Consider the following 54,723-nt stretch of genomic DNA (forward strand, 5'->3'; position numbering starts at 1 on the left):
GGCGAGGCTCATCGGCTGGCCGAAGGCGGAGCCTTGCGCGAACTGGCAGCCGATCTGGGCGAGTTCGACCGCGTCGGATTCGGTGTCGGCGCCTTCGGAGATGCGGAGGGGAGGCGCTTTGGACGTCCAGAATTTATGTCGCCGCTTTGAAATTTACGGGATCCACACACCACGACGTCGTGCCGCTTGAATATCGATGCCCGTTGTATTTCGTCGCATTCGTATTAGGGCGTCGCTGACGTTGAAGTAATTAGCAGCGTCGCTGTTCGTTGCACCCGAAGATATTAGATTGACGAGGGCCTCTCTCGGAACCAGAATCGCCCCAGCAAAGCAGATTGCCTCCTGTTCATTTTCCTCGTTGTAGTCGCTCATCATCATAAGTCCGTCAAAAGTGACGAACATTTTCGCCGGCTCATGTTTTAATACAATATGACCGATTTCATGCGCTAAAGTATTATTTTGGCGGGATACATCATGTGCGTCATTAAGAATGACGAGGCAGTGTTCGCCTTCGCGCAGAGTTGCGGCGGACCATTCGTCGGGGGCCATGACGGTGAGTTGGCGAAGGTCCTCATGAGAGAGGCCCGGCACCTGTGCTGGGGTCCAGACCACTATCTTGAGATATTCCGCGAGGCGTCGAGGGTCCAATGCCGCTGTCGGCGGAATGCCGAGATCCCGTCGGTATCCCTTGGCTGCATTTTCGCACCATGTCTTAAACCCTCGGCGTAGCCCCGACATACGCAGTTCTCTCTGTGCTCAGCGGCCCGGCCAGTTCGCTTGCGCGGCAAGAATCATGTTTGCCAGTGACATGGCGGTTTCCTGAGTCACTGTTTTATCTCGTCGAAAGTGAACCTGCGGAACTCCGTTGTCCAGCGCCTTGAGGCGCGGCTCGTCTGTAAGACCTAACCACAGCGTAATTTTCTGATAATTCTCCAAGTCGGGATGAAAGCCGCGCTCAACTCGTGATAGCGTTGCGTGACTGATTCCGATTTCTCTGGCGACCTCGCGAACTCCTCGCGTGCCACGCTTTTCCAGGACCTGGCGGCCAAGGTTTCCTAACAGCGACATGACGTGCACGCCTCCCTTGGATCACAAGTAACGCACTGGTTGACATGTGCGCCAACTCGTCGCACAGTGTCTTACGAATGAACCAGATTCGCACGGGCGGGATAGACCGTCAAGCAATCGTCAAGAGCGTGCGTCGTTGCGGCGCAGGCTCCCCGCTCAACCCCAATGGAGCCGGCAATGTACGTCGACCGCCGGGCAATCGCCCGTAATGCTGAGGTAGCCAGTGTGCTCGAGCGTATGTGCCAAATCCTGGAGCCGCGCGAATCACAGCAGGAATTACTTAAGACGAGGTATGAAGCAGTCGGCAATTGGCTCGCTTCTGCAGATGATCACGAGCTTAATTCGTTATCAATATATTTGCACGGGTCGGTCGCGTTAGGAACGATGATTCGTCCTATTGTCGGAGGAGAGATTGACGTCGACCTAGTGGCATTCGCGTCAATAGTAACGCCGACAACGTCGCCTGCCTTGTTCAAGCGAAAGATTGGTGATCGCCTTAGAGCTAACGGTACCTATGCAAAGCTTTTGGTAGAGAAACAGCGGTGCTGGCGGCTGGACTACGCTGGAGAGTTTCACCTCGACATCACGCCTTCGATTCCGAACCCCTCGTGCGCACTGCGCGGCGAATTGGTACCCGATAAAGCGCTCAAGCTCTGGAAACCGACCAACCCCCGCAGCTACAAACTACAGTTCCTTAGGCGCGCTGCGTTGGTTCCCCGAATTCGCGGCAAGGCGGCTCTCGGCGAGGACAGCCGCTACCGCGCAGACGGCTTTGAGGCGTACCCCAGACCAAGAACGTTTAAAGGCGTCCTGCCGAGGTGTGTTCAGATTCTGAAGCGTCATCGCGACCGCTACTTCAGCAATCTCGGACGTGACAGTGGGCTCGCACCGATCTCAGTAGTCCTCACAACGCTCGCGGCCTGGAGCTACGAGCACTGTGTTACGACGGAGACGTACGACGACGAACTGGAGCTCCTTTACGACGTCGTGCGGCACATGCCGGACTTCATTGATACTCGACTGGCTCAGGGAGGGAGATTGTGGTTTGTATGGAACGAAACGACGAGCGGCGAGAATTTTGCCGAGAAGTGGAACGCAGAACCGGCCCGCGCTCAAGCATTTTTTGAATGGCACAGACGGGCGCTCGCTGACATCGAGCAACTTTCGGAAGTTGAGGGCATAGATACATTAATCAAGAGCCTTGGGAATGCCTTCGGTGATGAACAGGCAAGAAATGTATTAGCTCACATGACGCGCGAGATTTCCGCTGCTCGCCAGAATCAGTCACTGTTCGCAGCGCCTGTGATCGGCCTCTCGACGGTCGCGGTACCGTCGTCAACTGCGGTTCGCTCGAACACATTTTTCGGCAATTAGGAGGCGCGCATGAGACCAGGAATTGCGCGCGCTCTCACCGCTTCGCAGCAGTTTCTGAACCTTCGCGGAAACCCAATTTGCGCCGGTCAGGGAACGCTTCGCGCCGGCGCGCTACAATGGTGTTTTCGTACCTCGCCGTCTTCGCTTAGCCGCTCCTACGATGCCCGCTTGGAATTCCGGCAGGGCAGCGCTCCTGAGACATTTATTGACGCACCTGATCTGGTCGTGCTCGCCAACGGCAGGGTGCTGCCACACGTCTACTCGCAAATGCCGACACGTCTCTGCTTGTATTTGCCGCGGGCGTTCGAGTGGCAGCCCTGGTTGCGGCTCGATCAAACGATTGTTCCTTGGACCGCGCTGTGGCTCTACTTTTTCGAAGAGTGGCTGGCGACGAACGAGTGGAAGGGCGGCGGCGAGCACCCGAGACCTCGGGGCGGCGGGCGGCGAAGGGATCAGGGAATACGCAAGACCGAGATTGCCGACGACACTCCTACGAGTGAGGCGCCGGCCAGACGAGCGGGGGCGGGCGATGGCTTCTAAAATAACCGACGCTCGACCGACCTATCGAATTCTATCGATTGACGGCGGCGGAATCCGGGGCGTCTTTCCCGCTGCTTTTCTGGCACGGATCGAGGAACACCTTAAGCGGCCGATTGGCTCCTACTTTGACCTGATCGCGGGCACTTCTACCGGCGGCATTATTGCGATCGGATTGGGCCTCGGCCTGCCCGCTCGCGAGTTGCTACGACTCTACGAAGAAAAAGGTCCAGCAATTTTCGCTCAGGACGCCGACGCGGTCGAGAACTGGTTTCGACGGCGGTGGCTTAACCTGATGCATTGGTTCACGACTAAGCACTCTTCGGAACCTCTGAAAGTCGCGCTCACCGAGGTATTAGGCGAAAAGCGCTTGGGTGAAAGCCGAACAAGATTAGTGATCCCGGCCTGGCACCCGGTTTTGGAGCGGGTTTATATCTACAAAACTGCCCATCATTTGCGCTTGGAAACGGATTATAAACAGCCCGCGCTAGACGCAGCAATGGCGACTGCGGCGGCGCCGACGTTTCTTGCGCCCTACGTGACAAGCGATTCTGTCGAACTTGTTGACGGTGGGGTCTGGGCAAACAATCCCGTCGGAGTTGCAGCGATCGAAGCTGTCGGCCTGTTGAAATGGCCTGCCGACCGAATCAAGATTCTCAGTATCGGCACCACCTATGATGTGCAGGCAGTTCCTCGATTCAGAGGCAAGATGCCAATGGCCTTGCGGGTTTCCCGATTGTTCATGGCGGGCCAATCACACAGCGCACTGGGTACCGCGAAGATTATCACGGGTAGCGACCACACTCGCAAGGCAATTTGGCGCATAGATCAAGCTGCTCCGGAGGGACGTTACACTCTCGACAACACCAGCCGCATCGCAGAGATGAAAAGTCGCGCACGAGCTGAAGCACGCGAGCAATTGTCGGAGCTTCGCGAACACTTTTTTTCTTCGCCGGCCGAAAAGTTCATCCCATTCCACAGGCTGGAACAAGAAGACATGAGTTTAGCACCACTTGAATTCGCGGAGTCGAACCGGGAGTGATCAGTTGCACCCGGTACCGTCTGCCCGCCCCGGCCTCACCCCGGCTCGGCGCCCATCAGCTTCCGCGCTGCTGCGAGGCTCATCGGCTGGCCGAAGGCGGAGCCTTGCGCGAACTGGCAGCCGATCTGGGCGAGTTCGACCGCGTCGGATTCGGTGTCGGCGCCTTCGGAGATGACGTCCATGCCCATCTCCTGCGCCATGGCGACGATCGAGCGCAGGATCGGCGAGCGCTGGCCGAAGGCGTTGGGGCGCACGAGCGAGGCGTCGACGCGCATCGCGTCGAACCGGTATTGCGGCAGATGGCCGAGCGAGGTGTAGCCGGCGCCGAAGCGGTCGAGCATCAGGGCCGCGCCGATCTCGCGCACCCGCCGCAACAGGACGGCCGCGTATTCAGGGTTCTCCATCACCAGGTTTTCCGCGACCGCGACCTTCAGCGAGCCGCGCTGGACGAAATGGCGCGTGAGCGCGGCGCGGACGTCGGTCAGGAGGTCGTGACCGAGCATCTGCTGCGACGACGCGGCGACGGTGGCGAAGATCGGCGGGTTGACCTCGAGCGCCTTCTGCCAGGCGGCGAGCTCGCGCGCGCTCGCCTCGAGGACGAAGGCGCCGATGTCGATCGCGGCCCCGGTCGTTTCCGCCGCCGGCCCGAACTCGCTCTCGTCGAGAACCCCGAGTTTCGGATGGCGCCAGCGCGCCAGCGCCTGGAACCCGGCGACCGTCCTGTCCTCGAGGCGAACGATCGGCCGGAACAGCACCATGATCTCGTCGCGCTCGAGCGCGTGACGGATGTCGGCCTCGAGCGTCTGCCGATCCGAGCGGCGGGAACGCATGATCGGGGTGAACAGCTCGACCCGGTCGCCGCCCGCCTTCTTGGCGTTGGCGAGTGCGAGCTGCGCGTCGGCCAGCAGGTCGCCGCCCTTGGCGTGGAGCTTCGGGTCGTAGACGCAGGCGCCGATCGACACCGTCAGCGCGATCTCCCGTTCGCCGAAGCTGATCGGGGCCGCGAGCGCCGCCCTCAGGGCGTCGAGCCGGGCCGGCAGGTCCGCCCGCGGCGGATCGGAGAGGATGATCACGCCGAACTGATCGCCGGCGAGGCGGGCGAGCGTATCGCCGGGCTTGAGGTCGCGGGCGACCCGGCGGGCGATCGCGAGCAGCGTCGAGTCGCCCATCGACAGGCCGTAGGAGTCGTTGACCCGCTTGAAATCGTCGATGTCGATGACGAGCGTCACCGGCTCGGCGGCCGCGGGCTTCTGCGCCAGATGGATCGCGGCCTCGAGCCGGTCCTGGAACAGCTCGCGGTTGGGCAGGCCGGTCAGGTTGTCGTGGACGGCGTCGTGGAGCATGCGCTCCTCGGCGGATTTGAGTTCGGTGACGTCGGCCAGCGAACCGACCACGCGAACCACCTCGCCGTCGGCGCTCACCACCGGCCGCGCCTTCAGCATGTACCAGAAGTAGTGGCCGTCGGCGCCGCGAAGCCTCAGCTCGTGGTTGATGCGGCCGGACCGCTGATGCAGGAGCCCGTCGAGCGCCAGCGAGTAGCGGTCGCGGTCGAGCGGGTGCAGCACGTCGAGCCAGCCCGCGGCGGACCCTTCGAGCGCGCCGCGCTTGAGGCCGAGCTGGCTCTCGAGCGCCTCCCCGCCGCTGATCTCGTCATTGACGACGTTCCAGTCGAAGATCGCTTCGCCCGAGCCGGCCATGGCGAGCGAGCGGCGCTCGGCGTCGGCGCCGCGGTCGCCGCCGCCGCGCGCCCCCGAAAAGGCGAACTGCATCACGGTGAAGCCGATCAGCATCACGATCAGAACCAGCCCGCCGACGAGGCCGGGGGCGGCGAGATCGCTGGTCAGGTAGCCGAGCGCGGCGGCGCCGGCGGCGACCACCCAGACCGCGAGCAGGTACCAGGTCGGGATCAGCATCACCGCGCGGTCCGATCCGCGCGCCGCCAGACTGAGGATCAGCAGCAGCCCGACGCCCGCGACCGTCGCGATCGAGATGCGCGCGACGCCGGCGGCGACCGGCGCGTTGAACACCGAGAGCGCGACCACCGCCGCCATCACCAGAAGCCACGCCAGCGCGAAATGCATGTAGCGCACGTGCCAGCGGCGCAGGTTCAGATAGGCGAACAGGAACACGATCAGGGTCGCCGCGAGGGTCGCCTCGACGCCGGCGCGCCAGATCCGCTCCGAGGCGTCCTCGAGGCCGAACATCTTTCGCCAGAAGCCGAAGTCGATGCAGACATAGACGAACACCGCCCAGGCGAGCGCCGCCGCGGCGGGAAAGATCATCGCGCCGCGCACGACGAACACGATCGTCAGGAACAGGGCGAGCAGTCCCGCGATGCCGATCAGAATGCCTTCGTACAGCGTCAGGCTGGTCGACTTGTCCTTGTACGCCTCCGGCTCCCACAGATAGAGCTGCGGCAGCGACGGCGAGCGCAACTCGGCCACGTAGGTCACGGTGGTTCCCGGATCGAGCGTCAGGCGGAACACGTCCGCCCGCGCGTTGTCCTCGCGCTCCGGCGCCTGGCCCTGGCTGGCCGTGATGGTGGTGATGCGCGAGGAGCCGAGGTCCGGCCACACCACGCCCGAGCCGACCAGCCGGAAGTGCGGCGCGACGATCAGGCGGGTCAGCTGCTCGTCGGAATCGTTGGTCAGCGCGAACACGATCCAAGCCGGCTGCGCGCCGGCTTCGAGCGCGCTGACCTCGATGCGCCGGACGATGCCGTCCGCGCCCGGCGCCGTCGACACCTGGATGCGGTCGCCCTGGGCGCTGTAATGCTCGACCGCGCGGGTGAGGTCGATCGCGTCCGAGTCGGCCGTCACCCGCACCGACTGGACCGCGGACGCCGGTTGGCAGACTGCGAGAACGAGCGCGAGCAGGAGCATGAGCCGGGTTGCGGCGGCGGCGAAGCGCCAGGCCGCCCTGCGGCCGGAGGGTGCGGTTCGGGAGAACCTCGGAAGCGCGCGTACGGACAAATCAGGGCGCCGTCGTCAGCGTTCGCGCATCGCCATCGAGGAGACCGAACAGGACGTGGTCCCGCCAGGCGCCGTCGATCCTGAGATAGCCGCGCGCATAGCCCTCCCGCTCGAAGCCGTTGCGCCGCAGGAGCGCGATCGATGGCGCATTGTCGGGAATGCAGGCCGCCTCGACCCGATGCAGGCGCAGCCGGACAAAGGCGAATTCGACCGTCGCGGCGACGGCGCGGGTCATGCGGCCCTTGCCCGCGTGAGCCGCGCCCATCCAGTAGCCGAGCGTGCCGGTCTGCGAGACGCCGCGGCGCAGGCCGCCGAGGGTCACGCCGCCGAGAAGCTGTTCCGACGTCTGATCGAAGATGAGGAAGGGGTAGGCCTCGTCGCGGGCGATATCCTCCTCCTGACGTCTGAGGCGCCGCCGAAAAGCCGCCTGCGTCAGGTCGTCGTCCGGCCAGGTCGGCTCCCAGGGCTCGAGGAAGGCCCGGCTCGCCGTCCTGAGCTGCGACCAGGACGGGTAGTCCGCCGGCGTCGCCGGACGGAGATACAGTCCGTCGCCGCGCAGCAGCGGTTCGGGATTGACCGTGCGCGTCAGGCCGAAAAGCGCCATCACACTCCCCTCAGCGCCTCGGCGACCTTGACACGCCCGGGAACCCGGGCGACCGCGCCGATCGTGGCGACCGTGGGCGGCGATCTAAGCATGGCCGCGCCGGTTTTGCGAACCTCCTCGGCGGTGACCGCCTCGACCCGGGCGATCATCTCGTCGAGCGACAGCGGACGGCCGTAGATCTGCGTCTGCCGGGCGATCTGCTGCGCCCGCGCGCCCGGCGATTCGAGCGCGGCCAGGATCGACACCTTCATCTGCGCCTTGGCGCGGCGGACTTCCCGTTCGTCCAGCCCATGGGCCGCCTCGGCCAGGCAATCGAGCGCGGCGACGGTCACCTCGGCGGCGTCGCGGTCGGCCGACCCGGCGTAGAAGCCGAACAGGCCCGTGTCGGCGTAGTCCCAGTGGTAGGCGTAGATCGAATAGGCGAGGCCGCGCTTCTCCCGCACCTCCTGGAACAGCCGGGACGACATGCCGCCGCCGGCGGCGGCCGCGAAGACTTGCGCGGCGTCGTGGTCCGGCGCGCCGATCGGCCGCCCCTCGAAGGCCACCGCGACATGGGTCTGTTCGAGCTTGCGCCTGAGCCGGGTCTCGCCGCCGCGGTAATCGGCGGGCGTCAGCGGCGAGGGCGGCGCGTTCGGCAGGCCGTGAAGCTTCGAGAGGGCGAGCGCAACGATCTCGGCGTGATCGAGCGCGCCGGCGGCGGCCACCACGATCGAGGACGGGCCGTAATGACGGCGCAGATAGCCGTCGATCGCGTCGCGATCGAAGGCGTTGACGCCGTCGCGGGTGCCCAGAATCGGGCGCCCGATCGCCTGGTCGGGCCAAGCCGCCGCCGTGAGCAGATCGAACACGTGGTCGTCCGGCGTGTCCTCGACCGCGCCGATTTCCTGGACGATGACGTTCTTCTCGCGCTCGAGCTCGGTCGGATCGAACAGGCTTTCGGTGAGGATGTCGCCGATGACGTCGAGGGCGAGGCCGACGTCGCTGCCGATCACCCGGGCGAAATAGCCGGTCCGCTCGACCCCGGTCTCGGCGTTGAGGTCGCCGCCGACGTCCTCGATCGCCTCGGCGATGTCGCGCGCGCTCCGGCGCCGCGTTCCCTTGAACGCCATGTGCTCGAGGAGATGCGAAAGCCCGTGCTCGGCGACGCTCTCGTGGCGGGAGCCGGCGGCCACGAAGACGCCGACCGCCGCGGTGCGCACGTGCTCGCTGGCGTCGGTGACGACGGCGAGACCGGACGGCAGCCTCGTGATCTCGACGCTCACGCCGGCGCCCTCGCCCTCTGGCGAAGGTATCCGGCCACGGCGGCCGGATCGTTCGGCAGCGCGACATGCCGCTCGGGACGATCCATCAGATCGGCGAGGTGAGGAGGAAGCGCGGGGCGCACGCCGGTCGCCCGCTCGACCGCATCCGGGAACTTCGCCGGGTGCGCGGTCCCGAGCGCCACGATCGGCGTCGCGGGCGAGGCGGCGAGCGCCCGCCGCGCCGCGCCGACGCCCACCGCGCTGTGCGGGTCGATGACGAGCCCGCAGTCGCGCCAGACCCGGGTCATCTCCGCGGCGCATTCGGTCTCGTCGATCCGCTCGGCGCCGAAATCGGCGCGAATGCGCTCGAGCGCGGCCGGGGGAATCGCGAACCATCCGTCGGCGGCGAAATCGCCCATCATGCGCGTCACCGCCTCCGGGTCCTGTCCGGACGCTTCGAACAGCAGGCGCTCGAAATTCGACGACACCTCGATGTCCATCGACGGCGACTGCGTCGCCTTGACGCCGCGCGGCTCGTAGCGGCCGGTGGCGAGCGTCCGGGCGAGAATGTCGTTCTCGTTGGTGGCGATGATCAGCCGCTCGATCGGCAGGCCCATGCGCCGCGCGTAGTAGCCGGCCAGGATGTCGCCGAAATTGCCGGTCGGGACGGCGAAGGAGACGGCGCGACCGGGGGCGCCGAGCGCGACCGCGGCCACGAAATAATAGACGATCTGGGCGAGGATGCGCGCCCAGTTGATCGAATTGACGCCGCTGAGGCGCATCGCGTCGCGGAACGCCAGGTCTCCGAACAGCGTCTTGACGATGCGCTGGCAGTCGTCGAACGTCCCGTCGATCGCCAGCGCGTGGACGTTGGGTTTGCCGACCGTGGTCATCTGGCGACGCTGCACGTCCGAGACGCGGCCGTGCGGGTAGAGAATGAAGATGTCGGCGCGGGCCAGACCGCCGAAGGCCTCGATCGCGGCGGCGCCGGTGTCGCCGGAGGTCGCGCCGAGAATGGTGGTGCGCTCGCCGCGCTCGGCCAGCACCCGGTCCATCGCGCGGGCGAGCCATTGCATGGCGAAGTCCTTGAACGCGAGCGTCGGACCATGGAACAGTTCGAGCGCGAACAGATTGGGCTCGATCTGGACGAGCGGAGCGGTCGCGGCGTGACGGAACTCCGCATAGGCCGCCGCAGTCATGGTTTCGAGCGCGGAGGCCGGGATATCGTCGCCGACGAACCCGGACATCAGCGTCGCCGCCGCCCGGGCGTAGGGCAGCCCGGCGAGCGCGCGGATCGTATCCGCCCCCCACTGGGGAAGCGTCACGGGCGCGTAGAGACCGCCGTCGCGGGCAAGCCCGGTGAGGAGCGCGTCGGCGAAGCCGAGCGCCGGCGCCGTCCCGCGCGTCGAAACGTAATGCACGAACTGAAACCCTCGGCCGATCTGCTCGTCGTCTATCGCAAAAGCCGCGAAAGGAAAACGGAGCCGGTCAATCCCTGACGAATGGGGCCAAACCAAGACGGCGCCCCCTTGTGCGGGAAGCCATCGGATTGATCGGAAACGCCCTTGAAAAACACGGCGAACTTTCCTTAACTTGAGTCGGAAAAGAGGCGCCGTCGCAAGGAGGGCCGCGGCGAAACCGGGGTGGTGGCGATGGTCGGGTCATTTGCGACATTGCTTGGCAAGCTCATTCGGACGGGCAACCTTGAAGTGGAGACCGCCGACGGGGTTCGGCGCAAGTTCGGCGACGGTTCGGGGCCGAAACTCGGGGCGCGCTTGCTCGACCGGGCGGCGGAACGGGAACTCGTGACCGACCCGAGCCTAGCTCTTGGCGAGCTTTATACCGACGGACGCGTCGTCGTTACTGAGGGTTCGCTGTACGACATCCTCGAACTCGGGGCGAGAAATCTCGCCACGCTCGAGAACCTTCCCTGGGTTAAGGCGATCGAGAAGGCCCGGGTGATCTTCCGCGCGGTCCATCAGCGCAACGACCGGGAGCGGGCGCGGCAGAACATCGCCCGTCACTACGACCACGACGTCCGCATCTACGACCTTTTCCTCGACGACGACCGGCAATATTCCTGCGCCTATTTCGAGGAGCCGGACCAGTCGCTCGAGGAGGCGCAGAGAGCCAAGAAGCGGCACATCGCGGCCAAGCTCCTCGTCGAGGAGGGCGAACGCGTGCTCGACATCGGCTGCGGGTTCGGCGGCATGGCGCTCTATCTCGCCGGCGTCGCGGGCGTCGGCAAGGCGACCGGCGTCACGCTGTCCAGGGAGCAACTCGCCGTCGCCAGGGCGCGCGCCGAGCGTTCGGGCTTCGCCGATCGTCTCGACTTCCGGCTGCAGGACTATCGCGACGTCGAGGAGACCTTCGACCGCATCGTCTCGGTCGGCATGTTCGAGCACGTCGGGGTCGCCCGCTACGACGAGTATTTCCAGAACGTGCGCCGGCTCCTGAACGACGACGGGGTGATGCTGCTCCACGCGATCGGCCGCAACGGGGTTCCCGGCGCGACCAACCCCTGGATCCGCAAGTACATCTTCCCCGGCGGCTACATTCCGGCCCTGTCCGAGGTGCTTCCGGCGATCGAGCGCGCCGGGCTCTACGTCACGGACATCGAGATCCTTCGGCTGCACTACGCCGACACGCTGCGCGTCTGGCGCGAGCGCTTCATGGCCCACTGGGAAGAGGCCAAGGCGATCGCCGGCGAGCGCTTCTGCCGGATGTGGGAGTTCTATCTCGCCGGGTCGGAGACGTCTTTCCGCGTCGACGGCTTCATGGTGTTCCAGATCCAGATCGCCAGGCGGCAGGACGCGGTTCCGCTGACCCGCGCCTACATCGCCGAGCGCGAGGAGGCGCTGCGCCGCAGGGAGGCCGAACCGCCCGCGCTGCGTCAGGCGGCCGAATAGCCCGCGCCGCGCCCGGACCTGGACGCGGCCGAAGAGAGGTCCTCACGCCGCCGCCGCCCGGGCGAAACGGACGGCGAGACCGGTCACGGTGACGCGCTGAAGCGCGACGCCTTCGATGTCGACGCCCTTGACGTCGTCCACCTCGAACCGGACGTCGACGATCGCGTCGGCGTCGTATTCCGCCGCTTCGCGGACGAGCGAGCCGATCGCCGCCCGGCGCTCGTCCTCGGTCCCCGGCTCGGCGGCGGCCCGCCACCGCGTGGTCGCCCTGACCCGCCCGATCGCAGTGATCGCGCGGCCGTCGTCGAGATCAGCGGAAAAACTGACTTTCATGATGGGTGTCCATTGGTTGCCCGCGCCTGTTGCGATAGCGCCGCGGCCTTACCGCAGCGTTAAGCGCAAACTCGGGCAGGGATGCGCGGACGGCCTCGAAGCGGCTGCGTCCGATCGACGCGGGCTCCGCCCCCGCGGGGGCGCGCGCTCGTCCGAGGCGCCGGCGCTGTCGAGCGGCCGGCCCGCACGAAAAAAAGCGGCGCCCGGGGGCGCCGCCTGATTTCGAAGAGCGTGCTGGCCCGGGGTCAGTCGGCGGCGTTGTTCGCCGTTTCCGCAGACTGCGTTTTCTCGAGGTCGGCCCCGGTCTGCTGGTCGACGACGCGCATCGACAGCTTCACCTTGCCGCGATCGTCGTGACCGAGCACCTTGACCTTGACCTTGTCGCCTTCCTTGACGACGTCGGTGGTCTTGGCGACCCGGCCCTTGGCGAGCTGCGAGATGTGGACGAGGCCGTCCTTGGAGCCGAAGAAATTGACGAAGGCGCCGAATTCGACCGTCTTGACCACGGTGCCGTCGTAGATCTGGCCGACTTCCGGGTCCGACGCAATCGACCGGATCCAGTTGATCGCCGCCTTGATCTTGGCGCCGTCGCTGGAGGCGATCTTCACCGTGCCGTCGTCCTCGATGTTGATCTTGGCGCCGGTCTTCTCGACGATCTCTCGGATCACCTTGCCGCCGGTGCCGATCACTTCGCGGATCTTGTCGGTCGGGATCTTCAGCGTCTCGATGCGCGGCGCGAACTCGCCGAGCTCGGCGCGGGCGCCGGTGATCGCCTTGCTCATCTCGCCGAGGATGTGCAGGCGGCCGTCGCGGGCCTGGGCGAGCGCGACTTTCATGATCTCCTCGGTGATGCCGGCGATCTTGATGTCCATCTGCAGCGAGGTGACGCCTTCGCTGGTTCCGGCCACCTTGAAGTCCATGTCGCCGAGGTGGTCTTCGTCGCCGAGGATGTCGGAGAGCACCGCGAAGCGCTCGCCTTCGAGGATCAGGCCCATGGCGATGCCGGCGGTCGGGCGCTTGAGCGGAACGCCGGCGTCCATCAGCGCGAGGGAGGAGCCGCACACCGTGGCCATCGAGGACGAGCCGTTCGACTCGGTGATCTCGGAGACGACCCGGATGGTGTAGGGGAATTCGGCCGCCGTCGGCAGCATCGGCCGGATCGCGCGCCAGGCGAGCTTGCCGTGGCCGATCTCGCGCCGGCCCGGGCTGCCCATGCGGCCGGTTTCGCCGACGGAGTAGGGAGGGAAGTTGTAGTGGAGCAGGAACCGCTCCTTGTAGGTGCCGTCGAGGGAGTCGACGTATTGCTCGTCCTCGCCGGTGCCCAGCGTCGCCACCACCAGCGCCTGGGTCTCGCCGCGGGTGAACAGCGCGGAGCCGTGGGTGCGCGGCAGGATGCCGACCTGCCCGAGAATCGGGCGCACCGTCGTGAGGTCACGGCCGTCGATGCGGCGGCCGTGATCGAGGATGTTCCAGCGCACCACCTTGGCCTGGGCGTTGTGGAACGCCTCGGCGACCTCGGAAGCCGGGAACTTGGCCTCGCCCTCGGCGGGCGCGAGCGCCGCCATCACCTTCGCCTTGACGGCGTCGACCGCCCCGTAGCGCTCCTGCTTCTGGGTGATCGCGTAAGCGGCGCGAAGATCGGCCTCGCCGACCTCGAGCACGGCCTTCTCGACCTCGGCGCGATCGCTCGGCGGCAGGTCGCGCGGCTCCTTGGCCGCCTTCTCGGCGAGCCGGATGATCGCGTCGATGACCGGCTGGAAGCCGGCGTGGCCGGCCATCACGGCCTTGAGCATCGTCTCCTCGGCGAGCTCCCGGGCCTCCGATTCGACCATCAGCACCGCGTCGGCGGTGCCGGCGACGACGAGGTCGAGGGTCGAGTCCTTCATCTCCTCGACCGTCGGGTTGACCTTGACCTCGCCCTTGATCAAACCGACGCGGGCGGCGCCGACCGGACCCATGAACGGCACGCCCGACAGCGTCAGGGCCGCCGAGGCGGCGACCAGGGCGAGAATGTCGGAATCCGACTCGAGGTCATAGGACAGCACCGTCGCGATGACCTGCGTGTCGCAGCGGAACTCGTCGGGGAACAGCGGGCGGATCGGGCGGTCGATCAGGCGCGACGTCAGCGTCTCACGCTCGGACGGGCGGCCTTCGCGCTTGAGGTAGCCGCCGGGAATGCGGCCGGCGGCGAACGTCTTTTCCTGATAGTGGACGGTGAGCGGGAAGAAGTCCTGGCCGGGCTTGGCCGTCTTTTCGGCGACGACGGTGGCGAGCACGGTGGTCTCGCCCCAGGTCGCAAACACCGCGCCGTCCGCCTGACGGGCGATCCGGCCGGTCTCCAGAACGAGCTTGCGCCCGCACCAGTCGAGTTCTTCGCGTTGAATGTCGAACATCTTTCTTACATCCTAAGGTGGGATGCGAAAGCCTGCGGCCCATGCCGCCCGTTGGTTCGGGCTCGTCATCGGCAAGACGGCGGGGGGCTGGCCTGAACGGCGCCAGCCCTCGGCGATCCTGCCATGACGCGCGGCTCTCGCATGTCGGGACGCGGACGCCGGCCCCTGCCGCCGCCCGCATGGGGTCGAGGAACGCCTCTCGGAAAGGCGCTCCCGGTGCGGGTCGAGGCTTAGCGGCGGATGCCGAGGCGCTCGATCAGGGTCTTGTAACGCGCTTCGTCCTGCTTCTTGACGTAGTCGAGCAGCGTACGGCGCTGCGAGACCATCTTGAGCAGGCCGCGACGGGAGTGGTTGTCCTTCACGTGAGTCTTGAAATGACCCGTCAGGTTGGTGATTCGCTCGGTGAGAATCGCGACCTGCACCTCCGGCGAGCCGGTGTCGCCGATCTTGCGGGCATACTGGTTGATGAGCGCGATCTTGCGCTCGGAGGTGATCGACATCGAACGTGTCCTTGATGCTGCGGCGGGCAAACGCGCGCCATTGGTCGAAAGACGGCCGAGCCGGGATGTCGTCCAGGTCGGTCGCAATGCGAGGATCCGCGTCACGCTGGGCGTGGCGGATCGCGCGCTTATACAGATTTCGGGCCGCCGCGCCAGCGTTTTCTCGGGAACCCACGCGGCGGCGCCCGATTGCGGTCGCAGCGAGCCCTTGCGGATCAAAGGATCGCCTCGATCCCGTCGCGCCGGGGTGACGTCCGGGAGGGCATGCGCCGCCCCGCCCGGCAGGCCCGCGCCCCGCTCGGGGAGCGGCAGTGTCCGGATCGTCGCCGACGGAAATTCGCGGAATCGATACGCCGGGTTGCCGGTTCGCGCCGATCCGGATACGAACCCGGAGAGTTTGCCGAAGGCCCGTCGCTGCAATGCCCGCCTCACCCGAAGACCTCCTCGCCTATCTCGAAACCCTCGGCGTCGCGACGACGACTGTAGACCATCCGCCTGTGTTCACGGTCGAGGGCTCGCAGGAGCTGCGGGGAAAGATCCCCGGCGGGCACGCCAAGAATCTCTTCGTCAAGGACAAGAAGAGCCGCCTCTTCCTGCTCGTCCTGGGCGAGGAGACCGAGGTCGACCTCAAGCGGGTGCACGAGAAGATCGGCGGGCAGGGCCGGGTCTCGTTCGGCTCCGGCGACCTGCTCGAGGCGGTCTGGGGGGTTAGGCCCGGCGCGGTCACGCCGTTCGGCGCGATCAACGACGAGGCGGGGCGGGTCACGGTGGTGCTCGATCAGGCGATGATGGCCCACGAGCGCCTCAACTTCCATCCCCTCGTCAACACCCGCACGACCGGCCTCGCGAGCGCCGATCTGGTCAGATTCCTGCGGGCCACCGGGCACGAGCCGCTCGTGGTCGCGCTCGCGGCGCATGCGGAAGCGGTTGAATAAGGGGGCGCGCGCCTCCATCTAGGGCCGCGAAACGTCGAATCGGCGAGGCGACGCCTCGGGCTGGAATTGAGGGACGACATGGCGAACGGAATCGGGGCGACCGCGACGGCGGTCAAGGACGTGACGACGGCGTCGTTCCGGGCCGACGTGCTAACCGCCTCGCAGCAGAAGCCGGTTCTGGTCGACTTCTGGGCGCCGTGGTGCGGCCCGTGCAAGCAGCTCGGGCCGGCGCTGGAGAAAGCGGTGCGCGATTCGGGCGGCAAGGTCGCGCTGGTGAAGATGAACATCGACGAGCACCCGCAGATCGCCGGCCAGCTCGGCATCCAGTCGATCCCCGCGGTGATCGCCTTCGATCGCGGCCAGCCGGTCGACGGCTTCGTCGGCGCGCTGCCCGAGAGCCAGATTCGCGGCTTCCTCGAGCGTCTGGTCGGACCGCTCAAGGGCGGGTCGGCGGATCTCATCGCCGAGGCCGAGGAGGCCGCCGCCAAGGGAGACGCGGCCGGGGCCGCGTCGCTCTACGCCGAAATCCTGGCCGACAACCCGGAGGACACGAAGGCGATCGGCGGTCTCGCGAGGCTCCAGGTCGCGGCCGGAAATCTCGACGATGCTCGCGCCCTGCTCGCGACGGCGCCCGCGCCTGCGCCCGGCAAGGAGCCCGATGCGGCGATCGCCGCTGCGATCGCCGCAGTGAGCCTGGCCGAACAGGCCTCCGCCGTCGGCGAACTCGCGCCGCTCGAGACCGCGGTGGCGAAAAACCCGGACGACCACCAGGCCCGGTTCGACCTCGCGGTCGCGCTGTCGGCCAAGGGCGAGCGCGACCGGGCGGCCGACGCCCTGCTCGAGATCATCCGCCGCGACCGCAAATGGAACGACGAGGCGGCGCGCAAGCAGCTGTTGCAGCTTTTCGAGGCGTGGGGCCTGATGGACCCGGCGTCGGTCGCCGCCCGCCGCAAACTGTCCGCGATCTGGTTCTAGAAACAAGCGCTTGCGGAGGTCTAGAGCGGGCCGCCGCAAGTCGATGGAATGCAAGCGATGAAAATCAATCGCACCTACGCCGGGCCCGCCGATATGCCGGCCACGATTCCGCTCTTTCCCCTGGAGGGCGCGCTCCTGTTGCCGCGCCGGCCGTTGCAGCTCACCGTGTTCGAGCCGCGCTACCTCGCCATGCTCGACGACGCGCTGAGCGGCGAGCGGCTGGTCGGCATCATCCAGCCGACGGAGGCGGAGACGTCCGGCGGGCCGCCGCCCGAGCTCTACGCCCTCGGTTGCGCCGGACGGATCGTGCAATACGCCGAAATCGGCGACGGCCGCTGCTTCGTGACCCTGATGGGGGTCGCCCGGTTCCGTCTCGCCGAGGAGATGCATTACGCCACGCCCTACCGGGTCGCAGCCGCCGACTATGCGCCCTTCGCCGACGATTTTCACGAAGGCGCGGGGGAAGCGGCGGTCGACCGCGAGTCGCTGCTGACGACGCTTCGGCGCTTCGCCGAGGTCAACGAGGTCAAGGTCGCCTGGAACGACATCAAGAAGGCGTCGAACGAAGCGCTGGTCAACGGCCTCTCGATGATGAGCCCGTGCGGGCCGCGCGAGAAGCAGGCCCTGCTCGAAGCGGTCGACCTGAGGTCGCGCGGCGAGATGCTGGTGGCGATCACCACCATCGAGCTCGCGCGTGGCGACGACGCCGGGACCCAGTTGCACTGAGCCGAACCGGGGCGGCTTCTCCGCGCGGGGCGCGGGAGCCGTTCCTCCGCGGCGCCGGCGGCGGCGCGAGGGCGGCTCTGTCGCGGCCGATTTCCTTCTGCTAAAGTGTGGAGAACCGACCGAAGAGCGCCTCGATGCAATACGAAAACACGCCCATTTCCCAGAACATCGAGGATCGTCGCGGCCAGGGCGGCGGCGGAATGATGGGCGGCGGCGGCCTCGGCATCGGCGCGATCATCGTGGTGTTCGCGATCAGCTACTTCACCGGCATCAATCCCGCGGTGCTGATGGGCGGCGCCGAAATGGCCTCGAAATACATGAACCAGGGCGGACAGACGCAGCCCGCCGCGACCGGCCCAGCCGTCGATCCCAACGACCCGACGCGAAAATTCCTTGCGCATGTGATGGGCTCGACCGAGGCGGTCTGGGGTACGGTGCTGCCGCAGCAGACGGGGCTCGACTATACGCCGGCGACGCTGGTCATCTATGACGGCGCCACCCGGTCGGGCTGCGGCGGCGCGCAGGCGGCGATGGGGCCGTTCTACTGCCCGGTCGACAAGAAGGTCTACCTCGACACTTCGTTCTTCCGCGACATGCAGACGAAATACGGCGGCGGCGGCGACTTCGCCTACGCCTATGTCGTGGCGCACGAGATCGGCCATCACGTGCAGGACCTGCTCGGCATTCTCGACAAGGCCGACGCCTACAAGAAGCGCTCGAGCCAGACCCAGGCGAACGCCGTCTCGGTGCGCATCGAACTCCAGGCCGATTGCCTCGCCGGGGTCTGGGCGGCCAACGCCAATCAAAAATGGAACATCCTGCAGCAGGGCGACGTCGAGAAGGCGATCGCGACCGCGCAGGCGATCGGCGACGATCGGTTGCAGACGGCGGCGCGCGGCTACGCCGTGCCCGACAGCTTCACCCACGGATCGTCGGCGCAGCGCGCCAAGTGGCTGATGGCCGGGCTCAAGAGCGGGCAGATTTCGTCCTGCGACACGTTCTCGCAATAGCGGCGTCGCCGCGCTGACCCGTCGCGGCGGCGATCGCTCGACGCGCGTCGAGCGCCGTCAATCGCCGCCGTCGAGGCGCCGCCGCGCGTCCTCGATCCAGCGTCTGAGCGGCGCGAGGCGCGGTCCCTGGGTCAACCCGCCGCAGCCGCGGCCGTGCGGCGCCTGCGCCCAGGTCGCGATGGCGAGCGCGGTCGCGCCGTCCCGGGACCACATCGGCGCTCCGGAATCGCCCGAGCAGGCGCCGGCGACCCGGCCGCCCGGATCGGCCGCCCAGACGAGCACGGGCGACGCCGGTTCGCGCACGGCCAGGGTGACGCTGCGCAGGCTGCCGCCGGATTTCCAGTCGCCATCGCTCATGGCGCCGAAGCCGGTCAGGATGACCGATTCACCGACCTCGGGTCCGTCGCCGGAGGCCAGCGCCGCGCCGACGAAGCGCGAATCGAGCGGAGCCGCGGTTCGGACCAGCGCGATGTCGATCGAGACGGCCCGCGCCCGGATCGCGTCCGGCCGGTACTGCGGATGGGCGAGGGCCGCTTCGACGGGAATCACCACCGGGGCGCCGGAGGCGTCGCGATAGTGGACCGCCATGTCGCGGACCGCCCTCAGGCAATGGGCGGCGGTGAGCAGGGTGCGGGCGTCGAGCACCAGCGCCGAGCAGAAGCCCGCCTCGCCCGGACCCCGCATCAGCACCATCGCGACCCGGTCGGCGAACCGGCCGTCCGGCTGAGCGCCGACGAGCGCATGCGCATCCGGGCGCCCCGACGCGAGGGCGAGGGCGAGGGCGAGGCGCGCGAGGCTGTGGCGGAAACGCATGATCCGTTCATGCGCAGAAAACCCCGGCCGCTTCAATTGCGCAGGTCTCGCCGAAGGGCCGGCCGGCTTCGTTCACATTGCATTCAGGCGCCGGGGCGAACATGGGGGCTGCGGTGTTTGAACAGGGGCTTCGTCGTCATGGCCGCGCTCGCCAACGTCTGTCGCGCCGCGGTCGCTGGCTTCGTCCTCGCGGGCGGCGCGCACGCGGCGGAGGTCGCGGCCTGTCTCAGCGCCTCCGACACGCGCGAGCAGGTGAGGGCGCACAAGCTCCTCGAGCCATACGCGGCGCTGAAAACCGCGGCCCAGCAGCGCAAGGCGGAGGCCCTGTCGGCGCGCCTCTGCGTCAATGGCGACGACTATGTTTACGAGATCACCTTGCTTCACCGCGACGGCCGCCTGATTCATGTCGAGATGAACGCGGGAACCGGAAAGCTGATCGCGCGCCCGGCGCACGAGCCGAAAGACGGACGCGATGCGCACGACCAGCCCGCCAAGAACTGACCGGCCGGGAGAGACCTGAATGCGACTGCTGGTTGTCGAGGACGATCGCGATCTCAACCGTCAGATTTCGTCGGCGCTGGAAGCCGCGGGATACGCGGTCGACCGGGCGTTCGACGGCGAGGAAGGCTGGTTCCAGGGCGACACCGAGCCCTACGACGCGGTCGTTCTCGACATCGGCCTGCCGAAACGCGACGGCGTCTCGGTTCTGGAGGCGTGGCGCAAGGCGGGGCGGACGATGCCGGTGCTGATTCTGACCGCGCGCGACCGCTGGAGCGACAAGGTTCAGGGCATCGACGCGGGTGCCGACGACTATGTCGCAAAGCCCTTCCACATGGAGGAAGTGCTGGCGCGCATCCGGGCGTTGCTGCGCCGCGCCGCCGGCCATGCGTCGAGCGACCTCCAGGTCGGGCCGGTGCGCCTCGACGCGCGCGCCGGACGGGTCACCGTCGACGGGCAGCCGATCAAGCTCACCAGCCACGAATACCGGCTCCTGTCCTACCTGATGCACCACGCGGGGCGCATCATTTCGCGCACCGAGATCGTCGAGCACCTCTACGAGCAGGATTTCGATCGGGATTCCAACACCATCGAGGTGTTCATCGGCCGCCTGCGCAAGAAGCTCGGGGTCGACATCATCAAGACCGCGCGCGGACTCGGCTATCTCGTGGGCGTCGACGAGGCCCCGCCCGCACGATAGCGGCGTGTTCCCCTCGCCTCACGCCGCGTCGCGGGATCGGATACCCGCGAGGCTTTGCCGCTGCCGGCCGGCGTCGTCGAAATTGTCGAGACGCAGCCAGCGCTCGAAGGCGGCCTTGCGCGCCGGCCATTCGCCGTCGAGCATCGCATACCAGGCGGTGTCGCGGTTGCGGCCCTTGACGACCATGTGCTGCCGGAAAATCCCTTCGAACGCGAAGCCGAGCCGCTCCGCCGCCCGCCGCGACGGCGCGTTGAGGGCGTTGCACTTCCACTCGTAGCGGCGGACCCCGAGCGTGTCGAAGACGTAGCTGGCGAACAGATACTGCGCCTCGGTCGCGCCCGCCGTCCGTTGCAGCGCCGGCGTGTACATGACGTTGCCGACCTCGACGACGCGGTTGGCGGCGTCGAAGCGCATCAGCGTCTGGTAGCCGAGCGCGCGCCCGGTCGCGTTGTCGATCACGGCGAAGAACAGCGGATCCTCCGAACGCGCCTTCGTCTCCAGGCTCGCGCGAAAATCCTGCAGGGTGGCGTAAGGGCCGTCGAACAGCCAGGTCCAGACCCGCTCCCGTTCCGGTTCGCCGTTCGAGCCGTGGTAGAGCGCAACGGCGTGCTTTTTCGGGTCGAGCGGCGCGAGCGTGATCCGGCGCCCGGCCAGCGTCAGCCGCTGCGGGCGGTGGGCGGGATGCGTATCGACCTCGGGGGCGTGGAGCGAGGCGGGGGAGGCGTTGGCCGAAGCCGAGTCAAGAGCGCTGGTCATTGATATCCGTCTTCGAGAAATCGTCGCCCTTGAACAGGAGCGTCGCGCCATGGAGTCTGGCGCAGGCGTAAGTCAGGCAATCAGCGAAATTCAGGCGTGCAGGGTGCCGCCCCTTGCCGAAGGTCTCGAAACACGCAACCGCGGCGATGCCGACCGCGGCGTCGAGCCCGACCTCGGAAACGTCCGCCTCCTTCAGAAATCTCTCGAACTGGCCTTCGGCCTGGCGCGGCGAAACGAGCAGACGGGCGGCCAGGACGATCGAGGTTTCCAGTCGCACGACGGGCGATGTCAGGCGCTCCGTCGCCGCGGCGACCTTTCGCGAACATTCGCGCCAATCGGGTTCCTTGGCGAGAATGGCGACCACGACCGAGGTGTCGACGAACGCTACTGCCCCCATAGCGCGTCGATCTCTTCCTTGGTCATGACGTGGCCGCCCGGCTTCGCCATCGCCAGCGTCTCGTTGGCGAGGTCTTCGAGCCGCTCCTCGAGCGGCCGCTTGTCGCGCTCGCGCTTCAGTTCCGCCGTGAGCGCGTGGGCGATCGCTTCGGTCATGTTGGTCCCGCGCAGTCGGGCGAGTTCACGGGCGAGCGCGCCGACCGCGGGATCGCGAATGCTGAGTCCCAAGAGCGCCTCCGTATAGACAGCCGCCCGCTTAGTCTATACGGGCGCCCGCCCCGGTCAATGATTGTCCCGTGGGACCCCGGCCGTCTGGGCCAGCCGCTGGTAGGCGACGGCCGGCTTCAGCACCATGCCTTCGTCGAACTGCGCCACCATCTCGCGCTGGATCTGCTGCCACGGCGTCTGGCTCCTGGGGAAGGCGTAGCCGCCGCGACCTTGCAGCTCGGCGCGTCGCAAGTTCAGCTCGTCGTCGGAAACGAGGATGTTCGCCTGACGCTTCAGGAGGTCGATCCGCACCCGGTCGCCGGTCCTGACGAGCGCCAGCCCGCCTCCCGCCGCAGCCTCGGGGGACGCGTTGAGGATCGAGGGCGAGCCCGACGTGCCGGACTGCCGGCCGTCGCCCACGCAGGGCAGCGCCGAAACCCCCTTCCTGATCAGCGCGGCGGGCGGCTGCATGTTCACCACCTCCGCGCCGCCCGGATAGCCGATCGGTCCCGTGCCGCGGATGATCAGGACGCAATGCTCGTCGACGGCGAGCGCGGGGTCGTCGATCCGGGCGTGGTAGTCCTCGGGTCCGTCGAACACGATCGCCCGGCCCTCGAAGGCCTCCGGATCGTCGGGGTTGGAGAGGAAGCGCTTGCGGAACGCGTCGTCGATGACGCTCGTCTTCATGATCGCGTCGTCGAACAGATTGCCGGACAGGACCAGAAACCCGGCCTCTTCCTTCAGCGGCGTTTCGATCGGAACGACGACCAGCGGGTCGAGCGAGGCGCTCGCAGCGCAATTTTCACCGATCGTGCGGCCATTGACCGTCAGCGCCCGCTCGCGCACGAGCTTGCGCTTCATCAGTTCGTGCACCACGGCCGGGACCCCGCCGGCGCGATAGAACTCCTCGCCGAGATAGGCGCCCGCTGGCTGCATGTTGACCAGCAGCGGCACGTCGCGGCCGACCGTTTCCCAGTCGGCGACGGTCAGTTCGACGCCGATGTGGCGGGCGATAGCGTTGACGTGGATCGGCGCGTTGGTCGAGCCGCCGATGGCGCTGTTGACGACGATCGCGTTCTCGAACGCTTCGCGCGTCAGGATGTCGGACGGCTTCAGGTCCTCGAACACCATCTCGACGATGCGCCGTCCGGTCTCGTAGGCGATCTGGCCGCGCTCGCGATAGGGCGCGGGAATGGCGGCGCAGCCCGGCAGGCTCATGCCGAGCGCCTCGGCGAGCGCGTTCATGGTCGAGGCCGTGCCCATGGTGTTGCAGTGGCCGATCGACGGCGCCGAGGAGGTGACGAGCGCCATGAACTCTTCGTAGTCGATCTTGCCCTCGGCGAGATCGGAGCGCGCCTGCCAGACGACTGTTCCGGACCCGGTCCGTTCGCCCTTGTGCCAGCCGTTCAGCATCGGGCCGCCGGAAAGCACGATCGCCGGGATGTTGACGGTCGCCGCCGCCATGAGGCAGGCAGGCGTGGTCTTGTCGCATCCGGTCGTCAGCACGACGCCGTCGATGAAATAGCCCATCAGGATCTCGACCAGGCCGAGATAGGCGAGGTTGCGGTCGAGCGCCGCGGTCGGCCGCTTGCCGGTTTCCTGGATTGGATGGACCGGGAATTCGAACGGCACGCCGCCGGCGACCAGGATTCCGTCGCGCACCCGCTTGGCGAGGTCGAGATGATGCCGGTTGCAGGGCGACAGGTCCGACCCCGTCTGGGCGATGCCGATGATCGGCTTGCCGGAGCGCAGCTCCGCCGGCGTCAGGCCAAAATTGAGATAGCGCTCGAGGTAGAGCGCCGTCATGCCGGGGTTATCGGGATTGTCGAACCAGAGGCGCGAACGGAGGGGCCGCCTGGCTGCGCCGTCGCCGTCGCCGGTGTTGGGCTTGTCCGCCATCGTCTCAACCTCTCCTCGGGCCCGCGCCGCGGTCGCGCGGCGCTGGCATGCCAGTATGGGCGGATCCACGCGTCGTTTCAATGTCCGCGCGCGCTTCCGGCGCGGTTCCGGCCGGCCCTCGCGACGCCCGCCCGGGGCCGGATCGCCCGGTCCTACATCGCCAGCGGCGACACGCCGAACAGCATGCGGTGCAGTCCGCCGATCAGGACCGCCCAGAGGACGAGTCCGACGGCGATCGCGCCGATCGTCGCGCCGAGGTTCGGCGCGGGATAGACGACCGCTTTGGCGCGGTCGCGCGCATAATTGCTCGACAGGTCGAGGAGCGACCAAGCGAGAAAGGCGCCGAACAGCACGACGTCCGCCGCCGAACCGTTGGCGATCAGGTGCGCGGCCGACCAGACCACGACCGCCCACAGCATCGGGTGATGGACGGCGACGGCGATGTGGCTTGTCTTGAGGCCGTAGGCGCCGAGCAGGATCATGCTGAACAGCATGAGCAGCAGCGCGATGTGGCGCGTCCACACCGGCGGCGCCCAGAGGATCGGCGCGGACCAGCGCGCCTCAGCGAACCCCCAGACGATCATCACCAAGCCGGCGAGCGACAGCAGCGAATAGACGCCCTTCCACGGCCCCTCGCCCATGCGCGCGATCGATCGCTCCCGCCCGCTGTCGGCGAAGATGCGGATCGAATGAAGTCCGAGAAAGATCACCAGGCCGAAGATCAGCAAGGTCATGACGTCGACGCCCCAGTCCGGAAAATGCGCCGCCAAGGTGGCGCCCGCTGGTCGCGCTGGCAAGAGCGACGCGGCCTCCCCGGACGCGGCGGCTTCGTGCTACGACGGCGATGTCCAGGAGAGGCGACCCTTCGATGGCGAACGCGCGGCCCTTGCGACTTCCGCTTCCTGTCCCGGGCGCCGGCGTCCGCCGATGGGGTTTTCCCCATGGCTGACCCCGCGCCCGCGGACCGGCTCTATCCGCCACGGCCGATTCTCGCCGTCTCTGTCGCGGTTTTCCGCGAGGGAAGGGTGCTCGTCGGGCGGAGGGCGCGGCCGCCGATGGCGGGGCGATTTTCCCTGCCGGGCGGGGTGGTCGAGGTCGGCGAGACGCTGGCCGAGGCGGCGGCGCGCGAACTCTACGAGGAGGTCGGCGTCGAATGCGCGATCGTCGGCTTCAACCGCCATGTCGAACCGATCGTGCGCGAAGGCGGCCGCGTGCGGGCGCATTTCGTCATCGCCTCGTTCGTCGGCCGCTGGACCCGCGGCGAAGCGCGCGTCAGCGACGAGATCGACGCGGTCGCGTGGATCGAGCCCGACGCCTGCGACTCGCTGCTCGCCACGCCGGAACTCGCCGAGATCGTCGCCGGCGCCCGGCGCATCGAGAGCGAGAGCCGGTAGCGCGCCGGCTTCGCCGTTTCGAGTCGTCTTGCTCCGACTCCTGACGCTCGCCGCTTCGCTGGGGAGCGTTTCGGCGACGGCTGCGGCGGTCTTTCCCCGTGAAGCCAAGCGGCTGAAGGGGACGAGCCGCGCGCCGCCCGGGAGCTGCAATCCGGGCGGAGTGGGCGGCGACGGCGCAGGATTCCCCGCCCTCGCATGTCAACGCGAAAAGGTGACAGTGGTTCATGCCCGGTTCAGCGCCGGCGCCGTTCCATTCCATGGTCGGGGGACTGTCCAAGGTGGAGAGCAGCATGAACCTGAGATTCATCCCGCGCGGCGCCCTCGCCGCGATCGCCGGCGCAGCCGTCGTCGTCGGCGCCGCGGCCGGACCCTCGGCCGCGTTCACTCTTTCGGCGCCGTCGCTCGCGGCGCCGATCGCTGGTTCCGACGTCGAGCGCGTGTGGTGGGACCGGTGGGGCCGCTGGCATCCCAACCGGCCGTGGGGCTGGGGCCCGCCGCCGCCGCGCTGGGGCTGGGGCGCGCCGCGGCCCTACTTCTACGGCTATTACCGGCCGGTGCGTCGCTGCTGGGTCGGCCCCTGGGGCGGCGTCCGCTGCCGGTGGGGATGATCCCGGCAGTCGGCAGGCGAGAGGCGGTAGCGGCGGTGGTCGCAAGACCCCGGCCGCCCGACGCCTCTCCATTCACCCTTCCATCTTCGCGACCAGCGCGTCGGAAACCTCGACGTTGGCGGTGACGTGCTGGACGTCGTCGTTGTCCTCGAGCTGGCCGATCAGGCGCAGGATCTTTTCCCCGGCCTCGTCGTCCACCGCGACGGTGTTCTGCGGCCGCCAGGCGAGCGCGGCCTTGCGCGGCTCGCCGAACTTCGCCTCCAGCGCCTTCTGCGCTTCGGCCAGCGCCTCGACCGAGGTGATCACCTCGTGCTCCTCGGGGCCGGAGACGACGTCGTCGGCGCCGGCCTCGATCGCCGCTTCGAGCATGGCGTCGTCGTCGGCGACCTTGCGGTCGAAGACGATCAGGCCGACCCGGTCGAACATGAACGACACCGCCCCGGTTTCCGCCAGCGACCCGCCGGCCTTGGTGAAGCAGGAGCGCACCTCGCCCGCCGTGCGGTTGCGGTTGTCGGTCAGCGCCTCGACGATGACGGCCACGCCGCCGGGTGCGTAGCCCTCGTAGCGCACCTCGTCGTAGTTCTCGCTGTCGCCGCCCGAGGCCTTCTTGATCGCACGCTCGATGTTGTCCTTGGGCATGTTCTCCGCCCGGGCGTCGAGCACCGCCGCGCGCAGGCGGGGGTTCATCGCCGGGTCGGGCATGCCGAGCTTGGCCGCGACGGTGATTTCGCGCGCGAGCTTGGAGAAGAGCTTGGAGCGCAGCGCGTCCTGCTTGCCCTTCTTGTGCATGATGTTCTTGAACTGACTATGACCTGCCATCCATCGCCTCGCGCAAAGCGCGCCTTCCTGCGCAACCCGTGAAAAGGAAATCGGACCCCTATACGCCAAAGCCCGGCGGCAAGGGAAGGCGCGAAGGAACGATCATTCAGGGCGATCGCACCTCAAGGCAAAGCGGCGAACCGCGCCGGGTCTGCGGGAGGCGGCCACTCTGGAGAGGATGGAGCCACGAAGGGGACGCCGGGCAGGGTTTGCCCAGCAAATCCCCGTCCAGCCTGGGACTGTGCGCCGGCGTTCGACGCGGGCTATCGGTCGCCGGCGCCCGGCCGACGCAATGGTCGGCGGCGCGCGAGGCCGCCTCAGCCGCCGGCGAAACTCCTCGGCGCCGGGCTGACGACCACGGCGGCGTTGTTGTCGATCTCCATCACCGCCAGGCCGCGCTCGTTCCACCCGTCGGAGCGGAAGCGGAACACGCCGTCGGCGCCGTTGAAGCCGTTGACGTTGGTCAGCGCCTGCAGGCTGAACGGATCGGGGCCGGCGCCGCGCGCGAGCGCGCCCGCGAGCGACACGGCGTCGTAGGAGAGCGTCGCCAGGCGCGTCGGCTGGCTGCCGAACTTGGCCTTGTACTTCTGCGCGAAGGCGTCGAATCCGGCGCTGTCGGGCGCGGCGAACCACGCGCCCTGCATCTGCGGCAGCCGCAGGACGCGCGCGTCGTTCCAGACGCCGGTGCCGAGGAGCTGCGTCTTGACGCCGCTCGCGGCCAGCGCGCTCGCGACCGCCGGCATGCCGTCGGCCTGCTCGGGAATGAACAGCGCATCGAACTGGCCGCCCGCCGCCGCGATCTGTTGCGCGGCCTCCTGCGGCTGGCCGGCCGGGTAGCGGGCGACGACGGCGACCGGCGCGTTGAGCCGGCCGGCGACCTGCTGGAATTCGGCGAGGGCGGCGTTGGCGTAGTCGGTCTGCGGGGCCATCGCCGCGAACGCCTTCTTGCCGCGCGAGACGGCGAATTCGGCGATCCGGTCGTCGTAGGTTTCGACCAGGAACGACAGCAGGAACACGCCGGGGCCGGCGACGCCGATGTCGGTGGAAAAGGCGATCATCGGTTTCCCGGCGCCCCGCGCGACCGAAGCCGCCTGGCGCACGTTGTTGGCGTAGAGCGGCCCGAGGAGCAGTTGCGCGCCGGCGCCGATTTCGGCCTTGGCGGCCTCGGCCGCGCCCTCCGGCGACGAACGGTCGTCCTGGATCATCAGCGTGATGAAGGGGCCGGAGAATTCGTCGATCGCCAGTTGCGCGGCGTTGCGCATCGAGGCGCCGATCGGGCTCGGCGCGCCGTTCTGGGTCAGCGGCAGGATCATGCCGACCCGGACCGGCCCGGTTCCCAGCGTCTCGCCAACCGCGGGCGCCGGCGCTCCGGCCGGCGCGGCGCCGGGCGGGGCGGCCTCGGGCGCGAGCAGCGAACTGGAGTTGCAGCCGGCGAGCGTGATGGCGAGACCGCCGCCGATGAGCGCGCGCCGGCTCAAGACCATCCGGCCCTCGCGCGACAGAAAGGAAACGTCCATGCGAACTCCGGCGAAGCGGCGCCCTGTCGCGCCATCGCGGGCCTATCGCGCTTGCCCCTGCGCGACAAACCCCGAACGCGGCCCGTCCACCGAAATTGTGGCATTTTCGACCGCGTTTGGCTATGCCGTCCTCCGACGCGCCCGGCGGAGCGCGAACCATGAAGAATGACGACGATTTTCGGCGCCCCAGAGGCGATCCGGCCCAGCGGGCGGACCGGGCCTTTTTCGTCCATGGCGTCGCCGTGCCCGCGCCGCCGCTCGCGGCAGGGCTCTATGTGGTCGCGACGCCGATCGGCAACCTCGGCGACATGACCTTGCGCGGGCTCGCGATCCTCGCCGCCGCCGACGCCGTCCTCGCCGAGGACACCCGCGTCTCGCGCACCCTGCTCGCCCGCTACGGCGTCGAGACGCCGCTCACGCCCTATCACGAGCACAACGCGGCCGAGGCGCGGCCGCGCGCTCTGCGGCGCATCGCCGAGGGCCAGGCGCTGGCGCTGATCTCGGACGCCGGCACGCCGCTCGTCTCCGACCCCGGCTTCAAGCTGGTCGCCGAGGCGGTCGCCGCCGGCTTCGCCGTCACGACCGCGCCGGGGGCGAGCGCGGCGCTCGCCGCGCTCTGCGTCGCCGGCCTGCCGACGGACCGCTTCTTTTTCGAGGGTTTCCTGCCGCCCCGCAGCGCCGCGCGGCGCGAGCGGATCAACGCGCTCGCCGGCGTGCCGGCGACGCTCGTCTTCTATGAAGCGCCGAGCCGCCTCGCCGAGACCCTCGCCGATCTCGCCGCCGAGCTCGGCCCCCGTCCCGCGGCGGTGGCGCGCGAACTGACCAAGCTGCACGAGGAGGTCTTGCGCGGGACGCTCGACGCGCTTGCGGCCCGATTCCAGGCCAGCGGGCCGCCCCGCGGGGAAATCGTGGTCGTGGTCGGGGCGCCGCAGGCGCGCGAGGCGGTCGACGAGACCACGCTGGACGCCGAGATCGGCGCGGCGCTGAAGACGCTCTCGGTCAAGGACGCGGCGGCGGCGGTCGCCGCCCGGCACGGCCTGCCGCGGCGGCAGGTTTACGCGCGGGCGCTGGCGTTGGCGGGAGAGGCGCGGTGAGCGCGCCGACCGGGGCGTCGGGCGCAGCGGCGCCGAGCCGGCGCCGTCCCGCGGGACCGTGGGTTGTTTCGGCCGGCGGCGGTCAGCGCGCCGTTCTGGCAGGCGAGGCCGCCTTTCAGGGACTTGGGCGCCGAAACCTGTCACTCTGGCGACTGCCGACCTGCCGCTGGGCGGCCCCCTCCGCCAGCCTTCGGCCGGCCCCGTTCCGCTTCGCTTCACGGGGGAGAAAAGCGCGGCCGCGCCCCAGGACGCGCTAAGCTGGATCAGCCGCAGCGCCTTACGATTGGAGGGCGCCCGTCTCGGGCGCCGCGGCGGCGAGACGCCGCCGCTCCCACGCAACGTTCGTTGGGCGGACCAGCGGACTCTAGCGTTTCCGGCGCGCTCCGGAGCATCCTTCGTCGGGCTCGGGACGAGGTTCGGAGAAGCGGCTGGGGAAGACTCACGCAGTGGCGTTGGCCCCCTCCCGCCAGGTCGGGTCCCACGATCGAGCGCGACCGCCGAGCCGCCCCGTCCTCGCCGGCGCCGGCGCTCGCGCAGGCGCAGGGATTCTCTCGCGCGCGCCGGAGCGAGGCGACGATGGACATTGTCATACAGCCGTGGCGTCGACGTCCTCCGCCAATCTCGCCAGCATACGCCGTCATTCTGATAAACGCAACTGATTGACCCGCCTTTTCGATAACGACGAGAGCGGACGCCTGACGGGGCGGGGGCGACGGCGAGCACATGGCGTCGTGAGCCGATCGGACGAGGCGGATCGGCAGGGATCCGCCAAGGCGGGCGTTTCGCGCGCGTTCCCGTCTTGTGATATGGTCCCGAGCATGGACCGCGACGCGATCATAGCCCGGTTGCGGGCGAGCGAGGCCGAGCTTCGGGCGCGCGGCGTTGCGCACGCCGCCCTGTTCGGGTCGCGCGCGCGCGGCGACAATCGCCCCGACAGCGACATCGACATCATGATCGACATCGAGCCGGACGCCGACATCTCGGTCTACGAGTATGTCGGCCTGCAACGGTATATCTCCGGTCTCTTCGGCGGTCCGGTCGATGTGATCGACCGCGGAGGACTGAAGCCCCACATCCGCCCTCCAGCGGAGCAGGATGCCTTGTATGCGTTCTGACCGCTCCGGTTCGATCGCGTATCTGTTTCATATTCGCGACAACATCGTTTTGGCGCGGCATTTCGTCGAAGGTCTCGATTACGAACGCTTTCGCGCCGATCCGCTCAGGGTTTATGCCGTGACGCGCGCGCTCGAGATCATTTCCGAAGCTTCGCGCCGTTTGCCCGAGACGACGAAACAACGGCACGCCGGCATTCCCTGGCCCGACATTGCTGGCGCGGGGAACGTCTATGTATATGGACGTGCGCGAGCGAGTCCTCTGGCGAACTGTCCAGAAGGACTTGTCGCCGCTTCTGGCCGCCGTGGAACAGGAATTGCGCGATCTCGGAGAGGCGCCGTGACCTTCGTCCACACGCAAACGCGGGACACCACCGCCTGCGAGCCGGCATGAGCCCGCCCCGCCGGGGCGACGTCGAGGCCCGCCGCCGCCTCGCCTTCGTCGGGCTCGGGACGAGGTTCGGAGAAGCGGCTCGGGAAGACTGACGCAGTGGCGTTGGCCCCCTCCCGCCAGGTCGGGTCCCACGATCGAGGCGACCGCTGAGCCGCCTTGTCTTCGCCGGCGCAGGGTCTGTCGCGCGCCGGAGCGAGGCGACGATGGACATTGTCATACAGCCGTGGCGTCGACGTCCTCCGCCAATCTCGCCAGCATACGCCATCATTCGGATAAACAAAACTAACTAGCTAGCCTTTTCGATAATGACGAGAGTGGGCGCCTGACGGGGCCGGGCCGACGGCGAGCACGGCCGACGTGGCGTCGCGAGCCCATCGGACGAGGCGGATCGGCAGGGGCTCGTCAACGCGAGCGTGTCGCCTGCGATCGCGTCTTGTGATATCGTTTCGCCATGGACCGCGACGCGATCATAGCCCGGTTGCGGGCGAGCGAGGCCGAGCTTCGGGGCCACGGCGTTGCGCACGCCGCCCTGTTCGGGTCGCGCGCGCGCGGCGACAATCGCCCCGACAGCGACATCGACATCATGATCGACATCGATCCGGAGGCCATCGGCGACGTCTACGCCTACGCAGGTCTTAAGCTTTACATCGCCGGCCTCTTCGACGGGCCTGTCGATGTGGTCGACCGCGAGGGTCTCAAGCCCTACGTCCGTCCTGCGGCGACGGCGGACGCCATCTATGCATTCTAGCGCTTCCGGAGCGGCTCGTTATCTGCATCACATGCGTCATAACATCTATCTGGCGCAACGCTTCGTTCATGGTCTCACCTACGAGCGCTTTCGCAACGAAGATCTTTATTTCTATGCGGTGACACGGTGCCTCGAAATTATCTCGGAAGCCTCACGCCGTGTTCCGCCAGAAATCAAGCAGCGTCATCCAGATATTCCATGGATGGAGATGGCGGCCGCGGGGAATATCTACCGCCACGATTACGAGGATGTCGCGCAACGCCTTGTCTGGGGCACGGTCGAAGACCGTCTGCCGCCCCTACTTGCAGCCGTGGAACAGGAATTGCGCGAACTCGGGGAGCTGCCGTGACCTACAGCTGCGCCCGGCCGCGATGAGCCCGCCCCGCCGGGGCGACGTCGAGGCCCGCCGCCGCCTCGCCCATCGGTTCGGCCTGAACGCCGAGACGATCGCGGCGATCTGGCTGACATGCAAAGGCTATTCGATCCTCGCGCGCCGCTATGCCGCCCACGGCGGCGAGATCGACCTGATCGCCCGAAAGGGCGACGCCGTCGCCTTCGTCGAGGTCAAGGCGCGCGCCGATCTCGGCTCCGCCGCGGAGTCCATCGGTCCGGCCAAGCGGCGGCGCATCGGCCGCGCCGCCCGCGCCTGGCTCGCCCGCAACCCCTGGGCGGTCGATTTCACGTTGCGCGGCGACGCGGTGTTCGTGGCGCGCGGAAAACTTCCCCGGCACGAACGGTGCGCGTATACGCTGATGATCGACTGATCCCGGCCTCTCTCGTCCCAGGACCGCCCATGCCCCTCACCGTCGCCGTGCAGATGGACCCGATCGCGCGCATCCGCATCGCAGGCGATTCCACCTTCGCCCTGCTGCTCGAGGCGCAGGCGCGCGGTCACCGGCTGCTGCACTATACCCCCGATCGCCTGCGGCTCAACTGCGGTCGCGTCGAGACCATGGCCGAACCGCTCGCGGTGCGCGACATCGAAGTAGACCACGCGACGCTCGGCGAGCCGCGCCTCGTCGACCTCGCGACCGTGGACGTGGTGCTCTTGCGGCAGGACCCGCCGTTCGACCTCGCCTATGTGACGACGACGCATCTGCTCGAGCGCATCCACCCGGCGACGCTGGTGGTCAACGACCCGCGCAGCGTCCGCGACGCGCCGGAAAAGCTGTTCGTGATGGACTTTCCCGAGCTGATGCCGCCGACGCTGATCGCGCGCGACCGCGAGGCGATCGAAGCGTTTCGCGCCGAGCACGGCGAGGTGGTGATGAAGCCGCTCTACGGCCACGGCGGCGCGGCGGTGTTCAAGGTCAGCCGCCAGGACCCGAATTTCGGTTCGCTGTTCGATCTCTTCACCGCCACCCTGCGCGAGCCGTGGGTGATCCAGAAGTTCCTGCCGGCGGTGGCGCAGGGCGACAAGCGCATCATTCTGGTCGACGGCGAAGCCCGGGGCGCGGTCAATCGCGTCCCCGCCGGCGACGACATCCGGTCCAACATGGTGCGGGGCGGCGCGGCGCGGGAAACCGACCTCACCGAGCGCGAACGGGCGATCTGCGCCCGGATCGGCCCGGAACTGAAACGGCGCGGCCTGGTTTTCGTCGGTATCGACGTGATCGACGGCTATCTGACCGAAATCAATGTCACCTCGCCGACCGGCATTCGCGCGATCAAGCGGCTCGGCGGCCCGGACCTCGCGGCGGCGATCTGGGATGCGATCGAGGCCCGATACGCCGCAAACCGAAAGTCCTGACGTCCGGACGGCTTTCGGCCGTCAACCGAAAACAGAAGTGTCGGCGCCAATGTCAGCTGTCGCAGCCCCCGCGGTCGAACGCCGTCCCCGCTCGCCGCGGTCTCATCATCCCGCCTCGCGGGCGCTCGACCGCGCCAGGATCATCGACGAACTGGCGGCGCTGCGCGCCGCCTGCGACGACGACGGCGCCTTCCGGCGCGAGGCGGTCGCGATTCTTCAAAGCGCCCTGGACAAGGGCCGCGAGGGCGCCCGGCGGGCGCTGGAAGCGGGCGGCAAGGGAAGGGCCTGCGCCGAAACCCTGAGCGCGGTCGAGGACGATCTCTTGCGCGTCGCGCTGGAACTCGCTGCGCGCTGGCTCGCTCCCGCGAGCGGCGGGGCGAGACCGACCGTCGTCGCGGTCGGCGGCTACGGCCGCGGCATGCTCGCCCCCGGGTCCGACATCGACCTCCTGTTCCTGATGCCCGACAAGCCGGCGCCGGCGGCCGAGAAGGTGGTCGAAGCGCTGCTCTACGTCCTGTGGGACCTCAAGCAGAAGGTCGGCCACGCCACCCGCACGGTCGACGAATGCCTGAAGCAGGCGCGCGCCGACATGACGATCCGCACCACCCTGATCGAGGCGAGGCTCGTCAGCGGCGACGAGACGCTGTTCGAGACGCTACAGACGCGCTTCGACCGCGAGATCGTCGCCAGGACCGCGCCGGAATTCGTCGCGGCCAAGCTCGCCGAACGGGAGGAGCGCGTCCGGCGCGCCGGCGCCTCGCGCTATCTGGTCGAGCCGAACGTGAAGGAAGGCAAGGGCGGCTTACGCGACCTCAACACCCTGTTCTGGATCACGAAATACGTTTATCGGGTGCGAAATCCGCACGACCTGATCGCCGCCGGCGTGTTCTCGCCGCGCGAGTTCGCGCTGTTCCGCCGCTGCGAGGAGTTTCTCTGGTCGGTTCGCTGCCGGTTGCATTTTCTCGCCGGGCGCGCCGAGGAGCGGCTCAGCTTCGACGTGCAGCGGCCGATCGCGCGCCAGCTGGGCTATTCGACCCGGGCCGGGCAGGCCGACGTCGAGCGCTTCATGAAGCACTATTTCCTCGTCGCCAAGGACGTCGGCGACCTGACCGCGATCGTCTGCGCCGCGCTCGAGGAGCGCCAGACCAAGCCCGTGCCGGTGTTCGACCGCTTCATCGGCAAGATCCGGAGGCGTCCGCGCGCCATCGCCGACGCCGAAGACTTCAAGGTCGAGACGGAGCGGGTCGACGTCGTTCGCCCCGACGCGTTCGAACGGGATCCGGTCAACCTGATCCGGCTGTTCTGGGTGGCCGAGCGGTCGAATCTGCCGATCCATCCGAACGCGGCGCGGCTCGTCACCCAGTCCTTGAAGCGCATCGACGCCCGGCTGCGCGAGGACCCGGAAGCCAACCGGCTGTTCCTCGAGATTCTCACCTCGCGCCACGCGCCGGAAACGGCGCTCAGGCGCATGAACGAGGCCGGGGTGCTCGGCCGGTTCATTCCGGACTTCGGCCGCGTGGTCGGGATGATGCAGTTTTCGATGTATCACCACTACACGGTCGACGAGCACCTGATCCGGGCGGTGGGCGTCCTGAACGCGATCGAGGGCGGCCGGCTGAAGGCCGAGGTGCCGCTGTCGAGCGAGTTCATCCACAAGATCTCGCACCGCACCGAGCTCTACCTCGCGGTCTTTCTGCACGACATCGCCAAGGGGCGGCCGACCGACCACTCGAAGACCGGCGCCGACGTCGCGCGCAAGCTCTGCCCGCGGCTGGGCCTCACGCCCGCCAACACCGAGCGGGTCGCCAAGCTGATCGAGCACCATCTCGTGATGTCCAACATGGCGCAGGGCCGCGACCTGTCCGACCCGCGCACCGCGGAGGCGCTGGCGGCGATCATGCAGACCCAGGAGCAGCTCAAGCTGATGCTGATCCTGACCGTCGCCGACATCCGCGCGGTCGGCCCGGGCGTGTGGAACGGCTGGAAGGGCCAGCTCCTGCGCACGCTCTACTGGGAGACCGAGGTGGTGCTCGGCGGCGGACATTCGGCGGTCAACCGCGACGCCCGCGTCCAGGCCGCGCAGGAGACGCTGCGCCGCGCGCTGCCGGGATGGTCGGACCCGGAGTTCGACGCCTACGCCCAGCGCCATTATCCGGCCTACTGGCTCAAGGTGGAGCCGGAACGGCAGGTCGCGCACGCCGCCCTGCTCTACGCCATGGCGGCCGACCTGCGCTCGCTCGCCACCGAGGTGACGACCGATTGCTTCCGCGGCGTCACCGCGGTGACGGTGGTCGCGCCCGACCACCCGCGGCTGCTCAGCGGCATCGCCGGCGCCTGCGCCGCGGCGGGCGCCAACATCGTCGACGCGCAGATCTTCACCACCACCGACGGCCTCGCCCTCGACACGATCTTCGTCTCGCGCGCGTTCGAGCGCGAGGAGGACGAACTGCGCCGGGCGCAGAGAATCGCCAAGAACATCGAACGCACGCTGCGCGGCGAGGTCCGCCTGGACGAGATCGCCCCGGCCCGGGAGAGCCGCGACCTCCGGCGCGGCGCCTTCGCCATCGAGCCCGAGGTCACGATCGACAACACGATCTCCCGCCGCTACACGGTGGTCGAGGTGTCTGGGCTCGACCGGCCGGGGCTCTTGCGCGACCTCACCGGCTCGCTGTCGAAGCTCAACCTGAATATCGGCTCGGCGCACATCGTCACCTTCGGCGAGAAGGCGGTGGACGCATTCTACGTCACCGATCTGACCGGGCAGAAGATCAACTCGCCGGCCAAGCAGGCCGCCATCAAACGGCGTCTGCTGGCGGACTTCGGGGTCGAACGCTGACCGCCGTATCGCCCGTCGCGGGCGAGCCACGGCTTGATTTTTGCCGCGTGTGTCCTGATATGCGTCGCGAATCCGCAAGGGGCTTTTGAAACCATGAGTGATCCGAACGCCGAACGCGCCGAAGCGACGCCGGCCGAAGCCACGCCTTCCGAAACGCCGGAGCGTGACGCCTTCGCCGTCATCGAGGCGCTGAACGCCGAAAACAGCCAGCTCAAGGACCGGATTTTGCGGACGCTGGCGGAGATGGAAAACCTGCGCCGGCGCACCGAGCGCGAGGTCGCCGACGCCAAGACCTACGGCGTCACCAGCTTCGCCCGCGACATGCTGTCGGTGGTCGACAACCTCTCCCGCGCGCTCGAGCACGCGCCCGCCGAAGCCCGCGCCGCGGCGGAGCCGCAGATCCAGTCGGTGATCGAGGGGGTCGAACTGACGGCGCGCGACCTCGAGGCGGCGCTCGGCCGCCACGGCGTGAAAAAGCTCGATCCGAAGGGCCAGAAGTTCGACCCGAACTTCCATCAGGCGATCTTCGAGGCGCCGGACGAGACCGTGCCCTCGGGCACCGTCTCGCAGGTCGTCCAGACCGGCTGGACGATCGGCGACCGGGTGCTGCGTCCGGCGATGGTCGGCATCTCCAAGGGCGGGCCGAAGGCCGCGCCGAAGGAGGGGTAGACCCTCATCCGGCCCTTCGGGCCACCTCCCCCAGAGGGGGAAGGGTCGCCCTCTCCCACAGGGAGAGAAGGCCGCAGGGTGAGGGCTCGCCGTCACGCGCCGGCGGGCGTCACCCGGCGCAGCGTCAGATTGATCCGCCCGCCCTCCGAAAGCAGCGTCGAACCGCCCGCCACGATGCGGTCGACGCCGTGAAAGACCAGACGCGCGGGGCCGCCGAAGGTCAGCGCGTCGCCGGACTGGAGCCGCAACGACCGGGTGGGCGACGTTCGGGTCAGGCCGCCCAGGCGGAACAGGGCCGGGTCGCCGAGCGACAGCGACACCACCGGCGCTGAGAACTCCTGCTCGTCGCGGTCCTGGTGCAGGCCCATCCGCGCGTTGGCGTCGTAAAAATTGATCAGGCAAGCTTCGGGCGGCGGCGCGCCCGGCGCGAGCGCGTCCCACAGGTCGGTCAGCAGGTCCGGCATCGGCGGCCACGGGCGGCCGGTCTCGGGATGGTTCGGCTGGTAGCGGTAGCCGCCGACGTCGCTGACCCAGCCGAGCGGCCCGCAATTGCTCATCATGACCGACAGCGGCTTGCCGGTCCTGGGCATCCGGGCGCGATAGAGCGGCGCGTCGGCGAGCGCGGCGCGGATCGCCTCCAGCAGGCGCTCCTGGGCGGCGCGGTCGAGACAGCCGGGAAACCACGCGACGCCGGGAACGACTTCGAGGGAGCGGATGGCGGCCATGATGGTCTGACCTTCAAGGCTTCGGCGTTGACGACGCCGGGGCGCGGCTCGCCCGGGAATGAGGGCCGCCCGCATGCGGCGGTCGCGTCTGCCCTCCAGCGTCCAGCACGCCGCGTGCGAGGTCAAGACGAGGGGCGGCGGCGGATCGGAGGGATGGGACGGTTCGAGCCCAAACCCGTCGAGCGCCGTTCGGGAAAGCCGCTCGGGCCTCGATCGCCATTGATTTCATAAGGCGTTCGTCGATCGCGGCGGGCGACGCGGACGCCGCATTCGCCTCTTGACCAATTCAGCATAATCATTATAACAATATCACAAAAGGGAGGACCGCCGTGCTTGAGGGCGTCGAGCCGCTGAGCCGATCCGAGGGAAGTCTCGCCGAAGAACTGGTGCGCCGCATCGAGGCTCTGATCCTCGAGCGGCGAGCCGAGGGCAACACCCGGCTCGGCTCCAAGGAAGAGTTGCGGCAAACCTTTCAGGTCGCCCACGGGACGATGAACGAGGCCATGCGCGTGCTCGAGACGCGCGGGCTGGTCGAGCTTCGCCGCGGTCCGCAGGGCGGCGTGTTCGTCGCTCCGCCTTCGATCTTTCTTCGCCTGAGCAACGTCTTTCTCGGCTTCCGCAAGAACTCGGAGTCGATCCAGGACTGTCTCGCGGTGCGTGATCAACTCGAAGTCCTGACCGCGGTCGAGGCGGCGAAGACCGCCCCCTCGCGGCCCGACGACGTCAAGGAACTCTATCGCCTGTTCGACAGGATGGCGGAGACCGTCGACGAGCCGCAAGTCACGCTGACGTGGAACTGGGAGCTGCATCGCTGCATCTCGCGCATGGGCGCAAACAAGATTCTGTCGGGGATCTATCTCACCCTGCTCGACTACATCGAGCAGGAACTCGACGAAGTCGCGGCGGTCCCTTCGCCGGGACGATCGCAGCGCATCCTGAAAATGCACCGCGACATCATCGACGCGATCGCCTCCGGGGATGTCGAGCGGACCGCCGCCGCCACGCGCTACCACCCGCTGCCGCCGGAAGAGGGATCCCCGGCCGAGCCCGGACCCAGCAAACGCTACGACCGCAAGGCGCGCGAGCCATGAACGCGGCTTCCCCTCCCGACTCGACCGTCCTGCGCGTCACCGGCTGCGTGAAGCACTTCGGCGGGGTGCGCGCGCTGCGCGGCGTCGACTTCAGCGTCGCCGCCGGCGAGATCCACGCGCTCCTCGGCGCCAACGGCGCCGGCAAGTCGACGCTGATCAAGGTCCTCGCGCACGTCCACAAGCCCGACGCCGGAGAGGTCACGCTGCGCGGGGCGCCGCTGACGGAGGCGATGCTCGGCACGCGCCTCTCCTTCGTCCATCAGGATCTCGGCCTGATCGACACGATGACGGTCGGCGAGAACATGGCGATGGCTTACGGCTATCCGCGGCGCGCAGGCCTGATCGACTGGCGCGCGGTGAACGCGATGGCCGGATCGGCCCTGCACAAACTCGGCGCGCCGCTGCCGCTCGACCGAAACGTCGGCGAACTCAGCCAGGCGGAAAAGTCGATCGTCGCGATCGCCCGCGCTCTGACGCGCGACATCGACGTCCTCGTGCTCGACGAACCTACCGCCAGCCTGCCGGAAGCCGACGTCGAACGCCTGTTTTCCGCCGTGCGCGCGCTCAGCGCCCGCGGCGTCGGCATCGTCTATGTCAGCCACCGGCTCGACGAAGTGTTCCGGCTGGCGGACGCGGCCACGGTGCTTCGCGACGGCCGGGTCGTCGCGACCTACCGGCCCCTCGACGCCTCGCCCGAACAACTCGTGGCGGACATCGTCGGCAAGACGCCGGCCCGTCGGACCGGCGCGCAGCGTGCGAGGAGCCGCGCGGGCGCCGTGATGGAAGTGTCGGACCTCGCCGTCGACCACATCGGGCCGATCACCTTCGACGTGGCGCCGGGCGAGATCGTCGGCCTTGCGGGGCTTCGCGGCCAGGGTCACGAGGCGGTCGGGCGGGCGATCGGCGGGGTCGCCCCAGCCTCGGCCGGCGAGATCCGCATCGCCGGGATCGCCCGGCGCTTCCGGAACCCCGGCGACGCGATCGCCGCCGGAGTCGGCTTCGCCTCCAGCAAGCGGGCCGAGGAAGGGCTCGCGACCGCCCTGACCGTTCGCGAAAACCTGTTCCTCAATCCGTTCAACTTCGGCCGCCGCGCCCTCTCGCTGCGCACCGCGGCGCGCGAAAGCGTCGAGGCCGCGGCGATCCTCGATCGTCTCGACGTTCGCCCCCGCGAACCCGACCGCGACGTCGCGACGCTGAGCGGCGGCAACCAGCAGAAGGTGGTGCTCGCGCGCCTGGCCGGGCAGAACTATCGCGTGCTCGTGCTCGAAGAGCCGACGACGGGCGTCGATGTCGGCGCCAAGGCGGAGATCTACCGGATCCTCGCCGAAGGCGCCGCCAGGGGCGCCGCCTGCGTCGTGATCTCGTCCGATCTCGATGAGCTGGCGCAGATCTGCGATCGCGTGCTCGCATTCAGCGGCGGCCGGATCGTCGCCGAGATCGCGCGCGACGATCTGACCGTCGAAACGCTCACCCACGAAATCAGCGGCGCCGGATCGCACACCAAGGCGACGGCGCGGACCAACGCCGCGGACGTCCGATGACGCCGCGTTCCAACCCGAACGGCGCGAGCGCCAAGGGAGGCGAAAGCATGAGCGTGGCCGATCCCAAGGCGTCCCCGGGGGCCAGTGCGGCGAATCTTGCAACGGTTTCGGCCGGGAAGCGCACGGTCGGGCAGGCGCTGCTGCACATCGTTTCCAATCACGGCCTGTTCCTGCTCGCGATCCTGTTCGTGATCGCCTACGCGATCCTGCTTCCCGACACCTTTCTGACCAAGCAGACGTTCCGCGCCATCATGGCCGCCAGCGTGATCGTCTCGTTTCTGAGTCTGTCCGAGATGATCGTCGTCGCCTCGAACAATTACGATCTCTCGATCGCCTACAATCTTGGCCTCAGCCATATCATCGTCATGGGGTTGCTGACCCGCACCGAGATTCCCTGGTACGCCGTGGTCGCAATCGTGATCGCGATGGGCGCGCTGATCGGGCTGATCAACGGCCTGCTGGTCGAATACGCGAAGATCGACTCGTTCATCGCGACCCTCGGCGTCGGCACGATCCTTTACGGCCTCGGCGCCTGGTACACCAACGGCGCGCAACTGGTCGGCGACCTGCCGCCGATGTTCACCGGCATCAACGACACGACGATCTTCAATGTCCCGCTGCCGGCGATCCTGGTCGCGATCCTGGTCGTCGCGCTCTGGGTCGTGTTCGAGTTCCTGCCGATCGGGCGCCAGATCTACGCAATCGGCGGCAACCGCAAGGCGGCGGAACTGACCGGCGTTCCGGCTCGGCGCATCGTGATCGCCGTGTTCGTCGTCAGCGGAGCGATCGTCGGGTTCGCCGGCGTGGTCCTGGCGGCGCGCCTGCGCGTCGGTCAGACCGCGGTCGGACCGGAGTTCCTGCTGCCGGCGTTCGTCGGCGCGCTGCTCGGCTCCACCACCATCCGGCCCGGACGGGTCAACGCGCTCGGCACGATGGTCGCGGTCCTGGTCCTGGCGATCGGGATCGCGGGTCTTCAGCAACTCGGCGGCGGCTTCTACGTCGAGCCGATCTTCCAGGGCGCGAGCCTCATCCTGTCCGTCGGACTCGCCGGTTACGCCGCGCGCCGACGGCGCGAGGGACGAAGCGCCTGATCCGTCGCGGGATGCGGGATGCACGGCCCGTCGCGTCTTCAAGTCGTGCCAATCAAAGGACCGGGAGGAAACGATGAATGAGTTGAAGATGGCGCTGCTCGGCGGCGCGGCGCTGCTCGCCGCAGCGTCGGCTGTGCCGGCGTCGGCGGAAAGCCTCGACCAGATCAAGGCGGAATCCAACGCCGCGACCGCGCCGGTGACGCAATGGGACGGCCCGACGACCGGGCCGAAGGCGGACAAGAACAAGTTCGTCGTCTTCCTCGCCGACACCCAGACCAACGCCGGCTCCTCCGGCAGCGCCGAGGGCGCGCGGGAAGCGGCCGCCGCGCTCGGCTGGAAGTTCCAGGTGATGGACGGTCAGAACACGCCGACCGGAGAATCCGCGATCTTCGAGCAGGCGATCGCCCTGAAGCCCCACGGCCTGATCGTCGGCAGTTACAATTCCAAGGCCTTCAAGGATCTGTTCAAGCGCGCGGGCGAGGCCGGCATCAAGATCGTGACCTGGCACGGCGCGGCGGCCCCGGGGCCGATCGACGGCATTCCGGAAGTGTTCTGGAACCTTTCGACCGATCCCTACGCGATCGCCAACACGGCGGCGAAATACGCGGTCGCGCACAGCGACGGCAAGGCCAACGCGGTCATCCTCACCGACATGCAGTATCCGATCGTGGTGACCAAGACGCGCGGCCAGGAGGACGGGATCAAGGCCTGCGACACCTGCAAGGTGCTGTCGATCGAGAATGCGCCCTACACCGAGATTTCGCAACGCATGCCCTCCCTCACCAGCGCGCTTCTGCAGCGCTACGGCGACAAGCTCGGCTACATACTCGCCTTCAACGACCTGTACTTCGACTTTGCGGCGCCGACGCTGCGCGCCAACGGCGTTCCGCCGGATGGCGCTCCGCATCTCATCTCCGCCGGCGACGGCAGCGTTTCGGCTTACGACCGCATCCGCAAGGGGGACTACCAGATCGGCACCGTGCCGGAGCCGTTGCATCTTCACGGCTGGCAGGCGATCGACGAACTCAACCGCGCCTTCCACGGCGAAGGCCCGAGCGGCTACGTCACCAAGGTCCATCTGGTGACCAAGGACAACATCAACGCCGACGGCGGCGACAAGAACAGCTTCGACCCCGGCAACGGCTATCGCGACCAGTACAAGAAGATCTGGGGCGTCCAGTAGCCTTCGCCTTGCGCCGGCGGTGACGAACCGCCGGCCGCCTTCCCGCGCCAACCCCCGTTTCCGCAGGCCCAATCCATGACACGAGCCAAAGTCTTCGCGTTCGAGCGCAACGATCCGAGCGAGGAATCGCTGCATTGGCTGAGGGATCGCGGGGTCGAAGTCGCGCTCGGAAAGCCGATGTGGGAAAAGGGTTTCAAACGCTTCAGCGACGACGAGATCATCGCGGCCGCGCAAGGTTTCGACGGCGTCATCGGCGCGAGCGGCGCGAATTTCAACCGGCGCGTGATCGACGCCCTGCCGCGCCTCAAGTATATCGCCAAGTTCGGCGTCGGCGTCGACAGCATCGACGTTCCCTACGCGACCGAGAAGGGAATTCTCGTCGCCAACACGCCGGTCGACAGCCAGGCGGCGCCGGTCAGCGAACACGCCATCGCGATGATGCTGGCGCTGCGCAAGCGCCTGACGCAGTGGACGCCCGCCTTCATGGCCGCGGGCGGTTGGCGCGCCGACATCTTCTGCGACGTCATCGCCGGCTCGACCGTCGGCATCGTCGGGCTCGGGCGGATCGGCGCGGGCGTGGCGAGGCGGCTCGTCGCGTGGGAGGTCACGCTGCTCGCCTACGATCCGTTCCTGAGGCAAGCGCCGGCGGGCGTCGAGCTCTGCTCGCTCGATCGACTGCTGGCGGAATCCGACGTCGTCACGCTGCACGCGGCGCCGACGCCGGAGAACCGACATCTGATCGACGCGGCGGCGCTGGCGCGCATGAAGCGCGACGCCATTCTGATCAACACGGGCCGAGCCTGGCTGGTCGATTACCCGGCGCTCCGGGCGGCGCTGGTCGAGGGGCGAATCGGCGGGGCCGGGCTCGACGTCTTCGAGACGGAGCCGCCCGACCCCGCCGACGTGCTGTTCACGCTGAACAATGTCGTCGTGTCTCCGCATTCGGCGACGTGGAGCCTGAGCGGCGTGATGAAAGTCGGCTGGTGCGCGGCGCGCAACATGTGGGCGATGATCAGCGGCGAAGGCGAGGCGGCGATCGTCAATCCGGACGCGCGAAACAACGCGAAGATCTGAACACGAGCACTCAGGAGGGCGACATGGCCGACTATCTGGTCGCGGAAAGCGCGCGCAACGTCAAATATCTCGGACAGACCGACCAGGGCGGCCGGCCCGACGGCTGCCAGGTGATGGTCTCCAAGGGCTACGCCTACGTCTGCAACGGTTTCTCCGCCGGCCTGACCGTCATCGACGTCAACAATCCGCGCGATCCGAAGCCGATCGCCTTCCTGCCGTGCCATCCGAACTCGTGGTCGATCCACTGCCAGACGCATGGCGACCTGATGCTGGTGGTCGAGGAGTTCAACTTCTACAAGGTCTACGACAACGAGGAGAGCTACTACGGCGGCTCGATCTCGGGGGTCCACAGCTCGCGGTTCGGCAAGCGAGGCGAGGACTATTCGGCAGGCCTGCGGGTCTACGACATCTCGGACCGCGCTCATCCGCGCGCCATCGGCTTCATGGACGTCGAAGGCCTCGGCCTGCATCGGGTCTGGTGGGTCGGCGACCGGTACGCCTACGCCTCCGCCTTCCTCGACGGCTACACCGACCACGTCTTCATCGTCATCGACATGGCCGACCCGACGAAGCCCGTCGAGGTCGGCCGCTGGTGGCTGCCCGGCATGTGGGCCGCCGGAGGCGAGACCGCCAACTTCGACGGCCGCGTCGCCCTGCACCACGCCGTGATCGCCGACGACGTCGCCTACGGCTCGTGGCGCGACGGCGGGCTGACGCTGCTCGACGTCAAGGACAAGACGAAGCCGAAGCTGATCTCCCACCGCAACTGGCGCCCGCCGTTCGCCGGCGGCACGCACAGCGCCCTGCCGCTGCACGATCGCAACCTCGTCATCGTCGCCGACGAGGCGGTGCGCAACATCGACGTCGAACCGCTGAAATACACCTGGGTGATCGACATCCGCGCGCCCGAGAACCCGGTCACGATCGCCACGATGCCGACCCCGAGCGACCAGGACTACTTCAGGAAGCCGGGCCACTTCGGGCCGCACAACCTGTGGGAGAACCGCCCGGAGGGCTATCAGAGTTCGCGCTACGTGTTCGCGACCTACCAGAACGCCGGGCTGCGCATTTTCGACATCGAGAACCCGTTCCGGCCCGAGGAGCATGGCTGGTTCGTGCCGCCGCCGCCGCGCAAGCTCGTCGATTTCCGCCCCGACATCGTGCTGCAACTGCACACGGCCGACGTCTACGTCGAGAAGAACGGGCTCGCCTACATGACCGACTTCAACGCCGGCCTGTCCGTCGTCGAAATCGACGGCGTCTGAAGGAGCGCGAGCCATGTACGACAAGTCGGACCCGCGCGCGAGCCTCGTGGCCGCGCCCGTCGCCAAGTCGCCGGTCACGGCCTATGGAGCCGCCGATTACCTGCGCTTCCACGAAGGCCCGCCGCAGCAGAGCGACGCCCTTCAGCGCACGTGGCTCGGCCGCGGGCAGAACGCCGTCGTCGCCTATTCCGACGTCGAAGCCGGCGCCGTGTTCGAGCGTCGCGGCCAGGTCGACGAATGGGCGCTGCTGCTGCCCGACCGCGACGGGAAGGCGGAACTCGTCGTGGGCGACGCGACGCACGCCCTTCCCGGCGCCTCGCTGACCTTCGTCCCGCCCGGCGACAGCGTGCTGAAGGTCCTACAGGGCGGACGCATCGTCCGGCTGTTCACCACCCGCTCGGCGGATCTGGCGGACGCCTCCGTCAACGCCGCCGGCTACCGCGAGCCGCGTCCCAACGTGGCGCCGTTCGCGGCGTGGCCGGCGCCGCCGGACGGTTTCAGGGTTCGCACCTACGGCCTCGACGTTCCCGACGAGCCGGGGCGCTTCGGCCGCATCTGGCGATGCACGACTTTGATGGTCAACATCCTGCCCGTCAGCCGCGGCCCGCGCGACGTCACCAAACTGTCGCCGCACCATCACGACGATTTCGAGCAATATTCGCTCGTGCTCGAGGGCGTCTTCATCCACCACATGCGCTGGCCGTGGACGCCGGACATGACGATGTGGCGCAACGACGAGCATGAGTCCTGCGGCACGCCGTCGGTCGCGGTCATCCCGCCGCCGGCGATCCACACCAGCCGTTCGCTCGACCCGGGCGTCAACCAGCTGGTCGACATTTTCTCGCCGCCGCGCCTCGATTTCTCGCTCAAGCCCGGCTGGGTGCTCAATGCGGCCGACTATCCGACGCCGGCCGGCCCGCAGGGAGGCGCCTGAGCCATGACGCCCGCTCCCGCAAGCTTTCGCGCCCGGTTCCTGGCCGGCGACCTTCTGCTCGGCGCCTTCATCAAGACTCCGACGCCCCACGCGACCGAGATTCTCGGCGGCGTCGGGTTCGACTTCGTCGTCATCGACGAAGAGCATGCGCCGTTCGACCGCGTGACGATCGACACTGTACTGCTCGCGGCGCGAGCGTCGCAGACCGCGGGCCTCGTCCGGGTCGCCGAGCCCACCCCGGCCAGATTGCTGGCGGCGCTCGACGACGGCGCCGCCGGCGTGCTCGCGCCCCACGTCGCCAGCGTCGAAAAGGCGAAGGACGTGGTCGCGGCCTGCCGCTACCGCGGCGGCAAGCGCGGCTTCTCGAACTCCCCCCGGGCGGGCGGCTACGGCAAGCTCGGCGTCTGGGACCATGTCGACGCGGCCGACGCTTCCGTCGCCGTGATCGCCATGATCGAGGACCCGGAGGCGCTCGACGCCATCGACGCGATCGTCGCGGTCGAGGGCCTCGACGGCGTGTTCATCGGCCGGGGCGATCTGACGGTGGCAATGGGGGCGACGGGCCCCGCCGATCCCAGAGTGCGCGCCGCCGCGCAGACCATCACCGCCGCGGCGCGGACCGCGGGGAAGCCCGTCTGCATCATGGTCGCCGACGCGAAGGAGGCGCAGGACTGGCGCGCGCTCGGCGCCAGCGCCTTCATCGTCGGCTCTGACCAGGGCTTCCTGCGACAGTCGGCGCTTCGGACCCGAACCGAATTTTCCGCCCTGCCGGCGCGCTGATCGCGAGCCTCGGCGTTCGTCGCGGCGCGCGGCTTCGGCCGCGCCTCGCATGCGGAGCGAGCGGAAGGCTACGTCGTCGCCGGCTCCACCGGCGCGCCCGCGCTCCCAGGGCGTCCCGCTCGTCGGAGATCACGCCCCTACCCGGCGAAAAGGTCGCGCACCCGGGAGATCAGGGCGTCCGGCGGCGCGAGCGTCGCCCCGGGGGGAAAGGCGAGGTCGCATCGGTCCGGTTCCGGCCACGCGAGCACGGTCATGCCGGCAGCCAGCCCGGACGCGACGCCGGGCGGGCTGTCCTCGATCACGAGACATTCGCCCGGCGGAATCCGAAGCCGCTCGGCGGCGCGCAGGTAGGGCTCCGGATCGGGCTTGCCGCGGTCGACGTCATCTCGCGAAACGGTGATCAAGTCCGCCTCGAACAGTCCGACCGCCCGAAGGTTGGCGTCGAGAAGGGCGCGCGCAGAATTCGAAACCAGCGCCTGAGGCGTCCGTCGCCGGCTCAGCCAGTCGAAGGCGGCCGCGGCGCCCGGGCGCATCTTCAGGTCCTTCGCTCGCGCGAGGTAGGCGCGGGACTTCGCGGCGACGAATTCATCATAGTCCGGCAATCGTGCAAAGCGACCCCGAACACGAGCGAACGTGTCGGCCATGGCGAGGCCGATCAATTCCCGCTGGAGGTCGTCGGGCGCCTCGATCCCCCAGCCTCTCAGGGCGTCGACGAGCGCCCGGTGGTGGACCTGCTCGCTGTCCACCAGCGTCCCATCGACTATCCCAAAGCGCGGCCCTGATCGGCATAGCCTCCGCGTGTCTCCTCGAACCTGACTGGCGCCCGCCGCAAGCCGCCCGCGATCGGGCGATCGCCGGCCTGGGCTCGCCTGTCTTCGATCGCCGGGCCCGGGAGGGGCCCACGGGACAGGGCGGAGGGTGGCAGTTGAAAATATGTTTCTCTCTTGATATTGTCAAAAAAAATTCCTTACCAGCGAGGCTTTGCAATGGCGCATATGGGCGACTTCCTCACCGAGATGCTGATCGCCTACGGCGTCAAATGCGTCTTCGGCATGCCCGGCGGTCAAACCTCGGCGCTCTACGAGGGCCTCGCCACCCGCCAGAGCCGCATCCGCCATGTCCTGGTGCGCGACGAGAGAAACGCGGTCTATGCGGCGGACGCGTTCGCGCGCATGACCGGCAGACCCGGCGTCTGCGACGTCACCGTGGGCCCGGGCTGCACGAAACTCACCGACGGATTCGTGGAGGCGCTGAACGCCTCGATTCCCCTGATCGCCATTGTCGGCGATCTGCCGCGAGACTGGCTTCCGCTCAAGGCGAAAGGCGTCGCTTCGCAGGGGTTCGATCAACTCGGCTTCCTCAAGTCGATCGCCAAGGACGCGTGGATCGTCCCGACCGCGTCGGCGTTCCCCGAGATGGTCCGGCTGGCCTTCCGGGCGGCGACCGCGCCGCGCCCCGGCCCCGTCGCCCTGATCATTCCGCACGACGTGTTCGACGCGGACTGGGACGAAGACAGGCGGCCCGTCGTCGCCGACGATCGCTACGCCTGCGCGCCGGCGCACCGATCTCGTCCGCTGCCGGAGCCGATCGAACGCGCGGTCGAGCAAATCGCCCGGGCGAAGCGGCCGATGATCGTCGCGGGAGGCGGCGTGCACGGGTCCGGCGCCTACGACGAACTCGAAGCGCTGGCGCAAAAGGCCGACGCTTTGGTCGCGACGTCGTTGACCGGCAAGGGCGCGTTTTGCGAGACGTCGAACCGCTCGGTCGGCGTGCTCAACCCGATGGGTTCGCGGGCGGCGCTGGCGCTCGCTCCCGCGGCCGACCTGATCGTCTGGTGCGGCAGCAAGGCGAGCCAGAACACCGCCAACAACTGGACGCTGCCGACGGCGGAGCAGGCGACGATCACCATCGACGACGACCCGCAGGAGCACGGCCGAACCTTTCGACCGACGGTGGCGCTGTTCGGCGACGTTCGCAGCACGCTCCGGGAATTGACGCCGCGGCTGACGCAAAATTCCAACGCGGAATGGCTCGAGCGGGCGGAAACGCAGAGGCGCGCGCATGAGGCGGCTCTGGACGAGGACTCGCGTTCCGACGCCCTCCCCCTGCACCCGGCGCGAGTCCTCAGGGAGATCGCGGCGCGTCTCGCTCCGGACGACATCGTCGTCAGCGACGCCAGCTTTTCCTCGGGCTGGATCGGCCAATACCTCCCGGCGCGCAAGGCCGCTCGCCGGTTCCTTTACGCGCGCGGGCAGGGCAGTCTGGGCTACGCCGTTCCAGGATCGCTCGGGGCGGCGCTGAGCGCGCCGGGCGCGCGCATCGTCACGGTCTCCGGCGACGGCGGCTTCTCGTTCTACATCGGCGAACTCGCCACGCAGGCCCAACTCGGGCTGCCCGTCGTGAACGTGGTGTTCAACAACGGCGTTCTGGGCTGGCTCGCGATGTGGGAGCAGGTGTTCTACAACAACACGAGACTGTCGGTCGATCTCGAGTCGAATCGCGCGCGGCCTTCCTACGCCGCGGCTGCGACGGGCCTGGGCCTGAAAGGGCTGCAAATCGAAAGCCCCGGCGACATCGCGACGGCGCTCGACGAGGCTTTCGCGTTCGACGGCCCCTCGGTCGTCGAGGTCCGGACCGATCCGAACGCCACGCCCATTCACAGCCTGCGCAGACGTTTGCAGGATCCCAACCCCGATCGAAAACGCCCGGGAACGGTGTACCAGTTGCGGGACTGGAAGCGGTCGCCTTCGCTTTGACCTGGCGGGCCCGGACGCGTCGGCCGGAGCCCTCAGCCGCCGAGGCCGGGTTTCCGGAGCTTGGCGCGCCGGGCGGGACGCGCGTGGCGCGGAATTGGCTGCCGCCGATCGACCAGGCCCGCGACGCGGGCGAGCGCAGGCGGGGACGGCGAAGAAGAACGAAATAAATTCTTTTCGTCTTGTATACGACGAAATTTCATTCTATACGATCTCGACGGCCGGCGACCGCGCCGGCCAAGGGATGAAACGGCGGATCACGAACGATGACAGACGCCATCACCTCAGCCATCGAGGCCGTCGGAATTGTCCCGGTCGTCGCGCTCGTAGGCCCCTATCCGGACATCCGATTCGTCCCCACCGGCGGCATAGGGCCGGAGACCCTGGCCAGTTACCTCGCCCTGCCTTCGGTCGCCGCCTGCGGCGGCTCCTGGATGGTCGAACCCAAGTCGATCAACGCAGGCGACTTCGACGCCGTGGAGCGAATCACCGCCGACGCCGCGCGCCTGGCGCGGATCGTCCCGACAACGCCCTGAAGTCGATGGGCGTCGGCTCGACGCCCCGCAAACGGTCCGGTCAGCCAACAGAAGAGGAAGCGTCGATGGCGAACCATCACATGGATCTTACGGGAAAGGTCGCGATCGTCACCGGCGCCGCCTCGGGCATCGGCGAGGCCGTGTCGAAACTCTATTGCGAACACGGTTGCAAGATCCTCGGGGTCGACGTCGACCGGGCGCGGCTGGCGAAAGTGGCGGAGGAGATCGAGGCCGCCGGCGGCGTTTTCGAGACGTTCCTCGCCGACGTCACCGAAGAGGCCTCCGTCAGAGCCTTCTTCAAGGACGCGTTCGCGCGCTGGGGCCGCATCGACGTGCTGGTCAACAGCGCAGGTCGCGATTCGCTCGCTCCGCCGGTCACCCAGGTCACGCTCGAAGAATGGAACAAGACGATCGGACCGAATCTCACCGCCGTCTTCCTCTGCTGCCGCGAAGCTTTCCTCTACATGGAGAAACAGGCGAGCGGCGGCCGCATCATCAACATGGGGTCGTCCTCGACCCGTATCGCGTCGGGGCCCGGCCACAGCCCGTATCGCGCCTCCAAGCACGGAATGCTCGGGTTTTCCAAGAACATCCTCCTCGAAGGCAAGGACAAGAAGATCGGCGTCACCGTCCTCAACCCGTCGCACGTCAAGACGCCGATGACCGAGATCATCGACAAGGGGCTCTACGACGGCGATCTGCCCGCTTACCTCGACGGCTGGCTCGACGAGAAGGAATTGAAGGAAGGCATCCACGCCTCCTGCATCGACGTCGACAACGTCGCCTGGCTCGCGCTCTTCGTCGCCACGCGATCGCCGGACGTCACGATCCCGACCATCGCCCTCTACCCCACCCACAAAGCCCATCGCTACGGCATGGAAGTCTAGAGCTCGGGCTCGGGGAGGTTACGATGAAGGCTGCGGTTTACAGGGCGCCGGGCGATATCGCCCTCGAAGATCGGGACATGCCGGTCTGCGGCGACGACGAGCTTCTGCTGCGGGTCCGCGCCGCCTCGGTCTGCGGCACCGACATGCGCATCTTCAAGAGCGGCCACTTCAAGATTCCGGCCTCGACGCACCGCGTTCTGGGCCACGAGGTCGCCGGCGTGATCGCCAAGGTCGGCCGCTTCGTCAGCGGATTCGCCGAAGGCATGCGCGTCACGGTGACGCCGAACATCGGCTGCGGCCGGTGCAAACTGTGCCGGCGCGGCTACAACAACATGTGCCCGAACTACGAGGCCTTCGGCATCAGTCTCGACGGCGGCTTCGAAGACTACATGCGCGTGCCCAACATCGCCGTTCGCGGCGGCAACGTCTTCGCAATTCCGGACGGCGTGAGTTTCGAAGAAGCCGCCGTGGTCGAGCCGCTGTCCTGCGCGTTCAACGCCTTCCAGGGATTGAAGGTCACGCCCGAGGATCGCGTGCTGATCTTCGGCCCGGGGCCGATCGGCGCCTTTTTCACCCAACTCGCGAAGCTCTACGGGGCGAAAACCGTGATCGTCGCCGGCATCACCGACAATCGCCTCGAGACGGTCGGGCGCATGGGGGCCGACGTCCTGATCAATACGACGCGCACCGACCTCGCGCAGGAGATCGCGAACATCTCCAACGGCGACGGTGTCGACGTCATCGTGACCGCGGCCTCCGCCCCCCAACTGCAGGCGCAGGCCCTGACCCTGCTGGCCATGCACGGACGCGTGAATTTCTTCGGCGGACTGCCGAAGGGCGCGAAGGTCGAGCTGGACACCAACCTCATCCACTATCGCGGCCTGCATGTCGCCGGAACGACAGGCTCGTCCAACGAAGACTACGCACGCGCGATGCAACTGGTCGCCGACGGCCAGATCAATGTCCGCGACATCGTCACCGAACGCTACCCGCTGACCGAAATCGGCAAGGCGTTCGACTCCGCGTTCGAGGGGCGCGGGATGAAGGCGATGGTCGTCCCGGGCGACTAGCCCCGAACCGAACAGGCAGGCCCATGTCCAATACGATGGAAGCGGCGGTGCTTCACGCGCCAGGAGACCTGAGAATCGATCGCGTTCCGGTTCCAGGCGAGCTTGGACCCGAGGACGTTCTCGTCAAGGTGGTGGCGGCCGGCATATGCGGGTCCGATATCGGCCGCGTGATGACCACCGGCACTTACCATTTTCCGACCATCCCGGGCCACGAGTTCGCCGGCGTCGTCGTGGATGTCGGCCGTTCGGTGACCTCGGCCGCACTCGGCGGTCGTGTCGCCGTCGCGCCCCTCATGCCTTGCTTCGCCTGCGATTCCTGCGCCCGCGGTCACTATTCCCTGTGCGACTGCTACAACTTCCTCGGGTCGCGCAGCGATGGAGGCTTTGCTCAGTACGTCAAGGCGCCGGCTCGCAACCTCGTCCATGTGCCCGACTCGGTCGGACTTGATGAAGCCGCCACCGTGGAGTTCGCGGCGACCGTGCTGCACGGCGTGCAGAAGATCGACGTCAAGGCCGGCGATGCGGTTGCGGTGGTCGGCGTCGGCGCGCTCGGCTACTTCGCCGTTCGCTTCGCGAAACTGTCCGGAGCGAGCCCGGTCGTCGCGATCGACATCGACGAGAGCAAGCTCGCGCTCGCGCGCATCGCAGGCGCAGACGCTTGCGTCAACGCCGGCGACAAGGACGCCGTCGAGCAGGTTCGGGCGGCCGCCGGGGGGCTCGGAGCGGACGTCGTCATGGAAACCGCGGGCGCCAACGCCGGGCGCGCAATGGCGATATCGGTGGCGCGAAAGCTCGGCACGATCCTCGTTTTCGGATCGGCGCACAGCGCCGTGGTGCTGGAGCCCGAGTTGTTCGAACGAATCCTGCGTCACGAGCTGTCGGTCGTCGGCTCGTGGAATTCGTATTCCGTGCCGTTCCCGGGGCGCGAGTGGCGAGACATCATGCGCTTCATCGCCAGGGGCGAGCTGACCAGCAAGCCGCTGATCAGCCACGTGCTGTCGCTCGGCGAGGCGCCCGAGACGTTCCGCAGGCTGCAGACCGGCGATCTCGGCCCCTACAACAAGATTCTGTTCGCGCCGAACGGCGTCGAGGACCTGTGTCGCTGACGCCCTTCGACTTAGGACAACCTGAAGAACCGGACCATGACCTATACCCCCGCCCGTCAAAGAACCCTGTACTTCATCGGCGTGACGACCAGCCAGTCGTCGATCATGAAGGTGTTCCCGCGCTGGTCGGAAGCGCTCGGCCTCGACGCGGTCATCAAGGGCATTGATTTCACGCCCAACGACGATCCGGCTCGCTATCGCGAGGCGGTCGCTTTCATCAAGGCGGACCCGCTCTCGATGGGCGCGCTGGTGACGACCCACAAGGTGAACCTTCTCAAGGCGTCGCGTGATCTTTTCGACGACCTGGACCCTTATGCGCAGACGCTGGGCGAGATCAGCGGCGTCTCGAAGCGCGGCGGGCGGCTCTGGGGACACGCCAAGGACCCGATCACCGTCGGCTGTTCGCTCGAGGCGATCGTCGAGGACGGCTACTGGCGGCGCACCGGGGCCGAGATGATCATCCTGGGCGCCGGCGGCTCGTCGATGGCGTTGACGCTTTTCCTGCACAACAAGGCCATCCGCGGCGGCGATACGCCGGGCCGGATCACCGTCACCGCGCGACGCGAGCAAAGCCTGGCGGAGATCCGCGAGGCGCATCGCCGCATCGGCTTCGCCATCCCGGTCGCCTACGCCGTCACGCCGGAGCCGACGGACGCCGACCGATTGGTTGCGGCGCTCCCGAAAGGATCCATGGTCGTCAACGCGACCGGCCTCGGCAAGGACCGGCCCGGTTCGCCCCTGACCGACGCCGTCGCGTTCCCCGGGGACGGGATCGCGTGGGAGTTCAATTATCGCGGCGAATTGATCTTCCTCGACCAGGCGCGCGCCGCGCGAGCGCGGGCGAACCTGCGGGTCGAGGACGGCTGGGTCTACTTCATCCACGGCTGGACCCGCGTCATCGCCGAAGTCTTCGACACCCCGATCGCCGTCGCCGGCCCCAAGTTCGATCGACTGAGCCAGATCGCGCTCTCCGCAACCAAAGGACCCTGAAACATGTTCGACATCGCCAACGTCAACTCGACCCTCGTCGATTTCGATCCGGTGTCTGGACTCTCGCGAACCCGCAAGTCTCTGGTCAGGCGTCTCTCGCACATGAAGGCGATCTTTCACGATCGCGCCGCCGTCGATCGCACGCTGCAAGGCGAAGATCCGGTCATCTATGAATTCTACGACATGGGGATGCCGGAAACGTCGGGCGACGTCGCCTTCGGCACGAGCATCGCTTATCCCGGCAAGATCGGCGACGAGTATCATATGACGAAGGGACATTTTCACACCGTGCTCGACACCGCGGAGGTGTACTACTGTCTGCAGGGTCACGGCCTGATGATGATGGAGAGCCCCGAGGGCGCGGTCGAAGTCCAGGAGTTGCGCAAGGGAATGGCCGTGTATGTTCCGGGCCGCTACGCGCATCGCAGCATCAACATCTCCGCTGAAGACCCTTTGGTCACCTTCTTCGCCTTTCCCGGTCACGCCGGCCATGACTACGGGACGATCGAGACCAAGGGTTTCCGCAAGCTCGTGGTGGAAAGGGGCGGAGCGCCGGCGCTGATCGACAACCCGCTCTGGATCAAGTGAGCCGACCTCGGATGGCCGGGCGAATCGCGATTACGCCGCGATCGATCTCCGAAGGGGGACATCCGGCGCTGACCGTGCTTTCGCAACGGGGCTACGACCTCGTCTTTCCCGCGCCGGGCCGGCAGCCGACGGAAGACGACCTCTTGCGGACGATCCCGGCCTGCGTCGGCTATCTCGCCGGCGTCGAGCCGATCTCCCGTGCGGTGATCTCGGCAAGCCCGATGCTGCGGGTGATCAGCCGCAACGGAACCGGCACGGACTCGATCGACGTGGTGGCGGC

At 68.0% G+C, this 54,723-nt stretch carries 56 protein-coding genes (1 of these 56 cut by a window edge); 37 read left to right on the plus strand and 19 right to left on the minus strand.

All coding sequences use genetic code 11. From position 1 onward, the window contains the following. Positions 1–153: 153 nt before the first annotated feature. Together DFR50_RS00035 and DFR50_RS00040 are read right to left on the minus strand one after the other, a co-directional pair. A complete protein-coding gene (locus DFR50_RS00035; RefSeq protein WP_113887149.1) occupies positions 154–738 on the minus strand; it encodes an ImmA/IrrE family metallo-endopeptidase in 585 nt (194 codons plus the stop codon). 18 nt (positions 739–756) lie between these two features. Beyond that, positions 757–1,068: a helix-turn-helix domain-containing protein gene (locus DFR50_RS00040; RefSeq protein ID WP_113887150.1), complete on the minus strand. Its 312-nt coding sequence runs from the start codon at positions 1,066–1,068 to the stop codon at positions 757–759. A 177-nt stretch (positions 1,069–1,245) separates the two neighbouring features. Between DFR50_RS00040 and DFR50_RS00045 the strand changes: the two genes are divergently transcribed. From DFR50_RS00045 to DFR50_RS00055, 3 genes are read left to right on the plus strand one after another with little or no spacing between them, the layout of a single operon-like run. Continuing rightward, positions 1,246–2,442, plus strand: a complete 1,197-nt coding sequence (locus DFR50_RS00045) for a nucleotidyltransferase domain-containing protein (RefSeq protein WP_113887151.1) — start codon at positions 1,246–1,248, stop codon at positions 2,440–2,442. 9 nt (positions 2,443–2,451) lie between these two features. Then, entirely contained in the window at positions 2,452–2,982 is a 531-nt protein-coding gene (locus tag DFR50_RS00050; RefSeq protein ID WP_210208768.1) for a type II CBASS E2 protein, read from the plus strand. After that, positions 2,972–4,021 (plus strand): CBASS cGAMP-activated phospholipase, encoded by a 1,050-nt coding sequence (locus tag DFR50_RS00055; protein WP_113887448.1) that lies wholly within the window; start codon positions 2,972–2,974, stop codon positions 4,019–4,021. The genes DFR50_RS00050 and DFR50_RS00055 overlap by 11 nt, the downstream gene beginning before the upstream one ends. Positions 4,022–4,056: 35 nt before the next feature. Here the strand turns inward: DFR50_RS00055 and DFR50_RS00060 are convergent, their stop codons facing one another. The 4 genes from DFR50_RS00060 to thrC form a co-directional block, all read right to left on the minus strand. Continuing rightward, on the minus strand, positions 4,057–6,903 hold the full coding sequence (locus tag DFR50_RS00060; RefSeq protein ID WP_113887152.1) for an EAL domain-containing protein: 2,847 nt from the start codon (positions 6,901–6,903) through the stop codon (positions 4,057–4,059). A gap of 91 nt (positions 6,904–6,994) precedes the next feature. Continuing rightward, positions 6,995–7,597, minus strand: coding sequence for a GNAT family N-acetyltransferase (locus DFR50_RS00065; RefSeq protein WP_113887153.1), 603 nt, complete (start codon positions 7,595–7,597; stop codon positions 6,995–6,997). Beyond that, a complete protein-coding gene (locus tag DFR50_RS00070) occupies positions 7,597–8,859 on the minus strand; it encodes a M16 family metallopeptidase (RefSeq protein WP_113887154.1) in 1,263 nt (420 codons plus the stop codon). The genes DFR50_RS00065 and DFR50_RS00070 overlap by 1 nt, the downstream gene beginning before the upstream one ends. After that, complete coding sequence (thrC, locus tag DFR50_RS00075; protein ID WP_113887155.1) at positions 8,856–10,259, minus strand: threonine synthase; 1,404 nt, start codon at positions 10,257–10,259, stop codon at positions 8,856–8,858. The genes DFR50_RS00070 and thrC overlap by 4 nt, the downstream gene beginning before the upstream one ends. A 231-nt stretch (positions 10,260–10,490) precedes the next feature. On the opposite strand from thrC, the gene DFR50_RS00080 reads away from it, so the two are divergent. Beyond that, positions 10,491–11,747 carry a cyclopropane fatty acid synthase gene (locus DFR50_RS00080; protein ID WP_113887156.1) on the plus strand — a complete coding sequence of 419 codons (1,257 nt, stop codon included), beginning with the start codon at positions 10,491–10,493 and terminating at the stop codon, positions 11,745–11,747. Positions 11,748–11,789: 42 nt separating this feature from the next. Here DFR50_RS00080 and DFR50_RS00085 read toward each other — a convergent pair whose 3' ends face one another. From DFR50_RS00085 to rpsO, 3 genes are all read right to left on the minus strand, one after another. Beyond that, the gene (locus DFR50_RS00085; protein WP_113887157.1) at positions 11,790–12,080 is read right to left on the minus strand and encodes a heavy metal-binding domain-containing protein; all 291 of its coding nucleotides are present in this window, start codon (positions 12,078–12,080) and stop codon (positions 11,790–11,792) included. Positions 12,081–12,325: 245 nt separating this feature from the next. Beyond that, a complete protein-coding gene (gene pnp / locus DFR50_RS00090) occupies positions 12,326–14,473 on the minus strand; it encodes a polyribonucleotide nucleotidyltransferase (RefSeq protein ID WP_113887158.1) in 2,148 nt (715 codons plus the stop codon). Positions 14,474–14,703: 230 nt separating this feature from the next. Next, positions 14,704–14,973, minus strand: a complete 270-nt coding sequence (gene rpsO / locus DFR50_RS00095) for a 30S ribosomal protein S15 (RefSeq protein ID WP_113887159.1) — start codon at positions 14,971–14,973, stop codon at positions 14,704–14,706. A gap of 419 nt (positions 14,974–15,392) precedes the next feature. Between rpsO and DFR50_RS00100 the strand changes: the two genes are divergently transcribed. The 4 genes from DFR50_RS00100 (at position 15,393) to ypfJ (ending at position 18,619) form a co-directional block, all read left to right on the plus strand. Continuing rightward, complete coding sequence (locus DFR50_RS00100; RefSeq protein ID WP_113887160.1) at positions 15,393–15,908, plus strand: prolyl-tRNA synthetase associated domain-containing protein; 516 nt, start codon at positions 15,393–15,395, stop codon at positions 15,906–15,908. A 78-nt stretch (positions 15,909–15,986) separates the two neighbouring features. Then, entirely contained in the window at positions 15,987–16,883 is an 897-nt protein-coding gene (trxA, locus tag DFR50_RS00105; protein WP_113887161.1) for a thioredoxin, read from the plus strand. 57 nt (positions 16,884–16,940) lie between these two features. Next, positions 16,941–17,609 carry an LON peptidase substrate-binding domain-containing protein gene (locus tag DFR50_RS00110; RefSeq protein WP_113887449.1) on the plus strand — a complete coding sequence of 223 codons (669 nt, stop codon included), beginning with the start codon at positions 16,941–16,943 and terminating at the stop codon, positions 17,607–17,609. Between the two features lie 134 nt (positions 17,610–17,743). Then, on the plus strand, positions 17,744–18,619 hold the full coding sequence (ypfJ, locus tag DFR50_RS00115; RefSeq protein ID WP_113887162.1) for a KPN_02809 family neutral zinc metallopeptidase: 876 nt from the start codon (positions 17,744–17,746) through the stop codon (positions 18,617–18,619). A gap of 57 nt (positions 18,620–18,676) precedes the next feature. On the opposite strand, the gene DFR50_RS00120 is transcribed toward ypfJ, so the two are convergent. Continuing rightward, positions 18,677–19,432, minus strand: coding sequence for a trypsin-like serine protease (locus DFR50_RS00120; protein WP_147262614.1), 756 nt, complete (start codon positions 19,430–19,432; stop codon positions 18,677–18,679). Positions 19,433–19,549: 117 nt separating this feature from the next. Between DFR50_RS00120 and DFR50_RS00125 the strand changes: the two genes are divergently transcribed. Continuing rightward, positions 19,550–19,933 carry a PepSY domain-containing protein gene (locus DFR50_RS00125; RefSeq protein WP_113887164.1) on the plus strand — a complete coding sequence of 128 codons (384 nt, stop codon included), beginning with the start codon at positions 19,550–19,552 and terminating at the stop codon, positions 19,931–19,933. A 19-nt stretch (positions 19,934–19,952) separates the two neighbouring features. Beyond that, a complete protein-coding gene (locus DFR50_RS00130; protein WP_113887165.1) occupies positions 19,953–20,630 on the plus strand; it encodes a response regulator transcription factor in 678 nt (225 codons plus the stop codon). Positions 20,631–20,648: 18 nt separating this feature from the next. Here DFR50_RS00130 and DFR50_RS00135 read toward each other — a convergent pair whose 3' ends face one another. From DFR50_RS00135 to DFR50_RS00155, 5 genes are all read right to left on the minus strand, one after another. Then, on the minus strand, positions 20,649–21,386 hold the full coding sequence (locus DFR50_RS00135) for a GNAT family N-acetyltransferase (protein ID WP_113887166.1): 738 nt from the start codon (positions 21,384–21,386) through the stop codon (positions 20,649–20,651). Next, positions 21,370–21,783 carry a type II toxin-antitoxin system VapC family toxin gene (locus DFR50_RS00140; protein WP_113887167.1) on the minus strand — a complete coding sequence of 138 codons (414 nt, stop codon included), beginning with the start codon at positions 21,781–21,783 and terminating at the stop codon, positions 21,370–21,372. Before DFR50_RS00140 ends, DFR50_RS00135 begins: the two co-directional genes overlap by 17 nt. After that, entirely contained in the window at positions 21,771–22,010 is a 240-nt protein-coding gene (locus tag DFR50_RS00145; protein WP_113887168.1) for a type II toxin-antitoxin system VapB family antitoxin, read from the minus strand. The genes DFR50_RS00140 and DFR50_RS00145 overlap by 13 nt, the downstream gene beginning before the upstream one ends. A 54-nt stretch (positions 22,011–22,064) precedes the next feature. Continuing rightward, on the minus strand, positions 22,065–23,888 hold the full coding sequence (locus DFR50_RS00150; protein WP_113887169.1) for an IlvD/Edd family dehydratase: 1,824 nt from the start codon (positions 23,886–23,888) through the stop codon (positions 22,065–22,067). 152 nt (positions 23,889–24,040) lie between these two features. Continuing rightward, positions 24,041–24,685, minus strand: a complete 645-nt coding sequence (locus DFR50_RS00155) for an NnrU family protein (RefSeq protein ID WP_245427212.1) — start codon at positions 24,683–24,685, stop codon at positions 24,041–24,043. A gap of 144 nt (positions 24,686–24,829) precedes the next feature. Between DFR50_RS00155 and DFR50_RS00160 the strand changes: the two genes are divergently transcribed. Both DFR50_RS00160 and DFR50_RS00165 read left to right on the plus strand, forming a co-directional pair. After that, positions 24,830–25,282, plus strand: a complete 453-nt coding sequence (locus DFR50_RS00160) for an NUDIX hydrolase (RefSeq protein WP_113887170.1) — start codon at positions 24,830–24,832, stop codon at positions 25,280–25,282. A gap of 290 nt (positions 25,283–25,572) precedes the next feature. Then, positions 25,573–25,890 carry a hypothetical protein gene (locus DFR50_RS00165; RefSeq protein WP_113887451.1) on the plus strand — a complete coding sequence of 106 codons (318 nt, stop codon included), beginning with the start codon at positions 25,573–25,575 and terminating at the stop codon, positions 25,888–25,890. Between the two features lie 72 nt (positions 25,891–25,962). On the opposite strand, the gene DFR50_RS00170 is transcribed toward DFR50_RS00165, so the two are convergent. Continuing rightward, positions 25,963–26,709, minus strand: coding sequence for a YebC/PmpR family DNA-binding transcriptional regulator (locus tag DFR50_RS00170; protein WP_113887171.1), 747 nt, complete (start codon positions 26,707–26,709; stop codon positions 25,963–25,965). Between the two features lie 317 nt (positions 26,710–27,026). Continuing rightward, positions 27,027–28,226: a penicillin-binding protein activator gene (locus DFR50_RS00175; protein ID WP_113887172.1), complete on the minus strand. Its 1,200-nt coding sequence runs from the start codon at positions 28,224–28,226 to the stop codon at positions 27,027–27,029. A gap of 158 nt (positions 28,227–28,384) precedes the next feature. Here DFR50_RS00175 and rsmI point away from each other — a divergent pair, with 158 nt between their 5' ends. The 9 genes from rsmI (at position 28,385) to grpE (ending at position 36,829) form a co-directional block, all read left to right on the plus strand. Next, positions 28,385–29,320: a 16S rRNA (cytidine(1402)-2'-O)-methyltransferase gene (gene rsmI, locus DFR50_RS00180; RefSeq protein ID WP_113887452.1), complete on the plus strand. Its 936-nt coding sequence runs from the start codon at positions 28,385–28,387 to the stop codon at positions 29,318–29,320. An 818-nt stretch (positions 29,321–30,138) separates the two neighbouring features. Continuing rightward, positions 30,139–30,435, plus strand: coding sequence for a nucleotidyltransferase family protein (locus DFR50_RS00185; RefSeq protein ID WP_113887453.1), 297 nt, complete (start codon positions 30,139–30,141; stop codon positions 30,433–30,435). After that, positions 30,425–30,826, plus strand: coding sequence for a HepT-like ribonuclease domain-containing protein (locus DFR50_RS00190; RefSeq protein ID WP_245427214.1), 402 nt, complete (start codon positions 30,425–30,427; stop codon positions 30,824–30,826). Before DFR50_RS00185 ends, DFR50_RS00190 begins: the two co-directional genes overlap by 11 nt. Before the next feature lie 451 nt (positions 30,827–31,277). Further along, positions 31,278–31,574, plus strand: coding sequence for a nucleotidyltransferase family protein (locus DFR50_RS00195; protein ID WP_113887173.1), 297 nt, complete (start codon positions 31,278–31,280; stop codon positions 31,572–31,574). Continuing rightward, complete coding sequence (locus DFR50_RS00200; RefSeq protein ID WP_113887174.1) at positions 31,564–31,923, plus strand: HepT-like ribonuclease domain-containing protein; 360 nt, start codon at positions 31,564–31,566, stop codon at positions 31,921–31,923. The genes DFR50_RS00195 and DFR50_RS00200 overlap by 11 nt, the downstream gene beginning before the upstream one ends. A 22-nt stretch (positions 31,924–31,945) precedes the next feature. Next, positions 31,946–32,338, plus strand: a complete 393-nt coding sequence (locus DFR50_RS00205) for a YraN family protein (RefSeq protein WP_113887175.1) — start codon at positions 31,946–31,948, stop codon at positions 32,336–32,338. 29 nt (positions 32,339–32,367) lie between these two features. Continuing rightward, complete coding sequence (gene gshB / locus DFR50_RS00210) at positions 32,368–33,324, plus strand: glutathione synthase (RefSeq protein ID WP_113887176.1); 957 nt, start codon at positions 32,368–32,370, stop codon at positions 33,322–33,324. A 49-nt stretch (positions 33,325–33,373) separates the two neighbouring features. Next, a complete protein-coding gene (locus DFR50_RS00215; RefSeq protein WP_113887177.1) occupies positions 33,374–36,160 on the plus strand; it encodes a [protein-PII] uridylyltransferase in 2,787 nt (928 codons plus the stop codon). 93 nt (positions 36,161–36,253) lie between these two features. Next, positions 36,254–36,829, plus strand: a complete 576-nt coding sequence (gene grpE / locus DFR50_RS00220; protein WP_113887178.1) for a nucleotide exchange factor GrpE — start codon at positions 36,254–36,256, stop codon at positions 36,827–36,829. Positions 36,830–36,921: 92 nt separating this feature from the next. Here grpE and DFR50_RS00225 read toward each other — a convergent pair whose 3' ends face one another. Continuing rightward, positions 36,922–37,554 (minus strand): alpha-ketoglutarate-dependent dioxygenase AlkB family protein, encoded by a 633-nt coding sequence (locus DFR50_RS00225; protein ID WP_113887179.1) that lies wholly within the window; start codon positions 37,552–37,554, stop codon positions 36,922–36,924. A 329-nt stretch (positions 37,555–37,883) separates the two neighbouring features. Here DFR50_RS00225 and DFR50_RS00230 point away from each other — a divergent pair, with 329 nt between their 5' ends. The 8 genes from DFR50_RS00230 (at position 37,884) to DFR50_RS00265 (ending at position 46,513) form a co-directional block, all read left to right on the plus strand. Further along, complete coding sequence (locus DFR50_RS00230) at positions 37,884–38,645, plus strand: FadR/GntR family transcriptional regulator (RefSeq protein ID WP_113887180.1); 762 nt, start codon at positions 37,884–37,886, stop codon at positions 38,643–38,645. Continuing rightward, on the plus strand, positions 38,642–40,186 hold the full coding sequence (locus tag DFR50_RS00235; RefSeq protein ID WP_113887181.1) for a sugar ABC transporter ATP-binding protein: 1,545 nt from the start codon (positions 38,642–38,644) through the stop codon (positions 40,184–40,186). The genes DFR50_RS00230 and DFR50_RS00235 overlap by 4 nt, the downstream gene beginning before the upstream one ends. After that, positions 40,183–41,277, plus strand: a complete 1,095-nt coding sequence (locus DFR50_RS00240) for an ABC transporter permease (RefSeq protein WP_113887182.1) — start codon at positions 40,183–40,185, stop codon at positions 41,275–41,277. Before DFR50_RS00235 ends, DFR50_RS00240 begins: the two co-directional genes overlap by 4 nt. Positions 41,278–41,350: 73 nt before the next feature. Continuing rightward, complete coding sequence (locus tag DFR50_RS00245) at positions 41,351–42,460, plus strand: substrate-binding domain-containing protein (protein ID WP_113887183.1); 1,110 nt, start codon at positions 41,351–41,353, stop codon at positions 42,458–42,460. A gap of 75 nt (positions 42,461–42,535) precedes the next feature. Then, positions 42,536–43,534, plus strand: coding sequence for an NAD(P)-dependent oxidoreductase (locus tag DFR50_RS00250; protein ID WP_113887184.1), 999 nt, complete (start codon positions 42,536–42,538; stop codon positions 43,532–43,534). A gap of 23 nt (positions 43,535–43,557) precedes the next feature. Beyond that, positions 43,558–44,799: an LVIVD repeat-containing protein gene (locus DFR50_RS00255; protein ID WP_113887185.1), complete on the plus strand. Its 1,242-nt coding sequence runs from the start codon at positions 43,558–43,560 to the stop codon at positions 44,797–44,799. A 13-nt stretch (positions 44,800–44,812) separates the two neighbouring features. Continuing rightward, positions 44,813–45,733, plus strand: coding sequence for a cupin domain-containing protein (locus tag DFR50_RS00260; protein ID WP_113887186.1), 921 nt, complete (start codon positions 44,813–44,815; stop codon positions 45,731–45,733). 3 nt (positions 45,734–45,736) lie between these two features. Beyond that, the gene (locus tag DFR50_RS00265; protein ID WP_113887187.1) at positions 45,737–46,513 is read left to right on the plus strand and encodes an HpcH/HpaI aldolase family protein; all 777 of its coding nucleotides are present in this window, start codon (positions 45,737–45,739) and stop codon (positions 46,511–46,513) included. A gap of 137 nt (positions 46,514–46,650) precedes the next feature. On the opposite strand, the gene DFR50_RS00270 is transcribed toward DFR50_RS00265, so the two are convergent. Continuing rightward, positions 46,651–47,448, minus strand: coding sequence for an HAD-IA family hydrolase (locus DFR50_RS00270; RefSeq protein ID WP_113887188.1), 798 nt, complete (start codon positions 47,446–47,448; stop codon positions 46,651–46,653). A 51-nt stretch (positions 47,449–47,499) separates the two neighbouring features. Here DFR50_RS00270 and DFR50_RS00275 point away from each other — a divergent pair, with 51 nt between their 5' ends. From DFR50_RS00275 to DFR50_RS00310, 8 genes are all read left to right on the plus strand, one after another. After that, the gene (locus DFR50_RS00275) at positions 47,500–49,269 is read left to right on the plus strand and encodes a thiamine pyrophosphate-binding protein (protein ID WP_113887189.1); all 1,770 of its coding nucleotides are present in this window, start codon (positions 47,500–47,502) and stop codon (positions 49,267–49,269) included. A 263-nt stretch (positions 49,270–49,532) separates the two neighbouring features. Then, entirely contained in the window at positions 49,533–49,802 is a 270-nt protein-coding gene (locus tag DFR50_RS00280) for a beta/alpha barrel domain-containing protein (RefSeq protein WP_113887190.1), read from the plus strand. Between the two features lie 65 nt (positions 49,803–49,867). Beyond that, positions 49,868–50,689: an SDR family oxidoreductase gene (locus DFR50_RS00285; protein ID WP_113887191.1), complete on the plus strand. Its 822-nt coding sequence runs from the start codon at positions 49,868–49,870 to the stop codon at positions 50,687–50,689. 23 nt (positions 50,690–50,712) lie between these two features. Beyond that, on the plus strand, positions 50,713–51,759 hold the full coding sequence (locus DFR50_RS00290; RefSeq protein WP_113887192.1) for a zinc-dependent dehydrogenase: 1,047 nt from the start codon (positions 50,713–50,715) through the stop codon (positions 51,757–51,759). A 23-nt stretch (positions 51,760–51,782) separates the two neighbouring features. Continuing rightward, positions 51,783–52,865, plus strand: coding sequence for a galactitol-1-phosphate 5-dehydrogenase (locus tag DFR50_RS00295; protein ID WP_245427216.1), 1,083 nt, complete (start codon positions 51,783–51,785; stop codon positions 52,863–52,865). A 36-nt stretch (positions 52,866–52,901) separates the two neighbouring features. Next, the gene (locus tag DFR50_RS00300; protein WP_113887193.1) at positions 52,902–53,855 is read left to right on the plus strand and encodes a shikimate dehydrogenase family protein; all 954 of its coding nucleotides are present in this window, start codon (positions 52,902–52,904) and stop codon (positions 53,853–53,855) included. Between the two features lie 3 nt (positions 53,856–53,858). Continuing rightward, a complete protein-coding gene (locus DFR50_RS00305; RefSeq protein ID WP_210208769.1) occupies positions 53,859–54,443 on the plus strand; it encodes a glucose-6-phosphate isomerase family protein in 585 nt (194 codons plus the stop codon). 11 nt (positions 54,444–54,454) lie between these two features. Next, positions 54,455–54,723 carry the beginning of a phosphoglycerate dehydrogenase gene (locus tag DFR50_RS00310; RefSeq protein WP_113887194.1) on the plus strand. The gene runs 676 nt beyond the window's last position, so 269 of the gene's 945 nt are visible here — the first part of the coding sequence; its start codon is at positions 54,455–54,457; its stop codon lies beyond the right edge, outside the window.

This window comes from Roseiarcus fermentans, assembly GCF_003315135.1.
Classification (GTDB): Bacteria; Pseudomonadota; Alphaproteobacteria; order Rhizobiales; family Beijerinckiaceae; genus Roseiarcus; species Roseiarcus fermentans.

What these genes read in the sequence shown, in the direction of transcription:
- DFR50_RS00035 (WP_113887149.1), bottom strand. Translation starts at nt 738, where the DNA reads ATGTCGGGGCTACGCCGAGGGTTTAAGACATGGTGCGAAAATGCAGCC.
- DFR50_RS00040 (WP_113887150.1), bottom strand. Translation starts at nt 1,068, where the DNA reads ATGTCGCTGTTAGGAAACCTTGGCCGCCAGGTCCTGGAAAAGCGTGGC.
- DFR50_RS00045 (WP_113887151.1), top strand. Translation starts at nt 1,246, where the DNA reads ATGTACGTCGACCGCCGGGCAATCGCCCGTAATGCTGAGGTAGCCAGT.
- DFR50_RS00050 (WP_210208768.1), top strand. Translation starts at nt 2,452, where the DNA reads ATGAGACCAGGAATTGCGCGCGCTCTCACCGCTTCGCAGCAGTTTCTG.
- DFR50_RS00055 (WP_113887448.1), top strand. Translation starts at nt 2,972, where the DNA reads ATGGCTTCTAAAATAACCGACGCTCGACCGACCTATCGAATTCTATCG.
- DFR50_RS00060 (WP_113887152.1), bottom strand. Translation starts at nt 6,903, where the DNA reads ATGCTCCTGCTCGCGCTCGTTCTCGCAGTCTGCCAACCGGCGTCCGCG.
- DFR50_RS00065 (WP_113887153.1), bottom strand. Translation starts at nt 7,597, where the DNA reads ATGGCGCTTTTCGGCCTGACGCGCACGGTCAATCCCGAACCGCTGCTG.
- DFR50_RS00080 (WP_113887156.1), top strand. Translation starts at nt 10,491, where the DNA reads ATGGTCGGGTCATTTGCGACATTGCTTGGCAAGCTCATTCGGACGGGC.
- DFR50_RS00085 (WP_113887157.1), bottom strand. Translation starts at nt 12,080, where the DNA reads ATGAAAGTCAGTTTTTCCGCTGATCTCGACGACGGCCGCGCGATCACT.
- pnp (WP_113887158.1), bottom strand. Translation starts at nt 14,473, where the DNA reads ATGTTCGACATTCAACGCGAAGAACTCGACTGGTGCGGGCGCAAGCTC.
- rpsO (WP_113887159.1), bottom strand. Translation starts at nt 14,973, where the DNA reads ATGTCGATCACCTCCGAGCGCAAGATCGCGCTCATCAACCAGTATGCC.
- DFR50_RS00100 (WP_113887160.1), top strand. Translation starts at nt 15,393, where the DNA reads ATGCCCGCCTCACCCGAAGACCTCCTCGCCTATCTCGAAACCCTCGGC.
- trxA (WP_113887161.1), top strand. Translation starts at nt 15,987, where the DNA reads ATGGCGAACGGAATCGGGGCGACCGCGACGGCGGTCAAGGACGTGACG.
- DFR50_RS00110 (WP_113887449.1), top strand. Translation starts at nt 16,941, where the DNA reads ATGAAAATCAATCGCACCTACGCCGGGCCCGCCGATATGCCGGCCACG.
- ypfJ (WP_113887162.1), top strand. Translation starts at nt 17,744, where the DNA reads ATGCAATACGAAAACACGCCCATTTCCCAGAACATCGAGGATCGTCGC.
- DFR50_RS00120 (WP_147262614.1), bottom strand. Translation starts at nt 19,432, where the DNA reads ATGCGTTTCCGCCACAGCCTCGCGCGCCTCGCCCTCGCCCTCGCCCTC.
- DFR50_RS00130 (WP_113887165.1), top strand. Translation starts at nt 19,953, where the DNA reads ATGCGACTGCTGGTTGTCGAGGACGATCGCGATCTCAACCGTCAGATT.
- DFR50_RS00135 (WP_113887166.1), bottom strand. Translation starts at nt 21,386, where the DNA reads ATGACCAGCGCTCTTGACTCGGCTTCGGCCAACGCCTCCCCCGCCTCG.
- DFR50_RS00140 (WP_113887167.1), bottom strand. Translation starts at nt 21,783, where the DNA reads ATGGGGGCAGTAGCGTTCGTCGACACCTCGGTCGTGGTCGCCATTCTC.
- DFR50_RS00150 (WP_113887169.1), bottom strand. Translation starts at nt 23,888, where the DNA reads ATGGCGGACAAGCCCAACACCGGCGACGGCGACGGCGCAGCCAGGCGG.
- DFR50_RS00160 (WP_113887170.1), top strand. Translation starts at nt 24,830, where the DNA reads ATGGCTGACCCCGCGCCCGCGGACCGGCTCTATCCGCCACGGCCGATT.
- DFR50_RS00165 (WP_113887451.1), top strand. Translation starts at nt 25,573, where the DNA reads ATGAACCTGAGATTCATCCCGCGCGGCGCCCTCGCCGCGATCGCCGGC.
- DFR50_RS00170 (WP_113887171.1), bottom strand. Translation starts at nt 26,709, where the DNA reads ATGGCAGGTCATAGTCAGTTCAAGAACATCATGCACAAGAAGGGCAAG.
- DFR50_RS00175 (WP_113887172.1), bottom strand. Translation starts at nt 28,226, where the DNA reads ATGGACGTTTCCTTTCTGTCGCGCGAGGGCCGGATGGTCTTGAGCCGG.
- rsmI (WP_113887452.1), top strand. Translation starts at nt 28,385, where the DNA reads ATGAAGAATGACGACGATTTTCGGCGCCCCAGAGGCGATCCGGCCCAG.
- DFR50_RS00185 (WP_113887453.1), top strand. Translation starts at nt 30,139, where the DNA reads ATGGACCGCGACGCGATCATAGCCCGGTTGCGGGCGAGCGAGGCCGAG.
- DFR50_RS00190 (WP_245427214.1), top strand. Translation starts at nt 30,425, where the DNA reads ATGCGTTCTGACCGCTCCGGTTCGATCGCGTATCTGTTTCATATTCGC.
- DFR50_RS00195 (WP_113887173.1), top strand. Translation starts at nt 31,278, where the DNA reads ATGGACCGCGACGCGATCATAGCCCGGTTGCGGGCGAGCGAGGCCGAG.
- DFR50_RS00200 (WP_113887174.1), top strand. Translation starts at nt 31,564, where the DNA reads ATGCATTCTAGCGCTTCCGGAGCGGCTCGTTATCTGCATCACATGCGT.
- DFR50_RS00205 (WP_113887175.1), top strand. Translation starts at nt 31,946, where the DNA reads ATGAGCCCGCCCCGCCGGGGCGACGTCGAGGCCCGCCGCCGCCTCGCC.
- gshB (WP_113887176.1), top strand. Translation starts at nt 32,368, where the DNA reads ATGCCCCTCACCGTCGCCGTGCAGATGGACCCGATCGCGCGCATCCGC.
- DFR50_RS00215 (WP_113887177.1), top strand. Translation starts at nt 33,374, where the DNA reads ATGTCAGCTGTCGCAGCCCCCGCGGTCGAACGCCGTCCCCGCTCGCCG.
- grpE (WP_113887178.1), top strand. Translation starts at nt 36,254, where the DNA reads ATGAGTGATCCGAACGCCGAACGCGCCGAAGCGACGCCGGCCGAAGCC.
- DFR50_RS00225 (WP_113887179.1), bottom strand. Translation starts at nt 37,554, where the DNA reads ATGGCCGCCATCCGCTCCCTCGAAGTCGTTCCCGGCGTCGCGTGGTTT.
- DFR50_RS00235 (WP_113887181.1), top strand. Translation starts at nt 38,642, where the DNA reads ATGAACGCGGCTTCCCCTCCCGACTCGACCGTCCTGCGCGTCACCGGC.
- DFR50_RS00240 (WP_113887182.1), top strand. Translation starts at nt 40,183, where the DNA reads ATGACGCCGCGTTCCAACCCGAACGGCGCGAGCGCCAAGGGAGGCGAA.
- DFR50_RS00245 (WP_113887183.1), top strand. Translation starts at nt 41,351, where the DNA reads ATGAATGAGTTGAAGATGGCGCTGCTCGGCGGCGCGGCGCTGCTCGCC.
- DFR50_RS00250 (WP_113887184.1), top strand. Translation starts at nt 42,536, where the DNA reads ATGACACGAGCCAAAGTCTTCGCGTTCGAGCGCAACGATCCGAGCGAG.
- DFR50_RS00255 (WP_113887185.1), top strand. Translation starts at nt 43,558, where the DNA reads ATGGCCGACTATCTGGTCGCGGAAAGCGCGCGCAACGTCAAATATCTC.
- DFR50_RS00260 (WP_113887186.1), top strand. Translation starts at nt 44,813, where the DNA reads ATGTACGACAAGTCGGACCCGCGCGCGAGCCTCGTGGCCGCGCCCGTC.
- DFR50_RS00265 (WP_113887187.1), top strand. Translation starts at nt 45,737, where the DNA reads ATGACGCCCGCTCCCGCAAGCTTTCGCGCCCGGTTCCTGGCCGGCGAC.
- DFR50_RS00275 (WP_113887189.1), top strand. Translation starts at nt 47,500, where the DNA reads ATGGCGCATATGGGCGACTTCCTCACCGAGATGCTGATCGCCTACGGC.
- DFR50_RS00280 (WP_113887190.1), top strand. Translation starts at nt 49,533, where the DNA reads ATGACAGACGCCATCACCTCAGCCATCGAGGCCGTCGGAATTGTCCCG.
- DFR50_RS00285 (WP_113887191.1), top strand. Translation starts at nt 49,868, where the DNA reads ATGGCGAACCATCACATGGATCTTACGGGAAAGGTCGCGATCGTCACC.
- DFR50_RS00290 (WP_113887192.1), top strand. Translation starts at nt 50,713, where the DNA reads ATGAAGGCTGCGGTTTACAGGGCGCCGGGCGATATCGCCCTCGAAGAT.
- DFR50_RS00295 (WP_245427216.1), top strand. Translation starts at nt 51,783, where the DNA reads ATGTCCAATACGATGGAAGCGGCGGTGCTTCACGCGCCAGGAGACCTG.
- DFR50_RS00300 (WP_113887193.1), top strand. Translation starts at nt 52,902, where the DNA reads ATGACCTATACCCCCGCCCGTCAAAGAACCCTGTACTTCATCGGCGTG.
- DFR50_RS00305 (WP_210208769.1), top strand. Translation starts at nt 53,859, where the DNA reads ATGTTCGACATCGCCAACGTCAACTCGACCCTCGTCGATTTCGATCCG.